This window comes from Methylomonas sp. 2BW1-5-20, from assembly GCF_052474515.1.
In genome coordinates this window covers 4,880,294-4,937,964 of record NZ_CP184127.1, presented here as the reverse complement: position 1 = coordinate 4,937,964, position 57,671 = coordinate 4,880,294, and the positions used below count along the sequence as shown (strand labels likewise).

General features: G+C 51.3%; 42 protein-coding genes and 1 pseudogene (2 of these 43 running past the window's edge). 16 read left to right on the top strand and 27 right to left on the bottom strand.

Going from position 1 to position 57,671, the window contains the following annotated elements; all coding sequences use genetic code 11:
* From pdxA to ACH50O_RS22690, 9 genes are all read left to right on the top strand, one after another.
* Positions 1 to 853: the 3' portion of a 4-hydroxythreonine-4-phosphate dehydrogenase PdxA gene (pdxA, locus tag ACH50O_RS22730; protein WP_446810013.1), read on the top strand. It extends 134 nt beyond the left edge of the window; the window shows 853 of its 987 coding nt (coding positions 135-987); the start codon falls outside the window, past its left edge; the stop codon is at positions 851 to 853.
* A 1-nt stretch (position 854) separates the two neighbouring features.
* Positions 855 to 1,646, top strand: a complete 792-nt coding sequence (rsmA, locus tag ACH50O_RS22725) for a 16S rRNA (adenine(1518)-N(6)/adenine(1519)-N(6))-dimethyltransferase RsmA (RefSeq protein WP_446810012.1) — start codon at positions 855 to 857, stop codon at positions 1,644 to 1,646.
* Positions 1,647 to 1,812: 166 nt separating this feature from the next.
* On the top strand, positions 1,813 to 2,451 hold the full coding sequence (gene adk, locus ACH50O_RS22720; RefSeq protein ID WP_446810011.1) for an adenylate kinase: 639 nt from the start codon (positions 1,813 to 1,815) through the stop codon (positions 2,449 to 2,451).
* Positions 2,452 to 2,484: 33 nt separating this feature from the next.
* The gene (gene leuC / locus ACH50O_RS22715) at positions 2,485 to 3,900 is read left to right on the top strand and encodes a 3-isopropylmalate dehydratase large subunit (RefSeq protein ID WP_446810010.1); all 1,416 of its coding nucleotides are present in this window, start codon (positions 2,485 to 2,487) and stop codon (positions 3,898 to 3,900) included.
* Complete coding sequence (leuD, locus tag ACH50O_RS22710) at positions 3,897 to 4,535, top strand: 3-isopropylmalate dehydratase small subunit (RefSeq protein ID WP_446810009.1); 639 nt, start codon at positions 3,897 to 3,899, stop codon at positions 4,533 to 4,535. The genes leuC and leuD overlap by 4 nt, the downstream gene beginning before the upstream one ends.
* A 21-nt stretch (positions 4,536 to 4,556) precedes the next feature.
* Positions 4,557 to 5,636, top strand: a complete 1,080-nt coding sequence (gene leuB, locus ACH50O_RS22705) for a 3-isopropylmalate dehydrogenase (RefSeq protein ID WP_446810008.1) — start codon at positions 4,557 to 4,559, stop codon at positions 5,634 to 5,636.
* 5 nt (positions 5,637 to 5,641) lie between these two features.
* Positions 5,642 to 6,664 carry an aspartate-semialdehyde dehydrogenase gene (locus ACH50O_RS22700; protein ID WP_446810007.1) on the top strand — a complete coding sequence of 341 codons (1,023 nt, stop codon included), beginning with the start codon at positions 5,642 to 5,644 and terminating at the stop codon, positions 6,662 to 6,664.
* A gap of 69 nt (positions 6,665 to 6,733) precedes the next feature.
* Entirely contained in the window at positions 6,734 to 9,742 is a 3,009-nt protein-coding gene (locus ACH50O_RS22695; protein ID WP_446810006.1) for a FimV/HubP family polar landmark protein, read from the top strand.
* 246 nt (positions 9,743 to 9,988) lie between these two features.
* A complete protein-coding gene (locus ACH50O_RS22690) occupies positions 9,989 to 11,488 on the top strand; it encodes a DUF4080 domain-containing protein (RefSeq protein WP_446810005.1) in 1,500 nt (499 codons plus the stop codon).
* Positions 11,489 to 11,554: 66 nt separating this feature from the next.
* Here ACH50O_RS22690 and ACH50O_RS22685 read toward each other — a convergent pair whose 3' ends face one another.
* From ACH50O_RS22685 to ACH50O_RS22570, 24 genes are all read right to left on the bottom strand, one after another.
* Entirely contained in the window at positions 11,555 to 12,355 is an 801-nt protein-coding gene (locus ACH50O_RS22685; RefSeq protein WP_446812182.1) for an NAD-dependent epimerase/dehydratase family protein, read from the bottom strand.
* A gap of 170 nt (positions 12,356 to 12,525) precedes the next feature.
* Positions 12,526 to 13,086, bottom strand: coding sequence for a VPLPA-CTERM sorting domain-containing protein (locus ACH50O_RS22680; protein ID WP_446810004.1), 561 nt, complete (start codon positions 13,084 to 13,086; stop codon positions 12,526 to 12,528).
* 1,080 nt (positions 13,087 to 14,166) lie between these two features.
* Positions 14,167 to 14,508: a flagellar protein FliT gene (locus ACH50O_RS22675; RefSeq protein WP_446810003.1), complete on the bottom strand. Its 342-nt coding sequence runs from the start codon at positions 14,506 to 14,508 to the stop codon at positions 14,167 to 14,169.
* Positions 14,495 to 14,884 carry a flagellar export chaperone FliS gene (fliS, locus tag ACH50O_RS22670; protein WP_446810002.1) on the bottom strand — a complete coding sequence of 130 codons (390 nt, stop codon included), beginning with the start codon at positions 14,882 to 14,884 and terminating at the stop codon, positions 14,495 to 14,497. Before fliS ends, ACH50O_RS22675 begins: the two co-directional genes overlap by 14 nt.
* A gap of 12 nt (positions 14,885 to 14,896) precedes the next feature.
* On the bottom strand, positions 14,897 to 16,297 hold the full coding sequence (fliD, locus tag ACH50O_RS22665) for a flagellar filament capping protein FliD (protein ID WP_446810001.1): 1,401 nt from the start codon (positions 16,295 to 16,297) through the stop codon (positions 14,897 to 14,899).
* A gap of 24 nt (positions 16,298 to 16,321) precedes the next feature.
* Positions 16,322 to 16,759, bottom strand: coding sequence for a flagellar protein FlaG (locus tag ACH50O_RS22660; protein WP_446810000.1), 438 nt, complete (start codon positions 16,757 to 16,759; stop codon positions 16,322 to 16,324).
* 65 nt (positions 16,760 to 16,824) lie between these two features.
* A complete protein-coding gene (locus ACH50O_RS22655; RefSeq protein ID WP_446809999.1) occupies positions 16,825 to 17,676 on the bottom strand; it encodes a flagellin N-terminal helical domain-containing protein in 852 nt (283 codons plus the stop codon).
* 134 nt (positions 17,677 to 17,810) lie between these two features.
* A complete protein-coding gene (locus ACH50O_RS22650) occupies positions 17,811 to 18,863 on the bottom strand; it encodes a nucleotidyltransferase family protein (RefSeq protein WP_446809998.1) in 1,053 nt (350 codons plus the stop codon).
* A 1-nt stretch (position 18,864) separates the two neighbouring features.
* Positions 18,865 to 19,503 (bottom strand): acetyltransferase, encoded by a 639-nt coding sequence (locus tag ACH50O_RS22645; protein ID WP_446809997.1) that lies wholly within the window; start codon positions 19,501 to 19,503, stop codon positions 18,865 to 18,867.
* Positions 19,500 to 20,570: an N-acetylneuraminate synthase gene (neuB, locus tag ACH50O_RS22640; protein ID WP_446809996.1), complete on the bottom strand. Its 1,071-nt coding sequence runs from the start codon at positions 20,568 to 20,570 to the stop codon at positions 19,500 to 19,502. Before neuB ends, ACH50O_RS22645 begins: the two co-directional genes overlap by 4 nt.
* A gap of 395 nt (positions 20,571 to 20,965) precedes the next feature.
* Positions 20,966 to 21,658 (bottom strand): acylneuraminate cytidylyltransferase family protein, encoded by a 693-nt coding sequence (locus ACH50O_RS22635; RefSeq protein ID WP_446809995.1) that lies wholly within the window; start codon positions 21,656 to 21,658, stop codon positions 20,966 to 20,968.
* 75 nt (positions 21,659 to 21,733) lie between these two features.
* Positions 21,734 to 22,402 (bottom strand): PIG-L deacetylase family protein, encoded by a 669-nt coding sequence (locus ACH50O_RS22630; protein ID WP_446809994.1) that lies wholly within the window; start codon positions 22,400 to 22,402, stop codon positions 21,734 to 21,736.
* Positions 22,402 to 23,562: a UDP-N-acetylglucosamine 2-epimerase gene (neuC, locus tag ACH50O_RS22625; protein WP_446809993.1), complete on the bottom strand. Its 1,161-nt coding sequence runs from the start codon at positions 23,560 to 23,562 to the stop codon at positions 22,402 to 22,404. The genes ACH50O_RS22630 and neuC overlap by 1 nt, the downstream gene beginning before the upstream one ends.
* Positions 23,563 to 23,574: 12 nt before the next feature.
* Complete coding sequence (locus ACH50O_RS22620) at positions 23,575 to 24,222, bottom strand: HAD family hydrolase (protein WP_446809992.1); 648 nt, start codon at positions 24,220 to 24,222, stop codon at positions 23,575 to 23,577.
* Entirely contained in the window at positions 24,194 to 25,099 is a 906-nt protein-coding gene (locus ACH50O_RS22615; protein WP_446809991.1) for an ATP-grasp domain-containing protein, read from the bottom strand. Before ACH50O_RS22615 ends, ACH50O_RS22620 begins: the two co-directional genes overlap by 29 nt.
* Before the next feature lie 8 nt (positions 25,100 to 25,107).
* Positions 25,108 to 25,806 carry a TylF/MycF/NovP-related O-methyltransferase gene (locus tag ACH50O_RS22610; protein WP_446809990.1) on the bottom strand — a complete coding sequence of 233 codons (699 nt, stop codon included), beginning with the start codon at positions 25,804 to 25,806 and terminating at the stop codon, positions 25,108 to 25,110.
* A gap of 565 nt (positions 25,807 to 26,371) precedes the next feature.
* The gene (locus tag ACH50O_RS22605; protein WP_446809989.1) at positions 26,372 to 27,511 is read right to left on the bottom strand and encodes a LegC family aminotransferase; all 1,140 of its coding nucleotides are present in this window, start codon (positions 27,509 to 27,511) and stop codon (positions 26,372 to 26,374) included.
* A complete protein-coding gene (locus tag ACH50O_RS22600; RefSeq protein WP_446809988.1) occupies positions 27,504 to 28,484 on the bottom strand; it encodes an NAD-dependent 4,6-dehydratase LegB in 981 nt (326 codons plus the stop codon). The genes ACH50O_RS22605 and ACH50O_RS22600 overlap by 8 nt, the downstream gene beginning before the upstream one ends.
* On the bottom strand, positions 28,481 to 28,636 hold the full coding sequence (locus ACH50O_RS22595) for a hypothetical protein (protein WP_446809987.1): 156 nt from the start codon (positions 28,634 to 28,636) through the stop codon (positions 28,481 to 28,483). The genes ACH50O_RS22600 and ACH50O_RS22595 overlap by 4 nt, the downstream gene beginning before the upstream one ends.
* A 184-nt stretch (positions 28,637 to 28,820) precedes the next feature.
* Positions 28,821 to 29,006, bottom strand: coding sequence for a cytidylyltransferase domain-containing protein (locus tag ACH50O_RS22590; protein WP_446809986.1), 186 nt, complete (start codon positions 29,004 to 29,006; stop codon positions 28,821 to 28,823).
* Between the two features lie 18 nt (positions 29,007 to 29,024).
* Positions 29,025 to 31,763 (bottom strand): Hsp70 family protein, encoded by a 2,739-nt coding sequence (locus tag ACH50O_RS22585; RefSeq protein ID WP_446809985.1) that lies wholly within the window; start codon positions 31,761 to 31,763, stop codon positions 29,025 to 29,027.
* 4 nt (positions 31,764 to 31,767) lie between these two features.
* Positions 31,768 to 33,084 (bottom strand): TolC family outer membrane protein, encoded by a 1,317-nt coding sequence (locus ACH50O_RS22580; protein ID WP_446809984.1) that lies wholly within the window; start codon positions 33,082 to 33,084, stop codon positions 31,768 to 31,770.
* Positions 33,085 to 33,101: 17 nt separating this feature from the next.
* Entirely contained in the window at positions 33,102 to 34,418 is a 1,317-nt protein-coding gene (locus ACH50O_RS22575) for an HlyD family type I secretion periplasmic adaptor subunit (protein ID WP_446809983.1), read from the bottom strand.
* Between the two features lie 21 nt (positions 34,419 to 34,439).
* Complete coding sequence (locus ACH50O_RS22570; RefSeq protein ID WP_446809982.1) at positions 34,440 to 36,161, bottom strand: type I secretion system permease/ATPase; 1,722 nt, start codon at positions 36,159 to 36,161, stop codon at positions 34,440 to 34,442.
* A 333-nt stretch (positions 36,162 to 36,494) separates the two neighbouring features.
* On the opposite strand from ACH50O_RS22570, the gene ACH50O_RS22565 reads away from it, so the two are divergent.
* The 4 genes from ACH50O_RS22565 to ACH50O_RS22550 all read left to right on the top strand — a co-directional run bounded on the left by ACH50O_RS22565 (position 36,495) and on the right by ACH50O_RS22550 (position 52,584).
* Positions 36,495 to 44,447 carry a beta strand repeat-containing protein gene (locus ACH50O_RS22565; RefSeq protein WP_446809981.1) on the top strand — a complete coding sequence of 2,651 codons (7,953 nt, stop codon included), beginning with the start codon at positions 36,495 to 36,497 and terminating at the stop codon, positions 44,445 to 44,447.
* Between the two features lie 209 nt (positions 44,448 to 44,656).
* Entirely contained in the window at positions 44,657 to 48,868 is a 4,212-nt protein-coding gene (locus ACH50O_RS22560) for an FkbM family methyltransferase (RefSeq protein ID WP_446809980.1), read from the top strand.
* An 11-nt stretch (positions 48,869 to 48,879) separates the two neighbouring features.
* Complete coding sequence (locus ACH50O_RS22555; protein ID WP_446809979.1) at positions 48,880 to 51,399, top strand: tetratricopeptide repeat protein; 2,520 nt, start codon at positions 48,880 to 48,882, stop codon at positions 51,397 to 51,399.
* Between the two features lie 258 nt (positions 51,400 to 51,657).
* Positions 51,658 to 52,584, top strand: a complete 927-nt coding sequence (locus ACH50O_RS22550) for a matrixin family metalloprotease (RefSeq protein WP_446809978.1) — start codon at positions 51,658 to 51,660, stop codon at positions 52,582 to 52,584.
* Between the two features lie 61 nt (positions 52,585 to 52,645).
* On the opposite strand, the gene ACH50O_RS22545 is transcribed toward ACH50O_RS22550, so the two are convergent.
* Together ACH50O_RS22545 and surE are read right to left on the bottom strand one after the other, a co-directional pair.
* Positions 52,646 to 53,308 (bottom strand): protein-L-isoaspartate(D-aspartate) O-methyltransferase, encoded by a 663-nt coding sequence (locus ACH50O_RS22545; RefSeq protein ID WP_446809977.1) that lies wholly within the window; start codon positions 53,306 to 53,308, stop codon positions 52,646 to 52,648.
* A complete protein-coding gene (gene surE / locus ACH50O_RS22540) occupies positions 53,305 to 54,060 on the bottom strand; it encodes a 5'/3'-nucleotidase SurE (RefSeq protein ID WP_446809976.1) in 756 nt (251 codons plus the stop codon). The genes ACH50O_RS22545 and surE overlap by 4 nt, the downstream gene beginning before the upstream one ends.
* Positions 54,061 to 54,124: 64 nt before the next feature.
* Here surE and ACH50O_RS22535 point away from each other — a divergent pair, with 64 nt between their 5' ends.
* Positions 54,125 to 54,691 (top strand): Smr/MutS family protein, encoded by a 567-nt coding sequence (locus tag ACH50O_RS22535; RefSeq protein ID WP_446809975.1) that lies wholly within the window; start codon positions 54,125 to 54,127, stop codon positions 54,689 to 54,691.
* A 60-nt stretch (positions 54,692 to 54,751) separates the two neighbouring features.
* On the opposite strand, the pseudogene ACH50O_RS22530 reads toward ACH50O_RS22535, so the two are convergent.
* A pseudogene (locus ACH50O_RS22530) lies at positions 54,752 to 55,775 on the bottom strand (IS630 family transposase).
* Between the two features lie 303 nt (positions 55,776 to 56,078).
* On the opposite strand from ACH50O_RS22530, the gene ACH50O_RS22525 reads away from it, so the two are divergent.
* Together ACH50O_RS22525 and ACH50O_RS22520 are read left to right on the top strand one after the other, a co-directional pair.
* Positions 56,079 to 57,125: a type I glyceraldehyde-3-phosphate dehydrogenase gene (locus tag ACH50O_RS22525; protein WP_446809974.1), complete on the top strand. Its 1,047-nt coding sequence runs from the start codon at positions 56,079 to 56,081 to the stop codon at positions 57,123 to 57,125.
* A 33-nt stretch (positions 57,126 to 57,158) separates the two neighbouring features.
* Positions 57,159 to 57,671, top strand: the 5' portion of a protein-coding gene (locus ACH50O_RS22520) for a DNA-deoxyinosine glycosylase (RefSeq protein ID WP_446809973.1). It continues 18 nt past the right edge of the window; 513 of the gene's 531 nt are visible here — the first part of the coding sequence; its start codon is at positions 57,159 to 57,161; its stop codon lies beyond the right edge, outside the window.

Below are 57,671 nucleotides of genomic sequence, written 5' to 3'. Positions count from 1 at the left end.
GGCGGAACAACTCGGCTTGTCGCTGACAATTCAACTTTTCGACATCGAGCAAAACGTCAACAAACAGCAAGCCGGCACGATAACAGTACTGCCAATCAGCTTAAGCGAATCAGCCGTTTGCGGACGGCTCAATCCCGCCAATAGCCGGTACGTTCTGGAAACCATCCGCCAAGCGACCTTGGGCTGCATGAGCGGCGCATTTGCGGGAATGATTACCGGGCCAGTCCACAAAGGTCTGATCAACGACGCCGGCATTCCCTTCAGCGGCCACACCGAATTTATCGCCGAACTAACCGGCGGCACACCAGTCATGATGCTGGCAACACCGGGATTACGCGTCGCTTTGGCAACCACTCACTTACCTTTGTCGGAAGTAAGCGCGGCGATCACTCCGGGTTCGCTGGCGACCATTATTCGTTTGCTGGACCGCGATCTAAGGCAACGCTTTGCGATAGAGAAACCGAAAATATTGGTCTGCGGCCTCAATCCACACGCCGGCGAGAGCGGTCATCTGGGCCGCGAGGAAATCGACACCATCGAGCCGACTCTGGAAGCCCTGCGCTGCGAAGGCATCAACCTTTATGGCCCGCTTCCTGCGGACACCTTATTTACGCCAAAATACCTAGAAACGGCCGACGCGGTTTTGGCTATGTATCACGATCAAGGCTTACCGGTATTGAAATACAAAGGCTTCGGCCAGGCCGTCAATATTACGCTCGGCCTGCCCATCGTCCGCACTTCGGTCGACCACGGCACCGCATTGGAACTGGCCGGCACCGGCAAAGCCAATCTCGGCAGTTTGCAGTTTGCCTTGCAGACTGCGCTGGACATGATTCCTCACTTAAAAAATTAAAATGACCCACACCGCCCGCAAACGTTTCGGCCAGAATTTTCTGCACGATCACAGCATCATTTACGACATTCTCGCCAATGCCAACCCTGTCGCCGGCGAGCATTGGGTGGAAATCGGCCCAGGCTTAGGCGCATTAACCCTGCCTTTGCTGGAATCGGGCGCCAAACTCGATGTGGTGGAACTGGACCGAGATTTGGTCAGCCGCTTGCAAAAGCAGTTTGCCGGCCACAGCAACTTAACCGTGCATAGCGCGGATGCGTTGAATTTTGATTTTGCCGCACTGGCGCAAGCCGGTGAAAAGCTGCGCATCATCGGCAATCTGCCTTACAACATTTCCACGCCGCTGATGTTCCATCTGCTGGAGACCACCGATTGTGTGGAAGACATGCTTTTCATGCTGCAAAAAGAAGTGGTGGAGCGGATTTGCGCGGAGCCAGGTAACAAGAAATACGGCAGGCTGAGCGTGATGATGCAATATTATTGCGAAACCGAATTGTTGTTCGACGTGCCGCCGGAAAGCTTCGATCCGATTCCGCAAGTCATGTCGGCTATCGTCCGCCTGACCCCGCACGCGCAGCCGCCGGTCAATATTCCGGACCTGAAAAGCTTTAGCCAATTGGTGACCCAGGCTTTTTCGCAGCGCCGTAAAACCATCCGCAATTCACTGAAAAATTTCATCGCTGAGCAGCAGATCATCGACCTGGGGATAGACGCCAATCTGCGCGCGGAATCGATCAGTCTGGCCGAGTTCGCGCTGCTCAGCGCGCACAGCCAAGCCAACACAGCCAGCTAGATTCACAACGCCCCACGCCGCCAACTCGACAAGATTTGACGGCATTCACAGGGCAAGTGCGATAAAATGTCGGATTTTTCCGCCAGGCTCACGAACTGATGCGCTTGAGCCGGCTCTCTTTATATAGCAAGGCAACCAGCCTGATTCATACACTGGAGTGATTGATATGCGCATTATCCTGTTAGGCAGCCCTGGTTCGGGCAAAGGCACCCAAGCCCAGTTCATCACGGAGAAGTTCGCGATTCCGCAAATTTCCACCGGCGACATGCTGCGCGCCGCCGTCCGCGAAGGCACCCCGCTGGGCATAGCAGCGAAAAAAGTCATGGATGCAGGCGGACTGGTGTCCGACGAGATCATTCTGGGGTTGATTAAAGAGCGTATCGCCCAGGACGACTGCAAAAACGGCTTTTTGCTGGACGGCTTCCCACGCACCATCGCTCAAGCCGAAGGCTTGGCGAACATGGGTGTGGAGCTGGATTATGTGATCGAAATTGCCGTAGACGACGAGGAAATCATCAAGCGCATGAGCGGCAGACGCGTGCATATGGCGTCCGGCCGCACCTACCACGTGGTGTTCAATCCACCAAAACAGGACGGCTTGGACGATATGACCAGCGAGCCATTGATCCAACGCGACGACGATAAGGAAGAAACCGTACGCAAGCGCCTGAGCGTGTATCACGAACAAACCAAACCGCTGGTCGGCTTTTATTCCGCACCCGGTCAAAACGCTAAATTCGCTTCGATTGCCGGCGTCGGCTCGGTCAGCGACATCACCTCCAAATTGCTCGCCATATTAGGCTGAGCAGTATTGTTAACTTCTTTATCGGAAACTGAGATGGCTGGTAAAACCTTATACGACAAACTCTGGGACGACCACGTCGTCCATACCGAAGACGATGGCTCTTGCCTGATTTACATCGACCGGCAGTTGCTGCACGAAGTGACTTCGCCGCAAGCTTTTGACGGGCTGCGCCTGTCCGGCCGCCAACCTTGGCGTATCGCCAGAAACCTGGCGGTTGCCGACCACAACGTGCCCACGACCGACCGCGACAAAGGCATCGCCGATCCGGTTTCAAGATTGCAAGTGGAAACCCTGGAAAACAACTGTAAAGAGTACGGCATTACCGAATTCGATATGGCCGACATTCGCCAAGGCATCGTGCATGTGATCGGCCCGGAACAAGGCGCCACGCTGCCCGGCATGACCATAGTCTGCGGCGACTCGCATACATCTACCCATGGTGCTTCGGCAGCGTTGGCGTTTGGGATCGGCACCTCGGAAGTCGAACACGCGCTAGCGACCCAATGTCTGGTGCAGAAAAAAGCCAAAAACATGCTGATCAAAGTCAACGGCAAAACCGGTCCTGGCGTCACCGCCAAGGACATCGTGCTGGCGATCATCGGCCAAATCGGCACCGCCGGCGGCAACGGTTACACCATCGAATTCGGCGGCGACGCCATTTGGTCGTTGTCGATGGAAGGCCGGATGACGGTCTGCAACATGGCGATTGAAGCGGGCGCTCGCGCCGGTTTGATCGCGGTGGACGATACTACTATCGATTACTATCAAGGCCGCCCCTACGCACCGAAAGGCGACGACTGGAACATGGCGGTGCGCTACTGGCAAAACCTGCGTTCCGACAGCTACAGCGGCGATTTATTCGATAAAGTCATCGACATCGATGCCGCCGGGATTAAACCGCAAGTCAGCTGGGGCACTTCGCCGGAAATGGTGGTGGCAGTCGATGCCAATGTACCCGATCCGGCCCAAGAAGCCGATCCGGTCAAGCGCCAAAGCATTGAGCGAGCCTTGCAATATATGGGCTTGCAAGCCGGCCAGAAAATTACTGATATCAAGCTGGACAAAGTTTTTATCGGTTCCTGCACCAATTCGCGCATCGAAGACTTGCGTGCAGCTGCGGCTGTCATCAAAGGCCGGAAAAAAGCCGCTTCAGTGAAACAGGTATTAATCGTGCCCGGCTCGGGCTTGATCAAACAACAAGCCGAAGCAGAAGGTCTGGATAAAATCTTCACCGCAGCCGATTTCGAATGGCGCGATCCCGGTTGCTCCATGTGTCTGGCGATGAACGCCGACCGTCTGGAAGCCGGCGAGCATTGCGCGTCGACTTCGAATCGTAACTTCGAAGGCCGGCAAGGCTACGGCGGCCGTACCCATTTGGTCAGCCCAGCCATGGCCGCAGCGGCGGCGATTGCCGGTCATTTTGTCAACATTGCTGAGGAAGTCGCATGAAAGCTTTTACTACCTTGACCGCTTTGGTTGCGCCCTTGGACAGAGCGAATATCGATACCGATGCGATCATCCCCAAACAGTTTTTGAAATCGATCCGCCGTGCCGGTTTCGGCCCGTATTTGTTCGACGAATGGCGCTATCTGGATAGAGGCGAACCGGAAATGGATTGCACCAACCGGCCGTTGAATAAAGACTTCGTGCTGAATCAAGCCAAATATCAAGGGGCGCAAATCCTGCTGACCCGGGAAAATTTCGGTTGCGGTTCCTCGCGCGAACATGCACCTTGGGCCTTGGAAGATTACGGTTTCCGGGCGATTATCGCGCCTAGCTTTGCCGACATTTTCTTTAACAACTGTTTCAAGAACGGCATTTTGCCTATTGTGTTGTCGGCGGAAACCGTCGATCAGTTATTCAAGGAAGTCGTCGATAGTTATCAGTTAACCATCGATTTGCAAGCGCAAACCATCACCACGCCCAGCGGTCAAAATATTGGCTTTACCGTCGACGAAAACCGTCGCTTCCGGCTGATGAATGGTCTGGACGATATTGCATTGTCGTTACAACACGCCGACAAAATTAAAAGCTATGAAGCTGAGCGCGCCAAACGCGCCCCGTGGTTGTTCAAAGACGCGTAAGCTCCATTGAAAGGTAAAAAAATGCCCAAAAAAATTGCAGTTCTGGCCGGAGATGGTATCGGTCCTGAAATTGTTGCCGAAGCGATCAAAGTCTTGAGTTTTCTGAATACCGACATGAACCTGGGTTTGGTATTCGAGAACGCTTTGATTGGCGGTGCCGCTTACGACGCTTTCGGTACGCCGCTGCCGCAAACCACGCTGAATCTCTGCAAAAACGCCGACGCTGTTTTACTGGGTGCGGTTGGCGGTCCTAAATGGGAACCGCTAGCGCATGCGATACGTCCGGAGCGCGGCTTATTGGGTATCCGTTCCGAGCTGAATCTATTCTCCAATCTACGTCCGGCGATTTTATATCCGCAACTGGTCGACGCTTCGACCTTGAAACCGGAAGTGGTGTCCGGCCTGGACATCATGATCGTCCGTGAACTGACCGGGGGCATTTATTTCGGCCAGCCGCGCGGCGTGCATGTGGCGGAAAACGGCGAAAAAGTCGGCATCAATACCAAAATTTACAGCGAATCGGAAATCCGTCGTATCGCGCATTCCGCGTTCAAGATTGCGCAAAAACGCCATAAAAAGCTGTGCTCGGTGGACAAGGCCAATGTGTTGGAAGTCACCGAATTGTGGCGTAATGTAATGACCGAAGTGGGCAAGGAATATCCGGACGTGCAACTCACGCACATGTATGTCGACAATGCCGCAATGCAGTTGGTACGCGCACCAAAGCAGTTCGATGTGATCGTTACCAGCAATATGTTCGGCGATATTTTGTCCGACATCGCGGCGATGCTGACCGGCTCCATCGGCATGTTGCCGTCGGCTTCCTTGGATGCCAACGCCAAGGGCATGTACGAGCCGATTCACGGTTCGGCGCCGGACATTGCCGGCCAAGGTATCGCCAATCCGTTGGCGACCATTTTGTCGGTGGCGATGATGCTGCGTTACACGTTTAACCAGCCGGAAGCCGCCGAGCGCATCGAACGCGCGGTGAACACCGCATTGGACAGTAAAGTCAGAACTGCGGACATTTATTCGGAAGGCATGATCAAAGTCAGCACTTCCGGCATGGGCGATGCCGTACTTTACGCCTTAAAAGGATAACAAACATGTCTAAAACTTATGATGTAGCAGTCGTCGGCGCCACTGGCGCAGTCGGCGAAACCATGATCTCCATCCTGGAAGAACGTAATTTCCCGGTCGGCAAGGTCTATGCCTTGGCCAGCGAACGCTCGGCCGGCAAACGCATTCCCTTTAAAGGCGGCTCGTTGGTGGTGGAAGATCTGGCCACCTTCGATTTTTCCAAAGTGCAGATCGGCTTGTTTTCTCCCGGCGCATCCGTATCGGCCGAGTATGCGCCCAAAGCGGCTGCGGCCGGTTGCGTGGTAATCGACAATACCTCGCAATTTCGCTACGACGACGACATCCCGCTGGTAGTACCGGAAGTTAACCCGGAAAAAGTCGCCGATTACAAAAATCGCGGCATCATCGCCAACCCCAATTGCTCTACCATCCAAATGCTGGTTGCTTTAAAACCGATCTACGATGCCGCGGGTATCAGCCGCATCAATGTGGCCACCTACCAAGCCGTTTCCGGCACCGGCAAGGAAGCAATCGAAGAACTGGCGACACAAACCGCGAATTTGTTGAATGCCAAACCGGTGACACCTAGCGTCTATCCGAAACAGATTGCCTTCAATGTATTGCCGCAAATCGACGTGTTTATGGATAACGGCTATACCAAGGAAGAAATGAAAATGGTTTGGGAAACTCGAAAAATCCTCGGCGATGCCGATATTCTGGTTAATCCGACCGCAGTAAGGGTGCCGGTGTTTTTCGGACACTCTGAAGCTGTGCATATTGAAACCAAGCAGAAAATCTCCGCCGAACGGGTGCGCGAGCTACTAGCGTCGGCCCCCGGCGTAACCTTATTGGATGAGCGCGAGAACGGCGGCTACCCGACGGCGGTAACCGAATCGTCCGGTAATGACGACGTGTTTGTCGGCAGAATCCGCGAGGACATTTCGCATCCGACCGGCATCGATCTCTGGGTAGTGAGCGACAACGTCAGGAAAGGAGCTGCTTTAAACAGCGTGCAAATCGCCGAGGTGCTGGTAAAAAGCTACATCTAGTCTACGCTTAGCTCTGTGTTTTATAGTGGGTCAGTAAGTGCCGAGGTATTACAAGTGAAGGAAAGCAATGTGAGCAATTTAACTAAAGCCTTAGCGGTTGTGTCGTTACTGGCACCAGTCAGTGCCCAACCCTTAGGTATCGGCGAAATTGAATTACATTCTGCCCTAAACCAAAAACTCAATGCTGAAATCAGACTAAGCGTCGCGCCGGGGGAAAATCCGGCCGATGTCACGGTGAAATTGGCCCCGCCGGAAAAATTCGACCAAGCCGGCGTGGTTTGGAACTATTTCCTGTCCAAGATCAAGCTGGAATCGATTGTTCAGGCAAACGGTTCCATCATTGTTAAAGTATCCTCGCGCGAAGCCTTAACCGAACCGTTTTTGGATTTCCTGCTGGAAGTAAGTTGGCCGCAAGGCAGCATGATGCGGGAATTCACCTTACTGATCGATCCGCCAACGGCTTATAACCAACCGGTCGTTCCGGTTGCCGAGACCAGCGGTTACAGTGCCGAACCTATAGAGCCCTTAGAGCGCCCAGTTAAAAGAACTCGAACCGCACCGAAACGCGCGGTCCGCGCCGAGCCTGCGGACAGTATTAGCCCGCAAACGCCTACCAGCGGCGAGTTCGGCCCCATCCAGAAATCCGACACTTTGTGGAGTATCGCAGCACAAGTGGGTCAGGAAAAAAACATTCCAACCCAAAAAATGCTTACCGCTTTGTACAAAGCCAATCCGGGCGCATTTAATAATGGCGACATCAATTCTTTAAAAGAAGGCGCTACGCTGAAGATTCCGGAGCCGGACGCGATCTTGAGTCCGGCGCAAAGACAAGCGAAAAACGATCAGAGGTCCGTCGGCAAGCCGGAAAAAACACAAACCGCCCAATCCGAAGCAGTTAAAAAGCCGCTTGAACTGGTTGCGCCTACCGAAGCGAAATCGGTGGGCAATGGCGCGATTGCAAACCGGGCGAAAACCGAGCAAAACACCGCCGCGACCGCCAACCCGGTTGTTAACAACGGCGAGGAACAGGCTGGCGACGGCAAAGACTTGGAGTTGCAAGCTCGCATCGAGAAATTAGAGCAACAGCTAGGAATGATGCAGCAACTGCTGGCGTTAAAAGATCAGCAACTTGCCAGCTTACAGAACAACAAGCAAACGCAAACCGGCACGCCGCCTACACCTGCGGAATCAAACCAGCCGGCGCAACAACCAACTCCACAGCCACCGCCTGTCGTAGCGGCTCCGCAACCGCCGGTGACCGAACCGGCTATTGCCCCGCCAGCACCTAAACCAGTGGTTCCGCCTACTCCCAAGGTGACGCCACCGCCGGCACCACCTGTTGCAACTGAAGAGGAAGGCCTTTTCGGATCGGACGCTTATTACTGGTTTGCCGGCAGTTTAGGTACAGGCATCCTAGGATTACTGGGCTGGTTATTTTGGCGCAAACGTAAAATCGACGAGCGCACCAATACGGAAAGTATGTTCGCCTCGGCCAGCCAAATTCGCTTACCCGATTCCGAAAGCAGTTTGTCCGTGCCGATTATGGACATTAGCAACACCGACGAATATGACGTAGGTACCGTAGGCGAAAGCTCGTTTATCAGCGATTTTACCCCTAGCGATTTCGATGCATTTGATACCGATCAAAACGAAGTCGATCCTATTTCCGAAGCCGATGTGTACTTGGCTTACGGCCGCTACCAGCAGGCGGAAGAACTTATCCGGCATGCGATAAGCGAACAACCCAACCGCGACGAATGTAAATTGAAACTGCTGGAAATATATTATGCCAGCGAAAACAAAGACAGTTTTGCCGGTTACGCGCAAGAACTAGCCGACGCCGGCAAACAAGCCGACAAGCCATTCTGGAAAAAAATCACGGATATGGCTAAAGAGATCGTACCCGACTCGCCATTGTTCGGCGGAAATTTTGCTGCTGGCTCGCAGAACGGTAAAGCCGACTCTACCGGCGTTGCGTCATCGGCAGCCATCGCAAGTTCAGAAATTGGTGATTTGGACGACAGTTTAGGCATTCTTAATGACGATTTATCCGACCTGGATATCGACCAGGATCTGGCTCTCGAAGACAACGGCCTGGACTTCGACTTGGGTAGTTTTGGTGGCAGCGCCAAACATCAAGACCACAATAAGTCATCCGACACCTTATTCGACAGTTTAGAATTCGAACAACAAACTTCACCTAAACCTGCCGATAAACCCGATGAGGCGGCGGCAACAGCAGACAAGGACAACTTGGACTCGTTTGATTTCGACCTCAACCTTGACGCTATCAAACCGGCCAGCGCGGATCAGGCTGAAACCGGCTCAGCGGACTTACAATTGGAAACCTTCGACTTTACCGGCTTTGAGAAGGCTGATGCGGCCGATGAATCTCAATCCGCCGCAACCAGCGGATCCATCGAATCAGAAGCCAGTAACGCATCGGACGATTTCGAGAGTTTCGATTTTAACTTTGATACAGACATAACCGATACTAAATCACAAGACAAGGCTGACACCACGGCAACCGATTCGGCTGAATCGGCGTTGGAAGCCTTTGACTTTGCCGATTTCGACGTTTTAGCTTCAACACCCGACTCGAGTAATAAAGCAGCAAGCGAAGAAGAACTGCCCGAAATCGAAGGTTTCGATTTCAACTTCGACAGCGTAAGCGGCGAGTCTGCGGCGAAGGACAATCTTCCTAAAGAATCCGAGCTTAATCTCGATTCCCAGTTAAAACTTGAGACATTCGATTTTTCGGATTTTGACAATATCGCCCCCAAATCGTCTGAATCTTTTGGCAATACGGCAAATTCGGCAAGCGAATCCAGTGGCGAGTTCGATTTTAATTTCGACTTCGATGCACCGATAATCACTACCACCGACACCAACGAATTTGAACTGGGTGTTTCCGACTTAACTGACATGGACGAGTTCGAAACCAAAATCGACTTGGCCAAAGCCTACATCGATATGGGCGACACCGACGCCGCCAGATTGATAGCGGAAGACGTGCTTAGCAAAGGTTCCAAACAGCAGCAGCAAGCAGCGCAAGCCTTGTTGGACGAGCTTAAATAATATGTATAAAGCTTTGGCCTGCCCGTCAGGCTAAAGCTTGTCGCTTTTAACCAAGCCTCATATCTCCTGTAATTGCCCTTATACCGTTTTTTATAGGCTAAGGGAAACCCAGCGAATAGCTCAATCGAATACCAACAAAATTATCCGCTTATCAACTGCGGTCTCGCTCTTCAGCCAGCAAAATAGGTATTATGCCGACGACATCCCGTTTGCCCCAACGCCCAAAACTTGTTATCCCTATTAGCCATGGCCAGTATCGTTATCACCACTCTCAACGCCCGTTATATCCACACGGCGTTTGGCTTACGTTATCTGTATGCCAATATGGGCAACCTGCAAGCCGAAACTGCATTATTGGAATTCGGCGTCCAACAGCGGCCTATAGAAATCGTTGAGAAATTACTGCAACAGCAAGCGCGGATAATAGGCTTTGGCGTTTACATATGGAATGTCGCCGAAATCAGCGCGGTGGTCGCAATCCTGAAACAAGTCGCACCGGAAACGATAATCGTACTGGGTGGTCCGGAAGTCAGCCACCCGCCGGATTTACCCGCAGTCGCTGAATTAGCAGACTACATCGTCACCGGCAACGGTGAAATCAGCTTTCCGCAGTTGTGTTCTCAGTTACTGACTGGCATTACACAAATACCAAAAATCATCGTCGGCAAACCTGCACTTCTAGCAACGCTGGTGGCACCCTACTCGCACTACAGCGACACCGATATTCGTCAACGGATTATTTACGTCGAAGCGTCACGCGGCTGCCCGTTCAAATGCGAGTTTTGCCTATCTTCCTTGGATACAACGGCAAAACCGTTCGAGTTGCAGCCATTTTTGCAAGAAATGGAAATCTTGTATCAACGCGGTGCCAGACATTTCAAATTCATCGACCGTACTTTTAACCTGAAAGTCGATAGTAGCGTAGCCATTCTGGAGTTTTTTCTAGCCCGTATCAGCGAAGATTTATATTTGCATTTTGAGGTGATTCCGGACAACTTGCCGGAGCGACTGAAACAGGTGATCGTAAAATTTCCGCCAGGGGTGTTACAGTTTGAAGTAGGCGTGCAAACCTTCGACCCGGCTATCCAACAATTAATCAGCCGTAAACAAGACAACCAGAAAACCCGGGACAATCTAAACTGGCTGCGACAACATTCAAATGCCCATATACACGCCGACCTGATCGCCGGTCTGCCAGGCGATACCCTTGCCGGGTTCGGCGCAAGCTTTGATGACTTGATTGTGCTAAATCCCCAGGAAATTCAAGTAGGTATCTTAAAACGTCTACGCGGCGCGCCAATTAACAGGCACAACGAGGGCTATCGGCTACGTTACGATCCAAACCCGCCTTATACCATTCTCAGTACAAGCAATTTCAGCTTTACAGACTTACAACGTATCGGCCGCTTCGCCCGCTTTTGGGATTTAATTGGCAACTCCGGCCGTTTTAGCGCGACGCTGCCGCTCATTGTTGGCGATCGGCCGTTCGACCGCTTTTTGCTATTCAGCGACGCGTTATACACACTAACCGACAGCACCTGGCAAATTGCCCTGAAACGCTTGTTCGAACTGACTTACACAGTAATGTCGAAAACGCTTATGCTACCGCATACGGACACGCTCGAAGCTTTATCCCAAGATTTCCTGCGCAGCGGCGAAAAAAGTCCACCCAATTTTTTGCAAAACACTACAGAAATCCGAGCTAAACGCGGCTTAGCTAACAAGCGGCAAAGACAATATTTATGACAGAGGGGGACTGGTAAGTTGCCGAACCTTTACGAAAATGCCGTATTTTGCCTAGTGGCACGAGCCTTAAAGACCTTCAACGGATAGAACAGTCCGATAGCCATCCCGATAACTGGGATATAAAAAACGATATCCCAAGGTCTTTAGCCGGGCGTTGCTGCATCTCTTATTTTGTGAGCCATTCGTCGATACCGATAAAGCAGAAGGCTGTGGATAAGCGTAGTATTCAGCCAGCCAACTCATTACATCCCAAAGCGGAGCGGGCTCATCGTCGGTTGCCAAATAGCATGACGCTAACGGCAAACCGGCCAGTTGTTTTTCCAGTAAAAACAATAAAACCGCCACGCAGTCATCACGATGAATCCGATTGGTATAACTGGGCGGGTATTGCTGAATACTTTCGCCCCGCGCCGCACGACGCAATAGCCAATCCCGTCCCGGCCCATAAATGCCGGAAAAACGTACCACGCAATTACGCACGCTAGCTTCCTGCAGTCGGTGTTCCGCGACCACTAAGCAGCGAGCGGTTGCAATTTCCGGCTCCGCCCGGCTCGTTTCATCCACCCATTCCCCATGAGTTTGTGCGTAAACGCTGGTTGACGACACCATTAACCAAGTAGGGGCTTTGCAAAATTTAGCAAAATGCGCCAATAAATTACTTAGGCCAACTTCATAAAGCGCTTGGTATTCGTCGGCTTGCCGACTATCGGGTGCGACAATAAAAATTGCCGTATCAAAATCGACCGGTAACGAAACCAAGGACTCTGCATTTCGCAAGTCGGCAAAGTAGATAGGAAAGGGAGCCGGCATATTCTGGGGATTTCGTTTTAGCCCTGTGACTTGATGCCCCTGCTGATGCAGACGCAACGCAACCTGAAACCCTATATCCCCACAGCCAACAATTAATATTTTTGCCAATGTTTTTTTACCGCTGACACTTTAATGCACGAATTATCGCCTGCCAGAGCTTTATCCGTCAGAAATGAGAAAAAAGCCGGGCGGGCTAAACTAGCTCAGCCCGGCCAAAGCCCAACATTTTAGGCAAGGACACTCGTTTTACGGCGCCCCGTATACAGCAGTCCCAGCAAAGCACTGGTGAGCATCCATACAGACGCCGGGAGAGGTACGGCAGTAATTGGACTTTCAACTGCCTGAATCCCGGCCGCGACCAACAATTTCAGGTTATTCAAGCTGGCTCCGGTAGCAAAACCGAAGTTGATATATGGCTCGACTTCATCCGAATTGAATAACTCCGATTTCCAGGAATTACCGGATAAGTAACCTATTTGAAATTTACTTGATCCGGATAATTGCCCCGTATTTTTGGAGAACAATGTCGACACATCATAATTCCCACCGTTAGCGGTAAATGTGACGGCATCGAAACCTGTAAAAGACACAACAAAATTGCCTTGGCTGATATCCGCAGTATCTTCAAAAATACCGAATGTACCAGTTAATACAGGTTGCCCCAATAAATTGGTCGCAAAAAAGGACGCTACGTTTCCTGTCGGCGCCCAGATACTAGCGAAGCCAGCATTTGAAATCAGCAACAGGGAAATAGCGACCCAATGTTTTAAAGATAAAATCATCTTCATTGATTTTCTCCATTTTACTCTAACGTTAACAAACGGCTATCCATTAGCCTCCTTACTCTGAAGCCCGAACATTGCTTAACAATGTCTTGGCTTTAGCAGAGTTCTTTCAGCCATGACCAAGAGTTTTTCCTCCCGCCTGCTGCTATTGCCGTCATTGAATTAATATGCGGCAATAAGTTATATGGTGAATCCCCCCGATGATCATCAAGTTCAACCCGGGAAATAAACACACTCCCCGCGTCCATTGCAGAAGTGCTTTAAATAGGAATGACGCTTGTACGCGATATATCCGATTGCTTCAAGCAATCGGATATCCACTCAACATTTTCTATCGCGCAAACTAATGCGCCACCAGATTTATACCGTTAAAAAAGTCTATTTAACCGAATCGAAGCTCTATTTGGTCAAACAAGTTTTCAACTAAATTACTTGGAAACGATTCTACAACTAACGACTTAATCCTTTATGAGCACTAGATTAAAATTTGATTAAAGATCCTTCCAAGGAAGCCTGTAGTGACGTCCGTAACATTTGGGCCATGATCTTGATTTGTTATGCATTCTTTGAGAGATGCGGAGAATTTAAGCAACATATTCAATCCCAAACTGCGGAATAGTCGCTGTTTTTTGACGAGAGTTATACATTTTAGATGAGACGTAAATTGAGTACTGAACGAGCGGAAGATAGCGGTAGTAGCAAGTTGGCGATTTAAGCGACTACTTCGCAAGCACTCTCTTAACCGGGTCTATATCTCCTGATTGAAAGAGCATTTACGATTTAGTATTTAGCCACAGGCCGCACCGGCAGTTTAATTCAGTATTCCTGTGGTGTGTCAAAACCTACCTGGACAAATCTGCCTTTTGACGATGACAATGGGAAACGAGTCGGACTCAACGGGATAAATTTTTGCCGGCACGGTAATACCAAGCTGACAAAAGCCGGCAAATGGAACGAAAAGGTAGCGAAACGGGAAAGGAAGCAGACGCCAACGCAGGGAATCTGGCACATTTTATTTAGATTACTTCTGGAACCGGCCAAATTCTTGCTGAAGCCTGCTAGCGTAGGCATCAGATACAAAAACTAGCTATTTTTGTAAGCTTGCGTCGCGCGCAAGCCCCTATCAAACGACAACTGCTGTTTCACAATGCCGGATTTATGCTCTTCAACCTGAGCTAGAAAAAATGCATCGTCAATTAGCAGAGCTTGCATCATACTTTTTAGGTTATCACGGAGGTCATCAGGAATAGGCTGGCTAAATATTTGTTCCAAATAAGCCTGCCGGGACCGCAATATTATAGGCAACCGATCCCAATCCTCGCTAGAGAGGCATTGCGCAATTTTTTCTTTAAAATCGAACAGAACATGCTCGTAAGTATCGATATCATTAGGCTGAAATGAATCGGCAGGATTAACCGATGGCATCCCAAGCCTCTTTTATATCTTTCATCAGAGAAGCCACTTCGTCCAAAATTTGCTCGTTATTTTCACCGCTCGCCTGCAACAGGCGCATATTGATATAACCATAAAGCTGGTTGAGATTGACAGCAATATCTCCGCCATGCTCGATATCCACTGCTTCGTTTAGACCGCCGACGATTCCCATAGCCTTGGAAATATAAATACTTTTGGCTTCCATATCGCCATGTGCTATCGCACCTTTAGCGGAATTGACCCTGACCAAAAAACCTTCCATCAACATTTGGATCAGCCGATGGGGAGACTCTTCACCCAAACCGCTGGCAGTATGCACATCCGCGTATTGCTTAGCCCCATTCCTACTTTTCGCCATTGCGTACATGATAAACCCCTATTACAGCTTGCTGATCCAGCTCGTAAGAAAATTGCCGGTGTTCTTGAATTGTCCGACTGCGCTATCCATGGCAAGAAATTGTTTTTGTAAAGCCTGTTGCACCCTTTGGAATCTGACGTTGACATCGTCCTTCTGATCGTCCAATCGGGAAATTGCTTTATTTAACGAGGTTTGCTGACTATCGATTGATCCGCCCGACTGCAACAACACCGATAGTTTGGAGGCCAGTTTGGTCGCCACCCCGTCCGTAGAGGCAAACACATCGCTAACCGACTGAAAATTCGCCGACAACGCCGTTTTTAACTTAGCACTATCCAAAGACATGACGCCATCTTTGTCGACGCTGACACCGATCATCGCCAAAGAGTTGAAACCGCTACCGGCCGTCGATACCGTACCTGTCGAATTCTGCCGAATCTGCGTAGCTACATAACGTAAGGTCGAATCGCCAATCAATGCGCCATTTCCACTACCGCTACCGTCCTTACTGCCACCGTATTTGCCGAGATTCTTGACCGTCGTATTCAGCTTGTTATATGCAGTAACGAAAGTATTGATGCTGTTGGTGATTGCATCGTTATCGACGCCTATATCGACGGCAACCGGCTTCCCGACTTCCGTTTTAGAAACCAAATTGAGCGTGACGCCGGGCAGCACATCTGAAATGGTATTGCTACTGCGCGTCGCGGTTTGCCCATCAATCGAAATCACGGCGTCTTGTCCCGCGGTTTTGGTGTCCAGGTTACTGGTCGCCAACTGAGATAAACTGACGTCCCCGCTAACATTACCGTCATCGGTGCCGCTCAGCGTAAATGCGCTGGCAGAGCCGGTGTTTTTTGCAGTTAAGACTAATTTGGATACCGTACCCGTATGCGTGGCGTTATCCACATTAACAATGCTTGCCGAAACAAAACTATTGCCATCGGCTTTGTTGATGGCATCACGCACTTTTTCCAACGTATTATTGCTACTATCCACGGCGACATTGAACGTCGCTCCGGAAGTCGCGGTAAACGACAACGTGCCCGAGCTAAGAGTTGAAGTGAGGCCGGCAAACTCGGTTTTAACAATCGACTTTTGCGCCTTCGCCAATTCCGTAACTTCCAACGAATAATTTCCAGTCGCCGCATAGGCATCGGCGCTGACCTTGAGAACCGACTCGTCCGACGAGGCGCTGGTATGCGCGCGAAACGCACTACCGTCTTTCAACGTATTGATTGCCGTTTGAAAATCCGATAGCGCGCTTTTTAACGTCCCCAAACCGCTGAGCCTGGCACTCGCAGTATCTCGATGCCGCTGAATTGAATTAAGCTGCGGCTGAGTTTCCGCCGTTGCTAACTGCGATACCAACTGCTGAATGTCGATACCGCTACCAAGCCCTGTTGAAGACACTATGCCCATGACACTCTCCCAAGCCTCGTACTACTATGCCCGATCCTGAATCACCGAACCCTGATCGCCTTGCAGTTCCTGCATCCGTCTAATAAAAGCCAACATTTCTTCGGATGGAATTTGCCGCACCAACTCCCCACTGTCGCTGTCGACAATTTTAACCACGACTTCCTTGGTCGCATCGTCGACTTTGAACTGCAAATTACGCTGAGTAGCTTGCAATATGGAATTACCTTCTTTTGCGGCTTGCCGGACCAACTCCAGCGGCAACTTTTGATCAGTTTTATCTTTTTTCTCTGGGCCATTCAACGCCGTTGCGTTTTGCTTATCCAGAGATAAAACAGCAACATTATTGCCGTCCTGATCGCTTACTGCCTTTACTTGAGCGGATACCTTACCAGTCTCTTGCTTATCGGTTTTTACGGTAGTCACAGGAACCAGTTTCAACACATTTGTAATTTCACTGTTCATGACATTAACCCTTGTTTAAGTAAACATAGCGGAAAGCCGCATTTTTTGCGGCCATCCTCTTAACCCTATCTAAGCAAGCTAAGAACTGTTTGTGATGACTGGTTAGCTTGCGCCAACATTGCAGTACCGGCTTGTTGCAAAATTTGCGTACGGCTCAAATTGGATGTTTCTGTCGCAAAATCCGCATCCATGATTCGTGACCGCGCAGCACTTTGATTTTCAATCGAAGACTGCAAGTTACCTATTGTAGTCGTAAAGCGATTTTGAATGGCACCCAAAGTTGAGCGGAACGTATCGATTTTTTTAATGGCGTTATCAATTGCATCGACTGCGTCCCGTGTATCCGCTGAAGCAGCCCCGGAACCGATGGAAACGGCGCCTGTGCTAAACAGAGATTTAATACCCGATGCCGCCGCCAAGTCGCTCACATTGATAGAGATTTGGTTGTTCGCGGAAGTTCCGGCACCCACTTGAAAGTTAACGTTAGTCAAAGAACCGTTTAAGACTTTTTTACCGTTAAATTCAGTGTTTTTAATGATACGACCGATCTCATCGCCCAACTGTTTAAACTCGGTTTGTAGTTTTTCGCGGTCACTGGCGCTAACCGCACCAAAGTTGGAAGCCTGTACGGCCAAGTCCCGCATCCTTTGCATAGTCTCAGTGATCGAACCCATCGCACTTTCAGCGGTTTGCGCCATTGAAATACCGTCGTTGGCGTTTCTGATCGCCACCGTCATGCCTCTGATTTGCGATGTCATTCCATCACTAATCGCCAAACCGGCTGCGTCGTCTTTTGCCGAGTTAACCCGCAAACCTGAGGACAATCTCTCCATTGAGGTTTTCAGCGAGTTGGTGGTTGTGCTTAATAACCGTTGACTGGTTAATGAAGCGACGTTTGTGTTAATTACCATTGACATGATGCTATCCTCCTAGTGTATCCGGCCGGTTAGGCCGAAACGACTATATGTTGGTTAAGTGACTCGATAAAAAATGTTTCATTTCAAACTCGAAGGATGTATCGGCCTCAATGAAAATAACTTTACCCCCTGTCTCAAAAATATTGGGCGAACTCGCCCTGAGCGCGTAAAAAATCCGCCTCGCGGCCAATGTCCAGCCAATAGTCATTGACTGCAAACATAGACACCGTCTCGCCTAGAGCGATTTGCTGGTTAAATAACGCCGGCATATCCAGCTTTTTTTGCGTGGCAATGCTCTTCACCAAACTGTGATCCAACACATAAATTCCCGCGTTAGCCAGACAGCTTTGTAGCGGCTTTTCTTCAATATTCACAATTCGCTGATGCTCCAAGGACACCACGCCGTATGGAATTTGATACTCGTACTGCCGCACGCACATGGTTGCTATCGCCTGTTGCTCATTGTGGTAAGCCAATAACCGGGAAAAATCGATCTGGGTCAGAATATCTCCGTTCATGACTATCATCGGCACATCGGACAAATCGTCAGGCAGCAAACCGATCGCTCCCGCCGTGCCCATGGGCTCCACTTCGTCGATATAGCTAATCGAGATACCCCAGCGGCCGCCATCGCCGAAATAATTCTTGATCTGCTCCGCCTTGTAGTGCACCGCAATAAAAAACTGCCTAAAACCCGATTTCACAAAATTCTCTATGATGGTTTGCAAAATCGGCTTGCCGCCAATTTCTAACAGCGGTTTCGGACAATCGTCGGTATAGGGTCGCAGACGCTTGCCAAAACCGCCCGCCATCAAAAATACCGGGTTGGGAAACGCCGGCTGTTTATATAAGGCTTGGAGCGACTCCAAACGCACCACCCGCCCCTGATCGTCGACGACCGGCAATTGATAGAGATGATGGCCTTCCATCATCGCAATCAACTGGGCCTTACTATCCTGCAACGTCGCGACCTTGGGCCGCTTATTCATAACCTCCGCAACCGGATGCTCTAGCTGCAAGCCTCTGATCAGCGCCCGGCGTATGTCGCCATCGGTGACCACTCCGACCAGCTTATCGCTATCATCGACCACTAACGCTATTTGCAAGGCGCCGTGATCGATCACTTCGATCGTCGTACGCAGACTTGCTTCCGGCCGAATTACCACTTGTTGCCAATGCTGTTTCATGTCACAAATCCTGAGTTTGAGGACGGGGCGGATACACAATTTGCCGTTCACCTACATCCCTGGTAATCACGCTACCGGCACCGACAATGCTGCCGTTACCGATCCGCACCCCTTGAATCAACACTGCTCCCGTACCGATATGTACATCGTCACCCACCTCAACGCCGCCGCTCATAATCGCACCGGGAGCAATATGCACGTGCCGGCCTATCCGGCAGTCGTGTTCTATAATCGCCCCACTATTAATTATGCAGTTCTCAGCAATTAACGCGCCAACTTGAATCACAGCGCCGGCCATAACCTGCACGCCAGCCGCTAAACTCAACGGGTCAACAACGAATGCGGCAGGATCCCGCACCGCTTGGAAACCATAACCCTCTTCTACAAATTTATCGAAAAGTCTACGGCGCAGACCGCCGTCTCGAGGTAGAGAGCCAATCCCATTTACCAAGGCCACGTCCCGGGGCGAAAAGGTTCGCACGGCTTGATCCTCACCCAAAACCTTACAACCTAACCAATTTTCGCCGACAGTACGCGAGGGATCGGTAACGCCGACAATCTCAAAATTGCAACGTCGCAAGATACTCAGCAATACTTTCGCATGCCCCCCGCTGCCCAACAATATGACGGGCTTGTTCATTCGATTAAATCGTCCGTTTGATAGTCCCGCAGACTACCTTGCCCCAATAAGCGCCAATATTCCATCGGCGAAATACCGATACCCGGCCGTTTACACGCCAAATTTTCGTCACTAAATCTGTTGCCGACGGCTATCGGCAACGCAGCGACCAAACTTTTGCGAGCCACATCGCGGGCATTCAACTCGACCGGCTGCGGGGCTTTTGCGCAAGAGCCCATCGCCTTTTCGATTACTCGAATCGAATCGACCAGTTGTTTTAGCTCACCTGGCTCCATTGAGACCTGATGATCCGGACCTTTCAAACTACGATCCAAGGTAAAGTGTTTTTCTATCAGAACAGCGCCGCGCGCCGCAGCCGCTATCGGTACGGCCAGACCTTCGGTGTGATCGGAATAGCCTACCGCCAAGCCGAAGGCCTGGGCCAGAGTATCCATTGCCCTTAAATTGACGTGATGAGCCGGCGTGGGATATTCGCTGGTGCAATGCAGCAAGGTAACTTTGTTTTTAAGCATGTTCCGGCCATCGGTCGAACTATAAGCCTGTTGAAACGCCGCGAGGGAAGGTTGCTCCCAACCCAAGTAGCCGAAGGCCAACACGCCGAGAGCTGTTTCCACTTCTCCCAAAGTAGCCATACCGGTTGAGAGAATAATATTCTTGCCAGTCTGCGCATGGGCCAGCAGAAATGGACCGTTAGTAATTTCTCCCGATGGGATTTTCAGTTTGTCGATACCCACCTCGTCCACCAAAAATAGCAAACTGTCGAAATCGAAGGCTGTCGATAAAAATTCAATACCCCGCTGCCGACAATAGTCCCGTAAGTGAAAGTGAAACTCATACTTCAATTCCAGTTTTTTCAACATCTGTAACTGGGTTTCGTCAGCACCGGTAGCCTGCTTTTGATACTCGGCTTTTGCTGCTATGCCGGTAACCAGTTTTTCAGCTTTGAAGGTCTGAAATTTCACCGCATCGGCGCCTGCCGCCACAGCCACATCCACCAACTGCAACGCCGTATCCAGACTGCCGTTATGATTGACGCCGGCTTCGGCGATAATGAAAATACGGGTCATACCCTAATACTCCTAAAATGACTACGCTAACAATACGCGACCAGTAGTGCTTAAGCTTAGCGCATTGTTCCCAGGCTCACACAACCCGACGCCAGACCTGACGGCGCGGCAGGGTTGGAAAAATCAAACCAGTGAATTTTAACGGCCAATCGTTTATGTCGAAATAGAAGTAAGTGGATTTGGGCGGGCGGGTTCGGACCATCAAATAACAGTCAGCGATTAAAGCAAATGCGGCATTTAATTCATCAAAATAGCAATCGGCTTGCGCTGCTCCCCGGTTTTTTAATGAGTAAAGCCAGATATTTTTCAGGCCTTGTTTAGCGAGTGCCGCTAACCGCGGTTTGGCGTGCGGACATCCGTTAAAATTAACGCCCTCGGATGACGAGCATCTTCATTTACCGATTGATTAAAAATTCCGCATATTCAAAGTCAAACGAATCGTCTATATCAACCGCAAACATTTTATCCATGATGTAAGCACTGGTTCCTTGCCGCATATAAAAGCTTTTATGTTGCAAAATATCGGCGGTTTTGGCGCAATAAACCGCACCGTTCAGCCGATAACGCTTGGGAAAATCCTGACTACGCGTTCTTAACGCTTGCTCGTTTTGAACAATATAACCATCCATCCGCCGATCTTCCGGTAACATCATGCTCCATTCCACTGGGTAATCCAACTCCGATACCGACACCACCGATCGTACATCAGGTTGTTCCAACAGTTTCATCGCTTCGGTGATATGAATTGACTTGCGTAGCGGTGAAGTCGGTTGCAAAAGCACGACCGCATCGTAATCTTTGCCGGCCGTTTTCAAGGCATCCAAAGTATATTCGAGCACATCGAAGGTCGGCGTAGTATCGCCGGCGAGTTGTTCGGGTCTTAGAAACGGTACTTGGGCACCGTAGTGTTTGGCGACAGCGGCAATCTCCGGAGAATCGGTAGATACCACGACATCCATATCCAAGCCGGTCGCCAAGGCCGCTTCTATCGTCCAGGCGATCAACGGCTGACCACCCAGCAACCTGATATTTTTATCCGCCACACGCTTGCTGCCTTTGCGCGCAGGTATGAACGCTATAATTTTCATGCTGTCTTATCTGCCTTCCACGCCAATAACTTTCAAGATGTTGGTTACTGCTTCTGTTTTTACGTTCATTCCGCGTTAGATTATTTCCTTTAGCAGAACAAATGCTTCCGCAGCCTGACAACCGGCTGTCGTACCACGCAGCATTGCCAGCGCGCGCAAGGCTTCGATACTCCTCGGAAACGGAAACTCGCCGAGCTCGCCGGTAAAAATCTGCATAATCTCGAGTTTCCGCTCTAAATAATCCCCGATATCAACAAATACATTCGGTCGAAAACCCAGTGTGTCAGGTCTGATACCGAATTCGGTTTCCGATAAAGTTTCGTAAGCCAAAATACGCTTGATCGAGGAGTTTCGAAACCACTTGCAACAAGACATCACCGCGTCGGCGGCAACCGCATGATCGGAATGCACGTCACCGCAGAACGGCAAATAAACGACTTCCGGCTGCAGGGTTAGGAAGATGCCCGAGATCTTCGCTATCAAGTCACCCTTGGCAATTGAGTCCAAACGGGTGCAAGGAAAATCAAGTACATTGACTGAAACAAACCCGTAACGGCGCGATACTTCAGTAATTTCCTGATCTCTGGCCAAAATTCTTGCTTCGCTAAAACCTTGCGCCTCTGTCATTTTGGTTAACAACAACCAATGGATTTTATCACCTGCCCGAGCATGCCTGAGCAAAGTTCCACCGCAACCAAGTGTTTCATCATCCGGGTGCGGAGCTACTACTATTATGTTAGCCATTAGTAAGTTATGTCCTTGATCAACAAGCTTTCGTCGATTGCTATGCTCGCCAGAATTTCAGCGATACGCTGTGAGGATTGGCCGTCGCCGTAAGGGTTGCTACATTGGCTAACCAGTTTTCGATAATCCGCGTCAAACGCGGCCCGCTTCACGGCAGCAATGATCTGGTCAACATTGTGAGGCACGAACTCGACATTTTCCGCGCACAATCGACCCTTTTGCCGGTTGCCAATATTAATCACCGGCAACTTCAACAAAGGGGATTCCAAAATACCGGCGCTGGAATTGCCGAGCATGCAACTGGCACGGCGCATGACATTAACAAACTCCAGCCGCGGCATATTTTTCACCGCATGTATAAACGGTAAGTCCTCGTACTCTCTGATCGCCTTGATAATCTGCTGACCACCGGCATCGGAGTTGGGATAACTCAAAACCGTTTTAATACCCAAGGCCTTAACGGCCTCCATTGTTTGCCGCATTTGCCAATAGGCTTGTTCAATTTCCGTTGAAATCACGTGCTGAATCAACAAAATCAACGGCTCACCTTCCTCGAAGACAAATCCTAACCTAGAAGAGAGTTGTTCCGCAGAAAGAGCCGGCACCTGCAACAATCGATCAAGGCCGGGATTGCCGGTGTCATAGACTCTGAACGGCTGTTCGCCGAGGCGAATAATCCGCTGGTAACTTTCCTGATTCGTTACAAAGTGAAGATGCGCCAGCTTGGTAACGGCGTGTCGCACTTGATCGTCGACGTTGCCTATGACTCGATCGCCACCGGCAATATGCGCAACCGGCACATTCATATAGGCACCAACCAAGGCGGTCGACATGGCCTCTTCGCGGTCACCTAAAACCAACAAGAAATCCGGTTTGACTCTACATACCGTTTGCACCAAGCCCTGCAACTGAAATGCCAGCCCCTTGACTCGCGATGAGGCCCGGTCGCCATTCACCAAACTCTCGATTTCGTCGGCAACCTTAAATCCGTCCTTACGAATTTCGCCCACCGTATAACCGTAGGCATCGGCTAGATGCGCGCCGGTCACCGCAACTTCCAGTTCCAGCAGGGGATGCTGATCAATAGCACTAAACACCGAAGACATAATGTCATATTCGGAACGAATGCCAGTGACGCCAAGCACTATCCTCTTATCCATGCCCATCCAACCTCAAACAGCCCACATACATTTAACACCGACAAATCCGAACCCCGCCGTCTCGGCAAACAAGCGGTCGACGATCCGATCACCGAAAAAAACGGCCTCCGCGGGATCAAAGCCGTCGTTGAAAATCGCGATATGATCCAAGGCAACGGCAGCCGGCTTTTCGGTTCGGCAGTCCAAACAACCCGAAATCACAATGTTTTCCGGCCTAAACCAAAAGCCCAAACCAAGCGCTTCGAATTTAGCGCGCTGGAGCGAGCAAGAACCATCGCTCACCAAAAACAACGGATAGTGCTCCGCCATAAACTCCAGCAATGCCAAGACGCGGGCGCTCAACTGCAAAGCCGGCCGAAAAGTCCTGAACACCTTAAGGCATTCGCCGACAACGCGATCCGCTATTTCCTGCTCTACCTTCGCAACCGATAACACGTCCGAAAAAATCCGGTTGTAAGAACTGCCTTTCTCAAGCCAACATCTGAGCAACAAGCTATAGATATTCGACTGATCCGAGCCGGTGGCGGCTGCAATTTTTTCCGCGATCGGCCTGTACACCTGGGAAATAAAATCGAATTCGTCGTAAAGGGTGCCGTCGAGATCAAAGCCGACCGCCTTCACATTCGGCCAATCAATGGTCGGATACAAAGACTTCAGCATAATAACGCATCATCCTAAGCCCATATTTGATCGGCTTGGGTTGGAAAACCCAATCGTCCGTCAACGCATCGCATAAAACCGAGATCCAATTTTCCGTGGCTGCAAACCCTAAGGCCATACCACCCGCGATGCGCGGATTGACTTCAATAACTTTCACCGTACCGTCGAGACAGCAAAAACACTGGACATTAATTGGGCCGATAAACTGGGCCGCCTCGCACAATGCGCCGACGACCTCAATGATTTTTTCGTGACGGACGACGACGCCCTGCGTCGATTTGCCGTCCTTCACGCCGATGCGGCGGCGAGGCACAATGTACAAAGGCCGCGAAGCTTTATCGCACAAAACATCGACCGTATATTCCTCGCCTTCCAGCAACGCCTGAGACAACATACCCGTCATGTCGACCCGCTCCTGAACCACGCGGACACCCTGCCCGCCTCTACCGTGACGGGGTTTGACCAAAGGATAATCCTGACCCAGACTGGTCGCCGGCGTGGGAATGCCGTTATCGACAAAAAATAGGTAAGCCAACCACTTGTCGACAAAAGTTTCGATAACCGGCGGATCGGAGACGATGACTTCGACACCTCGATCGGCAAACCGATGCTTGTTGTTTGCCCAGCCCAGCAGCGTTTCGTCAAGCGACGGAATGACGACATCGATTCGATGTTCGGCAAGAATAGTTGAGACTTTCGGCCACAAATCCGTATCGTGCTTTGAAGGCATCCGCACAAAATCGTCAGCCAAATAGCGTCCGACGCACTGTTCTTCGATATCGGAAGCAACGGCGATATGACCCGCATCCTTGATGGCATTGATCAGATAGCCGCTAACCAGGCTACCCGATGCCTCGGTAAGAATTCTCCTGCGCATTTGCCTTCCTACATGACGATATAAGCAATACTCGGGTCGAACGAGAAACGCCTTATCTCTTTTTGCCTGATATCCAGCGATTCCAGCATTGCCATGGTTTCACCCGGCCACCAAGGATTATTGATTTCGTCGAACGCCAGTACGGAACCTTTTGGCATACGCGGCAGAAAGTGCTGTAAAGCGACCTTGGTCGGCTCGTATAGATCGAAATCCAGAAACAGCAGACTAACCAGAAGGTAGGGGTTTTGCTCCATAAACGCCGGAATGGTTTGCATGGCGTTTCCCTTAACCAAGAACACTTTCTCGAATTGATTGAGTACCCGATTTTCATCGTATTCTCCAATCAACTCCTGCAATTCGGCATAGACATCGTAACCAGTGGCAAGCCCGCCGACTTTGGTTTGTTCATTGGCCGCTTGACCAATATCCTTGTCGTTTACCGACGGAAATCCCTCGAAAGTATCGAAGCCGAAGATCCGTCTGTCCAAGGCAAACGGCTCGAGCGTGGCCGAAAGCTTGGCCCACGCCAACAAACCACCACCATGATGAACCCCGCATTCAATGATGCTGCCCTTGATACCAAGCTGCATTTGAAACAGCTCGTACCTGACCAGAAATCTTGAAATTGCCTGGCGTCTGACATATTTTTCGAAATTATCCAGCTTCGAGTTGATGGGCGCGGGATATTTTTCTATCAAAGGTTGCATCAAGCTCTCCTAAGCATTAAGTGGTAACGCGAAATATAGCCGCCTGCAACGACTTGTTCGCGGCGAATCAGAACCGATTCGACGATCTCAAACAGCCCATGGAACAACCGCTGAATTTTGGCGGGATCAAAGCAAGACAGTATCGTGCCTTGCTCATGTCGGGTATCGACGACTTCCTCTCCACAGTATTCCCAGGCATGTTTTGAATCCTAGCCAGAAACCGGATCGCCGTAAAACAATCCATCCGCCGTCATGACGCGGGCAAGTTCACCACAAGCCGCTCTGGTAACGAATTTGAATAGGCATCAAGCCTATTTCATGGCAATAAATCGCATTGCAGCCAATAAGCAGCCTAAATCCAGAATATTGAATTTTCCAGGCTCGGCTGCAACGCCACGAAACGCATTCAATCCAGTTTGCTTGCGTATATCTCGAGAAACAAAGCGAATCACCTTCTCATACGGATAAAACACGAAATTATCCCGATTTTGATAAGAGCGATTTCACTCGGCTTTCCGACGGTAATCCATCCCGTCGCCCAGGCCGTGTCAGCAACAAATTCGGCTCAGAATACCACGCTGCTGGGAATATTCACCAGCCTATCGGCCAGCCGCCGCGATTGACTCAAACCGTCGGTTTGGCAATGCCTATACATAGGCAAATCCGGCATCAACGCCCACAGCGGGCGGGTCATCACCCCCTGCGCGTTACTGTATTCCAGAAAGGCATCGCGTTGCTCCAGATCGTTAAGCAGCAGCGCATTCAGCCAATAGTTGGCTTGGCTACCGGCCGGCTCCTTAAACATTTCAGCACCATTATGCTCGGCCCAGCCCAGATAGCGGCCCGCCAGTTGGCGCTTGCGTTCGACGAAATTCGGCAATTGCTCCAGTTGCGCCAAACCCAAAGCGGCGTTCAGATTGGGCAGCCGATAGTTGTAACCGACTTGGTCATGCTCGAATTTCCAGGCATGCGGTAATTTAGCGGTGGTCGTCAAATGTTTAGCCTGTTGTGCCAGTTCTTCATCGTCGGTCAAGATCATGCCGCCCCCGCCGGTGGTGATGATTTTATTGCCATTGAAACTGAGCACACCGAATACGCCGAAACCACCGCAGTGGCGGCCTTCGACGTAGCTACCCAATGCCTCTGCGGCATCCTCCACCACAGGGATACCATAATCGGCGCAAACCCGCGTCAGACCCTGCATATCACACGGATGACCGAACACGTGCATCGGCACACAGGCGGCAATCCGATTGCCGCTAACTTTGTTGTAAACCCCATCGTCTCGATGTTCCGCGCATTGTTCGAGAAACTCGGCGACAGCTCGCGGCGATAAACCCAGCGTAGCGGCATCGATATCGACAAACACGGGTGCGGATCCGCAGTAGTTTATGGCGTTGCAGGTGGCAACGAAGGTCACCGCCTGAGTAATCACTTCCTCGCCGGGCTTAACCCCGGCCAACAATAGAGCGATGTGCAGTGCCGCGGTACCGTTGACGGTCGCTACCGCATGCTTGACGCCGCAGTATTCGGCAATCTTTTTCTCAAACTCATTAACGTACGGTCCGACGCTGGAAACGAAGGTGCTGTCGATCACGTCCAGCAAATATTGTTTTTCGTTGCCGACAAAACGCGGTTCGTGTAGCGGAATAAATCCGTCGGTTTGATAAATTTCCCGTACCAAATGTACAAAACTGTCAAACATTGTAAATGTCCGCTTTATATTTGCGCCGGTTTTCAGGCTGGCAAAACCAGTCCACGGTGCGGCGCAAGCCGGCTTCCAGACTGACTGCCGGTTCGAAACCGGTCAAGGCCTTAATTTTGGCGTTATCGCACCACAACCGGTTCACTTCTGACTTTTCCGGGCGTAAACGCTGCTCGTCCACTAAAAACTCGACATCGCTATGCATAATCGACTTAATCAGATTCAAGGTATCGCCGACCGAGATTTCAAAATTGGAGCCGATGTTTACCGTCTCCCCGATGGCTTGAACGGATTCGGCCAGAGCAATAAAGCCGCGGCAAGTATCTTCAACGTAGTTAAAATCGCGGGTCGGCGACACGTCGCCCAGTTGGATTTGCTTTTTACCGGCGGCGATTTGGGTAATGATGGTGGGGATCACCGCGCGCGCCGATTGCCGGGGTCCATAGGTGTTAAACGGCCGGGCGACAGTCAGCGGCAAGTCGAAGGCGTTGAAAAAACTCATCGCCATCGCGTCGGCGGCGATTTTTGAGGCGCTGTAAGGCGACTGCGGCTGCAACGGATGCTTCTCATCAATCGGCACGTACTGGGCTGTACCGTAAACTTCGCTGGTCGAGGTATGGATCACGCGCGCGACTCCGGCGTCGCGAGCAGCCTGACAAACGTTCAGCGTGCCGCGTATATTGGTATCAACATAACTGTCGGGCGCCAGATAGGAATAGGGAATCGCGATCAAGGCCGCCAGATGAAACACGGTATCGACTCCCTTGCATATCGTTCGGCAAAGTTGCGGATCGCGCACATCGCCACATACCACTTCGATGTCGTTTTTATAGGAAACGCTGTCCAGCCATCCCCAGTCGTTAAAGGAATTGTATTGCGCCAAAGCTCTGACTTTTAACCCGCGCGCCACCAGCATTTCGGTCAAATGCGATCCGATAAAGCCGTCTGCGCCAGTCACTAAAACAGTATTCATACCAACCCTTGTTTATTAAAAGACTCGGCGATTGACCAATCTTCTTCCAAATCGATATCCCGGCTCTGCGCCGTGTTCATCAACAACGGTGCGGTTCTTGGCGGATAAAACGACCGATGCGTTAACAAATACTCGGCGTTAGTTAAATGCATGCCCCGTTCGGCGTCAGCAAGGCTTGCGTTTGCTGCCGGCTGCTTTGGGGCGGCGCGGCGGAATCCAGAGCCCGTAAAAAACCGTCATCGCAACGAAAAAGCGTAGTCAAATCTCGAAAGATTTCCTTACACCCGATAACCGCGTCGGCTTTGCCTGGCTGCATCATATCGACCGCCTGCCGAATTATAGCCGGCGTGCGAAATCGGTCGAAAATAAGGCGAGGGAATTTGCCAAGCCCGCCGCTGAAATTGCGTCGGCAGTCCAGCCCAATAGCGGTTTACGCGCTAATACCCGGCTATTTTTGTCGAACATACCTTTTGAGCCGCTACGAGCCGGCACCACCAGCAAAAGATCGATACGGTTTTCCATATTTACCTGTACTTACCGCTAAATTAGCTTCAATCCGGGCGGCAAAGCTTCACCGAAGACTTGCTTTTCCTGCTGCTCGTCAAGCTGCTTGTATTCAGCGACCATCTCCCGCCAAGAAGCGGCGGCTTTGGCTTGTTTGAGTTTTTCCAGCACCTGCAACCGCAAATCCTCGTCTATATCGCGGACGCGGTCGTCGCAACGCCGGGCCAGCAAGGTAGCCGCAAAACCGGCTTGAGGCTGCTTTTTCCAGTCTGTTTTCAGCAATTGCTGCAGCCAAATGCTCGTTATGGCCGGCGGAATCACCTCATGGTTGTTGCCATGAAACAAAATCCGCGCGCCAATCCGTCCAAGCGCCCACCAGCTCTGTTCCGGCTCGCCGGATTTTTCCAAACGCTTCAACAACCATTCGCCAAGCTGAACTTTGTCAGCCACCGGCAAACGCTCCAACGCCGCAGCCAGCCGCACCATATCTTCGTATCCGCGCGTAACCAACTGCTTGGCAACCCCGGCTTGACGAGCCGCCGCCGGATTGAGAAATTTGGCGATATCATGAAATACACGTTGTTGGGCCTCGGCGGACAAACCGCCTGCTACCCGCCGCCATAAGGTCCACCACTCCGCCCAGTTCTGCTTTTCGTTCACAAATTGCAGGCTTTCCGGATAAATCTTCCAAAGCTGTTCCACGCGCCAGTCGTCCAGCGGATAACCAAAACCCGGCCGCAGGCAATAGCCCGCCAAGCTCAACCACAATCGTTCGTGTTGCTCGCTACGCCGCCGATATTTGCCGCCTTCCAATAAAACCCCGAACAATTCGCGGAGCAGCGGTGTTTGCCAGTCGCCGCGCGGCGCGGCCAACACTTTTTCGAGATCGGCGCGTAAAGTTTTTACTGCCTGTGGATCGACATGCTTGGATTTGGCGCCGAATACCGCCTGGATTTTCTCCAGCGCTTGCGGCAATTGGCCCGGTAATTCGGCATTGACGGCGGCTTGCGCTTTTTTACGGATCTGAAATTCCACATCCCAGCGCTGGCTATTATCCTCGACCGACACGCACTGCAAACGTAGCGTGCCAACCTCGGTATAGGTAGCCAATAATTGCACGATAATTTCCGCTTTTTGCTGGCCTTCAAAAACCACCGCCAACGGCGGCAAGCTATGGAAACGTTCGTCATTTAAATCAACGACCTCGCCAGGCCGAAAATTGCCGTCGCCGCTACCGGACAATAAATGAAAGCGCACCGGTTGACCGACGCGTAAACCGAATTGCCGGTCCGTCAACAGAACTTCATGCCCTTCCTCGCTACCTTTCGGCAAGATACAAACGCCTCGCCGGACTTGGTCGAGACCGCTATCAACCAGCAAAAAATAACTGCGGGCTACGCCGCCGCCAATGCTGACTTTCTTCTCTCGGCGAGCGATGCCGTAGCTCACCGCACCATAAGCAACCGCCAGCTCAGGATTGCGATTGTCGAGAACTAAGGGAGCTTGCCCTGCTCGCCAACTGGCAAGCAAGTCGGTCACCCGTGCAACCATGGCCGGACTGCGAAACACCCCGCCGTTCAGCAATAACGCATCCGGAACGATACTTTCCCCACCCAGCGCAGCCTGCGCGGCCTGGGCATGCAATTGCAGAAAAGCGGCGATATGCTTGCTGATAGCGGGCTCCGCCGCGTACGGCAGCCCGAACTCCACCACGCCGCTGCGCTTCTTTTCCGGCAACTCCCGCAGGCCGGACAAAGGCAAGAAACCGTCTAACGCAATCTGTTTAACCTCTTCCCTACTCAGCGTCGTGCTTTTACTACCCCCGATTAGCTTAGAGCCGCCGCCCAATAAAGTCACGGCTATTTGCTCCGGCGCATCGTCCGCCAACAAACGCTCTTTTGCGACCCGGCATTGCTCAAGTAATTGCGAGAGATCGGCGGTGGAAAATTTCTTATCGCCCACACGTAAGCGGCTTTCCACAAGATGCGCCAGCGCCAGGTCGATATTGTCGCCGCCCAGCATCAGATGGTCGCCGACACCGATACGGGTCAGTTGCGGTTCGCCATTGCCGTAATCGATCTTGATTAGGGTCAAATCGGTAGTGCCGCCGCCCACATCGCAGACCAGCAGCAATCTGCTTCCGGCCAGGCTGGGTTTAATGCTACCGGCATGCCGCCGCAGCCAGTCGTAACAGACCGCTTGCGGCTCTTCCAGCAATCGGACATCGTTGAAACCCGCCACTTTCGCGGCTTCCAAGGTCAAGGAGCGCGCCGATTCGTCGAAAGACGCCGGCACGGTAATCACCACGTTCTGCTTCGCCAACGGCGCATCCGGAAACCGTTGTTCCCATACCGTACGCACATGCGCCAAGTAACTGGCACTGGCCGCCAGTGGCGACACCTTTAATACCGACTCATCACTACCCCAAGGTAAAATCGACGCAGCATGATCGACCGCGGTATGCGATAACCAGCTCTTAGCGCTGGTCACTAAGCGGCCCTGCGACTTAGCCCCCAAAACGCGCGCGCCCTCGCCGAGCACCGCGCCGTCTTCCGGCGTCAAAAATCCCGCATCGGCGCTTAATTCGCCAGGCGCCGGATGATACCGTACCGAGGGCAGCAACGGGCGCTCAGCCACTTCGCCGGGCGCAATCAGTTGGGGAATAAGGAACAAGCGGATTTGCTTTTCCGGATCGTTGCCATCGGCATAGGCCACCACTGTATGGGTGGTGCCTAAATCGATACCGACTAAAAATTGGCGGGGAATCGTATTCAAAATATTAATTCGTACTGGTTTGTGCCGGCTTTTGCAGCCAATCGTTAATTTCTTGCAGGTTCTCTGTGGAGATCACGCCTACCGCGTGCAGAAAGCGCATCCGATTTTTCACATAGCTGTACCGGCCTTGCGACAGGTCCCGCTTTGCCCGGAATTCGGCCTGCTGCGCATCCAAAACGTCGTTCACGGTCTCCAAACCAAATTTAAAGCCTTTTTCTTTGGCTTCGCGCGATTTTTTCGCCGAGGCCAAAGCCTTAGCCGATGCCGCAATCCGCCGCACACTGGAGTTGGAGCTTAAAAAAGCGTCACTGATTTCCTTGATCAATGCGCGCGTTTTGCTGTCATTTTCATTTTTAGCCAGTTCCAGCCGATGTTGCGCCTCATTGGCCTTTTCCGAGATCACGCCGCCGCTAAAGATCGGCACGGTAACGTTGATAGCCGCCACTTGGACCTCGGTTTGCGGGGTCCGCGAGCTTTGGTATCCGGTATCGGTGTTGTAGTAATTAAACTGCAAATCGACCACCGGCAAATGCCGCGACCTTTGCATCGCCACATCGTCGCTCGCCGCCTCGATTGTGTTGACTTGCGCCCGGAGCAAGGGATTTTCGCTTCTAGCCATCCCGATCCAGTCTTCCAAATTACCTTCCAAAGGCTGATAGTCAATATCTTCGCGGAGTCGATAGAGACTTTCCGGCGTCGCGTTGGTCAGTTCCTTCAAATTTTCCTTAGCCTTGACCAAAACCGTTTCCGCTTCGATTTCACTGGCTTTCACTTGATCGACCCTGGCCTCCACTTCATAAAGATCAGTGATCTTTACCAACTGTTTCTCAAACTGGCGCTTGATTTGTTCCAGTTGCTTTTCCAGGGCCTCCGCTTCACCGCGCAGTAAATTCAATTGATCTTCGGCTTGCAACACATCGAAATACCGTTCCACAACATCGTCGATCAATGCGTTTTCGGCTTCGACCTGTTCTTCGAGATACGCATTCTCCGTCTCGCGAGCCCGCCGCCAATTCCAGAATTTGGTAAAGTCGATTAAAGACTGATTGACCGAGATGTAATAGCGCTTGCCTGGATAAGTGGTATTGACGCTACGGGTCGAATTGCCGACAGTCTGATCGTTATGCGACCAGTTGCCGGTAGCGCTGACTTGCGGCAAAAACTCGCCGAACGATTGTTCTTTTTGCGCGGTCACTATATCCACTTTTAAGCTGGCCGCTTTTAACCTGGGGTCGCCGTTGACGGCTTGTTGGTAGACCGTCAGCAGATCTTCCGCGCAAGCCAGATTTAAAGACACCAGCAGCATAAGCGAAACCGCCAATCTATTCGCCAAGTTCATCAGTCTTCAATGAATGCACGCGATACGGCGTTAGTAATAGGTTGTAGTAAATATTCCAATACGGTTCTTTCGCCGGTATTGATTAGCACCTCGGCCGGCATGCCGGGGAGTAATTCAATCTCACCCAGTTTCTGATAACTTTCCGGCGTCAGTTCGATTTGTGCTTGGTAATACGACATGCCGGTGCGTTCGTCGCTGAGCCGGTCAGCGGACAAAACCGCGACTTTGCCTTCCACTTTCGGCGCCAAAGCCTGTTTAAAGGCACTGAATCTGACCTCGGCTTTCAAGCCTTCATGGACGCGGTCGATATCCATAGTCGACACCTGAGCAGTGACAACCAATTCTTCCTTTTGCGGCACTACATCCAGAATCGGCCGTCCGGGGCTGATCACCGTACCGGGGTTGTGAACAGTCAAGCCCAAAACGCGGCCGCCGGACGGCGCGCGAATCTCGGTTCGGGCCATTTTTTCCCGCGCGGCGATTAAGCGTTGGCTCACGTCGTAAAACTGGGCTTGCGACTCGCCCAGCTTGCCGGCGATACCTTCCTGAAACTGTTTTTCCGACTGCAGAATTTGTAATTGCGCTTCGGCAATTTGTATTTGATCGCTTGCAATTTCGGCGGTTAGCGCAGCCATTTCCCCCGTCGCCAAGGTTAAATTGCGATCGATATCGCGCACGCGCTGCTTCCCGGTAAAACCTTCCGCCAGCAATTCGCGTAAATCTTTAAGTTCGTCCTTATAAGATTCGCTCAAAGCTTGCTTGGCCGCACGTTGGCCTTGTAAGCCGCCGACTCGGGTGCTTAACTGGTTGCTGCGTTGTTTGAGCATCGAGACTTCACCCTCGTGCGAAAGTTTTCTTGCCTGAAAAATCCGAGTCTCGGCCAATTTGGCTTCCACCGTGCGCGGGTCGCTGTCGTCTTCTAAACTCTCAGGAAACTCGATCCGTTCTTTACGATCCCTTTCCGCGGTTAACCTCGCGACTTGCGCCGACAGGGTAATTTGCTGACTACGCAGAATATCCTGCTCGGCCTTAATGGCCGTGTCGTCAAGGCGGATCATGACGTCACCCTCGTTTACAACCGAGCCGTCCTTGACCAATAATTCGCGCACTATGCCGCCATCCAAGTGCTGCACGGTTTTTCGGTGCGATTTTACCGCGACGAAACCCGGAGCTAACGCCGAGCTGTCCAAAGGCGCGAAGTAACTCCATACCCCAAAAATACCAATCGTGGCTATGATGACCATATTCCCGATGTGACGGATCGGCCTGTCGTCAGTCACGAGGGCAACGGCTTCGAATTCGCTTAGTTGATTCATTTTAGGACCGGGCTGGTTTGGCTAAGCAAGAGGCTGTTCGGCTTTATGTTGCTGCGCGGCTTGTTGCGCGACTTTCTGCAAATGCGCAACCACCTGATCTTTGGGACCGTACACAGACAATTGTCCATCGCTGAGCAATAGCAATTTATCGACATTGTTTAAAACGTTATTCCGATGCGTAATCACGACTACCGTCACTTTATTTAGTTTGAGTCGCTGAATGGTTCTACCCAAGGCGATTTCACCTTGTTCATCCAGATTGGAATTGGGTTCGTCAAGCACCACCACCACAGGATCGCCGTAAAGCGCTCGAGCCAGACCGATTCGTTGACGCTGCCCGCCGGACAAATTACCGCCGTTCGCCCCGATTGCAGTGTTATACCCGTCCGGCAAACGCAAAATCAGTTCGTGCACATCGGCCATTTTCGCCGCGGCAACCACTTTTTCCGGGTTTACCTGCCCGAATCTGGCGATATTCTGGCTGATCGTGCCTTCGAACAGCTCGATATCTTGCGGCAAATAGCCGATATGCGGCCCTAGTTCGTCACGATTCCAATTAAAAATTTCGGCGCCATCCAGTCGAATCGTGCCACTGGACGTTGGCCAAATTCCCAACAAAGCTCTGGCGAATGTCGATTTGCCTGCCCCGCTGGGGCCGATCACACCGAGGACATCGCCCTTGGCAATCGACATGGTGATACCTCTGATAATCGGGGTCTTCGATCCGGGCGGCGTCACTTGCGCCACATCCAACTGAAATGCGCCGATCGGGTCGGGCAGCGTCATTTTTTTTGAATCCGCCGGCATTTGCAACAGTAGCTCGTTCAGCCGTTGAAATTGTCCACGAGCGTTGATAAAACCCTTCCACGAGCCGATGACGATATCGATAGGCGCCAAAGCCCGCCCCAATAAAATCGAGCCGGCTATCATCAATCCGGAAGTGATTTCATTTTTGATCACCAGGTAGGCGCCCAAAGCCAAAATCAACGATTGCGAAGACAATCGAATCAGCTTGGACACCGCATTGATCAGGCCTGCCCGGGAGCTGGCAGTTGCCTGCAATCTCAAAACTTTGTGCACACTGTTCAGCCAGCGGCTCTGGATATTGGGCAACATTCCCATTGCATCCAGCACTTCGGCATTTCTGAGATTTTTACTGACCAGATTGCGTGCGGTCATGGCGGTTACGTTGGCTTCGCTCAACATCCGGCTGGTGGCCTTTTCCTGGGCAACGGCAACAATGACCAACAAGACTGCCGTGGCGACCCCAGCCCAGCCGTACCAACTGTGGAACATGAACATCACAGCTAGATAGATCGGCAACCAAGGCGCATCGAAAAAGGCAAACAAACCGTTGCCGGTCATGAATTGCCGCAAAGCGGTTAAATCGTCGAGCGGCTGCATACTGGCCCGTTGCCCACTGGAATACAAAGCCATTTTGTAAGCCACTTTTAACAGTCTTTCACTTAATAACACCTCAAGCCGGGTACTGACTCTAACCAAAATTTGCGAACGCACCCATTCCAGTATGCCCATGGTGACAAACAACACCATCAAAATGAGTGTCAATAAAGTTAAGGTTGTCAGGTTACCGGTCGGCACCACCCGATCGTATAGCTGCAACATATAGACAGTGGGCACTAGCTGTAACAGATTGATAACCAGACTGAAACCGGCGGCAGAGATGAAGGCGCCCTTGCAAAGCCTAAGCGCTTCTACGAGATCTGATTGGGGGGATGTCATGTCCTTCGTTGTATTCCAAAGTTCCCGAAAAATGGATCGATTTTTACACACTCGCCCGTTTAGCGCCAAGTTAATCGAGAAACTCCGTTAAGTAGCTACGGCTATGCAATTTTATTTTGTGTCTATACTTAGGGCGATTTAGTCAAACTGTGAACAACATCATAGAGACAGGTTTCTGCATCGCCACGGATACTGTTATAAATGCTCGCAAATAAAACCATTAAAGTTTTTACGTCTGTTACCGAAAATACTAAAAATGCCGGGGCTACCGCCATGCATATTGAAGTAACGACTACGCCCACCGAATCAGACAATTATTAAAGGACCGCAATTATGGCTATCGCTACAGATACAGACATCACCTCATTGACGCCAGCCCAAATTGCGGCCCTGACGACTACCGAAATCGCCGCGTTAACCACCGGAGCCACGGGGCAAATCGCCGCATTATCCACATCCCAAATTCCATCTCTGAGTGCAGCCCAAATTGCCGCGTTCACTACCGATCAGATGCCCTCTTTTACGACAGAGGCCGTAAACAAATTATCGGCATCTCAGGTAAGCAAGCTCTCCCTGGCACAAGTTAATGCAATGGAAGCCGCCGATTTCAGCGCGATCTCGTCCGCCGGCATTTCAGGCTTAACCACCAGCATTGTAAGCAGCCTAACGAGTACCCAAATCCAGTTACTGACTACAGGCACCAACGGACAGGTTGCCGGCTTGAGCGTCGGTAGCGCGGGGCAAATCGCGGCCTTGACTACCGCCGAAGTCAAAGCGCTGACTTTTAGCCAAGTAGCTTCATTAACGTCTAACCAAGCAAAATATCTTAGTGGCGCGCAAGTAGCCGCTCTGGACGATGCCGATTTCGGGGCATTGACCGATGCCGCCATCAGCCAATTAGGTACGTCGACCATTTCGTCGATCAGCACCACCCAAATTCAAAATCTGACTTCCAGCCAATCCGACGGTCTGACCGCGGCCCAAGTTGGCAGATTAAGCTCCGCGCAAGCGTTACAGATACAAACCGCCGCGTTGGCAAATATCACAACCACCGCCATCAAGCAGCTCTCCGCAACCGCCATCGGCGCATTAAGCGACGCGCAAATAGGCGTACTGACAACCGGTAGCGCGGGACAAATAGCAAGCTTAACGACCATTCAGATTGCGGCACTTAAAGCCACCCAAATCGACGCGCTGACTTCCGGGCAAGCTGCCGCACTGACCTCGCTGCAGGCCGGCGCACTCAGTTCCAGCCAGATCGCCACGCTGTCCACCAGTGCGTTTGCCGCGCTGGACACCGATTCAATCAAAGGCCTGTCCGTTGCCGCGATTTCCGCATTGACCACAGCCACGGACGGGCAAGTGGTTGCGCTGTCGCCGACGCAAGCCGCGGCACTCACAGCAAGCCAAGTCACCGCATTGAGTTCCAGCCAGTTTGCCGCAATGGAGTCCGCCGACTTCGTAGCGATTTCCAGCGCTGCCATTAAAGGCATGACAACTGCGGCCCTAAACTCGTTAACGACGGCGGCCACTTCGCTCCTTCTAAAACTTACTACAGGCACCGCCGGTCAAATGGCGGCTTTGACAACAAATCAAATCGCGGCGCTGACCAGCGACCAAATCGTCGCCCTTGCCGCCAACCAAGTGGGATCGCTAACCAGTACCCAAGCGTCCATATTGAGCTCTACGCAAGTCGCCAATATGGAAACCACCGACTTTGCCGCATTGACAACCGGCGCGACGGGCGCATTAGCCAAATTGACTACAGCGGCAATTGCCGCATTAACCACCGGCGCCAACGGACATATTAAAGCGCTGACCACCGCCCAAGCGGCCTCCTTGACCGCAGCCCAAGTCGGCAAACTCAGCGCCGAGCAAATTAGCGATATGGAGGCTGCGGATTTTGCGGCATTGACCCCCACCGCAATAGCCGGCATTTCCACCGCCGTACTGACATCGCTGACCAACAGCCAAATCATCGCTCTAACCACTAGCCAAGCGGCGGCACTAACAGCCACTCAGGTCGCAAAACTCACCACTGGTCAGATTCAGGCCATCGAAACCACGGATTTTGCCGAATTATCCAATGCATCCGTCGCCGGACTTACCACTGCTCAAATCGCCGCGTTGACCACTGGCACTAACGGCCAAATTGCCGCCTTAACCACCGACCAAGCTACTTCATTGACCTCCGCCGAGGTAGCGGCATTCAGCTCGACCCAGATAACCAGCATCGAGCCCGCGGACTTAGCAAAAATCAAGGCCGCCAGCCTAAAGGGCATAACCACCGATGCCATTGCGGTACTAACCACTAACCAGATTCAAGCCTTAACCACCGGTGCCACTGGCCAAATCGCCGCCCTAACCACAGCCCAAATTCAAGCCCTAACCGGGGGGCAAATCACGGCATTGACCACGGCCCAAGCCGCATCGCTGACTTCCACTCAGGTCGGCATATTGAGTACCACCCAATTCGGCGCGATGGAAGCAGTCGATTTCGCGGCCGTAACATCGTCCGGCATCAGAGGGCTATCGACAGCCATCGTCGCCAACTTGACCACCACGCAAATCGCCAGCCTGACAACAGGCACCGATGGGCAAGTTGCGGCATTGACCACATCGCAAATCGCCGTTTTGACCACCGGAACCAATGGCCAGATAGCAGCGTTGACTACAGACCAAGCCGCATCGCTAACATCTCTCCAAGTCTCAAAGTTATCTTCAGCGCAATTTGCGTCAATGGAGTCCGCTGATTTTGCCAAACTATCTCCAGCCGGCATTAAAGGCCTGTCTACAGACACCATATCCAATTTAACGACCGCGCAAATCGCCAGCATGTCCAGTGGCAGTACCGGCTTATTGGCAGGACTATCCGCGGCGCAGATTGCGGCATTGACCTCCACCCAATTGGACGCCCTATCTTCCAGCCAGGAAGGTTCGCTGACGTCCGCTCAAGTTGCCGCCCTCAGTACCAGCCAATTCGATACTTTAATTAGCGAAACCACGGATTCCGCTAATTTCGTGGCGTTCTCTTCGTCCGGCATCAAAGGCTTATCGACTGCCATCGTTTCCAATCTGACGACCGATCAACTGCAATTATTGACTACCGGCACCGCGGGTCAAATCGCCGGCTTGTCCAGTACTCAGGTCGCGTCGTTGACCACCGCTCAAATCGTGGCTTTGACCACCGCTCAGGCCGCTTCTTTCAGCTCAAGCCAGTTGACCAGCTTGACTACTTTGCAAGCCGCCAATCTCGAATCGGCCGATTTTGTTAAATTGTCCAGTGATGCGGTAAAAGGCCTAAGCTCGAATGTCATAGCCTCTCTGTCAACGACTCAAATTGCCAATCTGACCACAGACCAGATAGCAGCCCTGACCACCGCCCAAATCGCGGCACTTACCACTGACCAATTACCCAAATTGACCAGCGATCAAGCAGCGGCATTGACGTCTACTCAAGTAGCCAAGCTAAGTTCGGTGCAGGTTGCGAGTATGGAATCGGCCGATTTCACGGCAATATCCACTACCGCTATCAAAGGCTTGGCCACAGCGGTATTGGCTGCATTGGCAACCGACCAGATCGCGATTTTAACAACCGGCGCCACCGGTCAAGTCGCGGCCTTAACTTCGGCACAAATTGCCGCGCTGACAACAACCCAGATACCTAAACTGACAGCCGCGGAAGTCAATTCACTAACAGCGGAACAAATTACCAAATTCAGCGTCACGCAATTGGCGAAAATCGAGACATCCGATATATCCTCGTTAAAAACCGCCGCCATTGCCGCATTGACCAGCACCCAACTTCAAGGTCTGACTACCCAGCAAATTCAGGCATTAACCACGTCGCAGGCAGCGGCGTTAACCGCGGATCAGGCATCCAAGTTAACCGCAACACAAGTCGCGAACATGCCGGCTTCATCTATCGCGGCATTGACAACCGGCTCGACCGGCGCGCTATCCAAGCTGACCACCGATGCGATAGCTGTCTTGAACGCGAATCAGATTCAGGCCTTGACTACCAGTCAAGCCGCTTCTCTAACCTATACGCAATTTAACAAGCTGACATCAACGCAAGTCGAAAACATGCAAGCCGTCGATTTTGCCTCGTTGTCGTCCAGCGTGATCGGCAATATGTCGACGACGGCTTTAAGAGCACTGTCCGTCGATAAAATAACCGAACTGAGCACCACTCAAATCGGTTATTTGAACCCGGATCAAGTTGCAACTTTAACAACTACCCAAGCTCAAGCGCTGACAATAGGGACAGCCGGCCAAATTGCCAGCTTAAGTCCCGAGCAGGCGCAAGTACTCACCACCGCGCAAATTGCCGCTTTGAGCGTTGCGCAGATCAGCGCTTTGGAAACCGCCGATTTGGTCGCGATGACTACTACCCAAATTGCCGCCTTCACCACCGGCGCAACCGGGCAAATTGCCGCGTTGACAACCAATCAAGTGAAAAGTCTGACCACTAGCCAAGTCGGAGCGTTAACATCCGGCCAGATATCTTCTCTGACCGACAGCCAAATTGCCGCCCTCGACTCCGGCGATTTGGCCTATTTAGCCAGCACTGCAATCAGCGGCCTGGCCACCGATCAAATCGCCGCGTTGACAAGCAACCAGATTGCAGGTTTGACCACAGCGCAAATTCAAGCATTGACATCCAATCAGTTACAGGCACTATCAATCGGCACCGCCGGCCAAATTGCGGCGCTAACGACTGAGCAAATCCAAAAATTGACGACCTCGCAAATCGCCAAACTATTACCTGACCAAATTGCGGCAATTGAAACGGCGGATTTGCAAAAGCTAGCAACCGCTCAGATTGCCGCGCTTACGACCGGAACAGACGGCCAAATAGCCGCGCTAACCAGCACCCAAGTGCAAAAATTAACAACCACCCAGGCGGGAGCGCTCACTTCCGCGCAAATGGCCTCTCTCCGTGCCGACCAGGTCGCGGCGATGGAGACTGAAGATTTGGCTCTGGTGGCCACAGGCGCCATCAAAGGCTTGTCGACATCAGCCATTCAAGCCTTAACAACTGCTACCAACGGTCAGATTGCCGCATTGACTACTCGGCAGATTACTGAACTGACCAGCAATCAACTGACCTCACTCACTGCCGGTGCCAGCGGACAAATTGCCGCACTAACTTCTACTCAAGTTTCCACTCTGGACCCAAGCCAAATCGCATTACTGACGACGGATCAAATCCAAGCACTGGAAACTACGGATTTAGCAGCATTGAAAGTTGCACAAATCCAAGCACTCACGACAGGTGCAACGGGTCAAGTTGCCGCATTAAGTTCCGCCCAAATCGCCGCGTTGACCTCGGATCAAGCGGCTAAACTGAGCGGTGCGCAAGTAGCTGCGTTGACGCCAGGTCAAGTTACCGGCCTGGAAACCAACGATTTACGGGCTATAACGACTACCGCAATCCAGAGTTTAAGTACCGATAGTATTCAAGCCTTGAGCACTGCAGCGACCGGCCAAATCGCAGCCCTGACCACTTACCAAATCCAAAACTTGACAAGCGACCAGCTGACGGCGCTAACCGTAGAGGCCAACGGTCAAATCGCCGCCTTGACGACCGATCAAGTAGCAAGCTTGACGCCGACTCAAATCAGCAAATTGACCACCAAGCAAATTCAGGCCCTGGAAACCGCCGACATTGCCGCATTGAAAATCCCGCAAATCCAAGCATTAACCACCGGAGCAACCGGACAAATAGCGGCTCTGACATCGGCACAAGTGACAGCGCTAAGCTCGGATCAAGCCGCCAACCTGAGTGCAGCCCAGGTTGCGGCCTTGGCTCCAGGGCAAATTGCCGGACTGGAAACGGCGGATTTGCGCGCGATTTCGCCGACGGCAATTCAAAGCCTGTCTACCGATAGCTTACAAGTTTTAACCACGGCCACCGACGGCCAAATCGCGGCGCTGACCACCAGCCAGATCGCCGCGCTGACGACTACCCAAATACAAGCCTTAACCTTGGGTGCCGCCGGCCAAGTCGCTGCGTTAACAACCGAGCAAGTCGTAGCCTTAACCAATGGGCAGCTGCAAAAACTCACCACCAATCAGATATCGGCGTTGGAAACAACTGATCTGGCGGCTCTGAAAACCAGCCAAGTGGCCGCACTGTTGTCAACGCAAATTGCGGCTTTCACCACATCGCAAGTTGAAAAGCTAACCAGCAGCCAAGTACAAGCGTTAAGTTCTTCGCAAATCGGCGCCTTGAGCTCGGATCAAATTGTCAAGATGGAGACAGGCGATTTAAAAGCAATCACCACTGATGCGATCAAAGGCTTATCAATCGCCGCATTGCAAGCACTTACGACCGCAACAAACGGGCAAATTGCTGCTCTGACTACCGATCAGCTAAGAGCTTTAACCTCAAATCAGTTACAAGCTCTGACACTGGGCACAGATGGGCAAATTGCGACTTTGTCCTCTACGCAATTCTCCAGTCTATCGGCGGCACAAATCGCCCAGTTAACAACCAGGCAAATCGAAGCAGTTGAAACGGGTGATCTGCAAAAACTTTCTATCACTCAAATTAATGCCTTGACCACCGATCAAATCGGCGCTTTAACCACCGATCAGATCGTTGCCTTGGATACGGTGCAGTTTTCAGCACTCAGCTCCACTCAAGTATCGGCGTTGACTAATGCCCAAGTGGCAAAAATCCAGGTCGGAGACCTACCATTTGTCAATGTCGCGGGGCTGTTGGCCACAGGCGGTTTGACGGCCTTGAGCAGCTTGCAAATACAGGCTCTCAGCACCGCGCAACTGGCAGCATTGTCCAATGGGCAGATTACCGCTCTATCGGCAGGCGCCGGCGGTCAAATCGCGTCTCTGACCACATCGCAAATCGGTCAGCTGAGCAATAGTCAGATTGGTGCGCTCACTTCAGATCAGATTGCGTCCATCGAAGTTGCGGATCTGCAAAAAATGACTACGACTCAAATCGCGGCTATTTCGACCAACGTGATCGACGACTTGACTACCGCTCAGATCGCCGCATTGACAACGGCTCAAGTGGAAGCGTTCACTACCAACCAGCTGCCCAAACTCACGCCGACGCAGCTGGTAGCCTTGACAACCTCGGACATACAAGCGTTAACCGAAGCGCATTTTGGGGTTCTTACCACAAGTCAATTGAGCCAACTCACATCCACTCAAATTGGCGCTATCACGGTTGGTCAACTGGAGTTCCTGACGCCGGCTCAGGTCACTGCGATTGCCCACTTGGGCTATTCGACGGTAGACACCGTAGGCATCGTAACTTCACCAACAGTCACGGGCACTGCGGGCAATGATGTGATTGTGGCCGGCGACGGCAACCTAACCATCACCGGCGGCAACGGTATCGATAATCTTACAGGCGGTACCGGCAACGATACCTTCCTGTTTAATACCGACGATGTGGATATCGGTGAAGTGATAAACGGCGGAACCGGCTTTGCTACGCTGAATGTAGTCACTTCTACGGATTTCAGCGGCGGCACATTTACTAACATCGATAAACTGCTGATTACTCACGGTGAAACAGCCACCTTTACCGGTAGCCAATTGAGCGGTTCGACATTACTGGTCAACGCCGACACCAGCGCGGCAGCGACCTTGCAAGTCGATGTAAAAGGAACCGGAGCGGTAACGTTAAGCGGCTTGGTATTTACTGCTTTTGGCGGAACCAATGCTTTCGACACCGGCACTGATTTGGTGTTGATCAATGGCGATGGCTCTAACAACACCATTACCGGCACCTCTTTGGCTGACAGTATCACCGGCGACCGAGGCAACGACACCTTGACCGGCGGGACCGGAAAAGACACCTTCAATTTCGCGGCGGGCGACACCGGTACCGTAGGCGGTAGTACTTTCGACTTCGATACCATTACCGACTTTGGCAAAGGCAATGCCGGCGCAGCCACGGAGGATTCTCTAAATATTGTCGGCACGCCGTCTATAGCCAGTGCCACAGCGTTAAACGTAACACTTGCATCCGATACCGCGGCTCCCGGTCAAGTGATCACCGCTACGACAGCCGCCGGCCTTATTACCCTGGGCGGAGCGGATTCGACCGATATCGGCACCTTGGGAGAATGGGTCGGTGTCGCAAAACTGGTGGCTTCCACTAACGGAGATGCGGCAGCCTTTGAATTTGGCTCCGATACTTACGTCTTCCAACACAATACGGGAGGCGACATCTTGATCAAGCTGACCGGAATATCGGGTACTGACGGCTTCAACACCGGCACCGCAAACGGCATAATAATCAGCTAGTAGTTAAAAACAGCAAAGCCCAAACCGTCCTCAAGGCAACTTGAGGACGGTTTTTTTTTGCATAATGTTGACAATCACTCTACAAAGCAAAGCAATGCCGTCTTAAATCTAGCATTGCCAGTCTATAATTCAGCGGATTAGCCCTAAAGCTCAAGCTAAATATTTTAAGCATCGTCCAATTACTCTTAACCGCAGAACAAGGTAAATCCATGGAGAAAAAACCATTTTGGCCAATCGGCATCAAAAATGACGTGATCGTTTGTGCCGCCAGCGACATCAATCTGATGACACCTTATGTGTTGCTGGAACAAGAAGATTGGTTTGAAGATGAAATGGATTTCATTCGGCGCTATATCGAGCCCGGCATGAACTGTCTGGACATCGGCGCCAATCACGGCGTGTATGCGTTAAGTATCGCCAAACGCCTCGATCAAGGCCGGGTCTGGGCATTCGAGCCGACCATGGCCCCCGGCGGCATGCTGCAAAACAGCATCCAACTGAACGGTTTCGGCCACAAAGTCAATCTGTTGCGCTTTGGGTTATCGGATATAGCCCGCCAAGCGGAAATTAACGTGTCGGCAAATAGCGAGCTCAATTCCCTGAGCGGTGGCGGCCAAAATAAGGAAATCATCGAGCTAAGAACCCTCGACGACAGCCTTAAGGAGTTTGCCCCCGATGTAATTATCGACTTTGTAAAAATGGACGCCGAAGGCGAGGAAATTAATGTCTTAAAAGGTGGCAAGAGCTTCTTTAGCGAACAATCGCCGCTGCTGATGTTTGAGCTGATGCACGGTAACCAAATCAACCATGGTTTGATCGATGCGGTGCGTCAGTATGGTTTTTCTATTTACCGTTTGCTGTCCGAACTGAATGTGTTGGTGGAGTTCGACGCCGCGCTGCACAGCGAGACTTTGAATCTTTTTGCTTGCAAACCGGACCGAGCCGATACTTTACGTAAAAGCGGCCTTTTATTCGATGGCAACCTACTACCTGCCGAAACTCCCGATGTCGCAGGCAATTTCAATGCTTTGATGCATTTTGCCCAGTGCGAATATTACCGTTCATGCATACCATTAACCGACAGCTGTCTAGCGGCTGACTACAAACATGCGCTGAATTTGTGCGCCGAATTTGAATGGGGCGAACGCAGTGCGGCCGATAAGCTGGAGTTATTGCAACAAGCCAGAGCCATCGCCGAACCCTATTTTACCGCTTCGTTAGCGACCGAACCGGATAAAGCACCCTGGCAGGTGATACTGCTGTATATACAGTTCAAATTGGGAATGCGCGCCGCCGCGTTATCGACCACGGCGACTATTCTGTTGAATATCCAGGTCCTGAATGAATTCAATGCGCCTTTTTTACCGCCACTCAGTCAGGATCTAAAGCGTCCGCTGTTGAGTTCGGTTGGCGAATGGCTGAAATGCGTCTTGATCGAATTTTACGAATCGAAGCGCAGTTTTTCGTCTTATTTTCTGGCCGATCCTCTATCCATCTTGGAATTGATCCGGAACAGTCCGAATTTGTCGGCGGGCATGGCCAGACGTTATGCGCTTGCCAGCATAAGGCAACAGAAGCCGATTCCCGAACAAATTAAACAGAAGATATTACTTAACAACCCCGGCAATCAGGCCATCTGGCGCGACCTGTTAGGTGTGCCGGAAACGTTTAACTTACTTGATGCCCTATTAAGAAGCGAAGCCGATCCGCTAAGAGTCAATATTGTCGATATCGGGGCGAGTTCGCACGGCCAATTGACCGAACCCTACGCGCCGTTGATGCAGGCCGACTTGGCCACTGTGATAGGCTTTGAGCCCGACGCCGAAGCGCACGCCAAGTTGTGCGAAATTTACGCCGACAACAAATCCTATCGCTATCTGCCGTATTTTGTCGGCAAAGGCGGCCCGGCCACATATTACGAAACCAACTGGTTCATGACCGGTTCCTTATATAAACCCAATAAGCCGCTATTGGATGCTTTTTTCCAACTTAGCGACGTGGTGCAGTTGGTTGCAGAACACCCCGTCACTACCGTCAGCCTCGACGAGTTGAGCGATCTAGGCAGCGTGGACATGATTAAAATCGACGTCCAGGGTGGCGAGTTGGACGTATTCAAAGGCGGGATAAAAGCGCTGGCCGATGCATTGGTGATCTGGACCGAAGTCGAATTCGTCGAACTCTATGAAGGGCAACCCCTATTTGCCGAGGTTGAGCAGTTTCTGCGCGCCCAAGGCTTCATGTTTCATTGTTTTACCGGCATCGTGCCGCGCAGTTTCAAACCGCTCATCTTAAAAGACAATCCTTATGCCGGGATCAAGCAGGCGATTTGGTCGGATGCCGTATTTGTCAGAGACTTCCAAAAACTCGGCCTTCTGACTACCCGGCAATTAAGAAAATTGGCGGCTATTCTGGATACGGTGGTGCAATCCCCGGACTTCTGTCTGCTGGTGTTAAAAGAACTGGATCAACGCGAAGGATCGCAATTGGCCGATAACTATTGCAAAAGCCTACCCAGTCATTTTGCGCTGACGGCACCAACCGTTTCGCTAACGCCGGCGGACGCGGCCGCTATTCAGCAAAAGACCCTACGAGCTCTGGAATATCAAAATGCCAACGATATACCGGCAGCCAGACAGGCATTTCGGGAAATTTTGCAGTTGCAACCGCAAAATTTTGCCGCGCTCTACTCCTTAGCGGTGATTGCATCGCAGCAGGATGAGCAGGCAGAAGCGCTGGATTGGATTAAAAAAGCCATTGCCACCGGCCAAAACTATGCACCGGCTTATTTTGTGGAAGCCGTAATTTTGCAATCCTTGGGGCGCTTCGAGGAATCCTTAGCCGGTTACCAACAAGCCATTGCCATCGATCCCGCATACGAAAGCGCGATGATCAACCGCAGCAACCTCTATTACGAGATAAAGCAGCACGTCAAGGCCGTGGAAAGCTTCAATGAAGCCTTACAAATCAATCCTACGTCCGACAAGGCCTTGGCCGGTTTGGGCATTATTCTCACCGAGATGAATCGCTACGACGATGCCATCCCTTTCTTCGAACGGCTCCTGGAAGCTAACCCGGATTTCGATTACGGCCGCGGTTTGTTATTCCACGCCGAGCAACATTGCTGCGATTGGCGGCGTTTTGCCGAAAGTCGGAGCATCATCGAAACCGGTGTGCGCGAGCAGCGTCGGGTCTGCAAAACCCTGCCGTTTATGTCATTGTCGAATTCTCCCGAGGATTTGTTGCAATGCGTAAAAATTTTTGCCGAGCATCTGTTTCCGGCCAAGGCCAAAACCTTATGGAATGGCGAAGTATATAAGCACGACAAAATTCGGCTGGCCTACATATCGCCGGATTTTAGAGAACATCCGGTCGGCCATCTCATGGCAGGAATTATCGAACACCATGACCGGACAAAATTTGAAACCATAGCGATCTCGCTCGGCCTGGACGATAAAGGCGCACTCAGACAGCGCTTCGAAACCGCTTTCAGCCGGTTTATCGACGTCCGCTCAAAAAAATCCTGGGAAATAGCGGAACTGATCCGTAGCCTTGAAGTAGACATTCTGATTGACTTGGCCGGGTATACGGCAGACTCGCGCACCGACGTATTCAGCTATCGTCCGGCGCCGATACACGTCAATTTCTTGGGCTATCCGGGCTCGCTGGGCGTGGATTACATGGACTACATTTTAGCGGACCGGATAGTGATTCCGGAAGAACATCAAAAATACTACACCGAGACCGTCGCTTATCTGCCTGACGCCTATTTGCCAACCGATTCCAACCTGAAAATCGCCGAGCGCATACCCAGCAGAGCCGAAATGGGCTTACCGGAAACTGGCGTTGTATTTTGCTCTTTTAATCATGATTACAAAATCAATCCGCCGATGTTCGATGTCTGGATGCGTTTGCTGGACCAAGTTCCCGGCAGCGTATTATGGCTGATGAAATTAAACGAACCCGCGCAGCGCAATTTGCGTAGAGAAGCCGAGCAGCGCGGCATCGATCCTGAGCGTTTGATATTTGCCACCCGCGTCCCCGCCGTGGAAGATCATCTGGCCCGTTATCGATTGGCGGATATGTTCCTGGATACCACGCCTTATAACGCGCATACCACCGCCAGCGATGCCTTGCGGGTAGGCTTGCCGGTGATAACGTATCAAGGCAACACCTTCTCCGGCCGGGTGGCCGCCAGTTTGCTGCATGCGATAGGCTTACCGGAATTAATTACGCACTCGCTGGAAGAGTACGAAACCATGGCTTTGAATCTGGCACGCGACCCGGCAAGATTGGCTGAACTAAAAGCCCGGTTATTGCAAAATCAAAATGCCTATCCGCTGTTTAACACCGATTTATTCTGCCGCAATCTGGAACAAACCTTGTGCGACATGATGGAAACTCATCAACGTTCGGCAAATTAGTTCAAGCGGCGATGCCTGACGAAAACCTGCCGCGAACTTTGGAACTAGCAATTGCCCATCACCAAGCTGGGCAATTGCTGGAAGCGCAAGTGCTGTACCTGCAGATATTGCAAGATCAGCCTGAGCATCCCGATGCCCATCATAATATGGGCGTATTGGCGATGCAGTTGCAGCAAGCCGATATTGCACTTATGCACTTTTATCGCGCATTAAGTGCTAAATCCCTAGAAGGAAAGTTTTGGCATAGCTGTATCCAGGCGCTAATCCAAACAGAACGATATGCCGAAGCGCGAGAACTTTTGCAGCAAGGCAAAACCCAAGTCGGCTTGCAAGGCACCGCTGTCGACGAACTCGAAAAAACACTTGTAGCCCCGGCCACAGCTGAAATCAATGCCTTATTTATTAACTTTCAACAGGGGCAAACAGTGGAGGGCGAACAAAATGCCCGCCGCCTGCTTGCCCGCTTTCCTGAATGCGGATTAGCTTGGAAGGTACTTGGTTTATTTCTGCAACAGCGCGGCGCTTTTCCGGACGCCCTACAGGCCCACCAGAGAGCCATCGAACTATTGCCGCAAGACGCCGAGGCCCATCTAAATTTTGCATCTACCTTACATGGACAGGGCCAGCTCAATGAAGCGATCACCCAATATGAAAGAACTTTACAACTCGACCCGAACAACGCCCTCGCGAGCAGCAACCTAGGCACCCTGCTCTTCAATCTGGGTCGGTACCGCAAAGCGGAATTCTATTTAGCCAAATCGTCCGCCTTAGCACCGGACGCTATAGGCGAACTGATTAATCTAGGCCTTTGCCAACAAGCTCAACAACATCCCGAGCAAGCCGAGCAAAGTTTTCGCAGAGCCATCGCACTGCAACCAACCCTTGCACAAAGCCATTACTGCTTGGCTATCGCTCTGAAAATACAAAACCGCTTGGTGGAAGCCGCGGCCTGCTGCCAACAGGCATTGGCTTTAGATCCGAACTATCCGGAAGCCTATTGCGCTTTAGGCTCAATCTATTTCGCGGTTGGCGATTTTGCAAAAGCCGGAGAAAACTTTCAGCAAGCCCTAGCAATCCGACCCAATTATCCGGAAGCGCTCAACAATTTGGGAACCACACACCAAGTTCAGCGCCACTTACTTGAGGCGGAATCATGCTATCGACAAGCACTCTCTCTGCACTCCGACTATGTCGATGCACACACCAATTTGGGAATCAACCTGCAAGCTCAAGGCCGAATCGCGGAAGCGGAAGAGTGCTGGCGAACCAGCCTTACACTCAAACCTGACCAAATTGCCACGCAAAGCGGATTATTGTTCCACCTCAACTATAGCGCCCAGCATCGGGCAGACTACCTTGAAGAAGCCGAGAAATTCGGACGAATGGTTGCCGCAACAGCCACACCCTATACGCGTTGGCTAAGCGCGGAACAACCGACATGCTTGCGGGTTGGACTGGTATCCGGCGATCTGCGGGATCACCCGGTCGGACACTTCCTTTATGCTTTACTACGCGAGAGTAAATCAACCCGGATAGAGTTTATCGCTTACGCCACGCAACCGGGCATGGATGATTACTCAGCACGCTTAAGACCCTATCTGAGCGACTGGAAAAACATTAGCAACTTGACGGATGAAGCGGCAGCGCAACTTATTCACGGCGACCGCGTGCAGATACTGATAGATCTGGCGGGGCACAGCGCCCTTAGTCGCTTATCGTTATTCGCCTGGAAGCCCGCACCGGTCCAGATCAGCTGGCTGGGTTATTTAGCATCGACAGGCATTGAGGCGATTGACTACGTTCTCAGCGATCCGTATTCGATTCTTCCGCAAGATGAAGAAAATTTCAGCGAATCCATTTGGAGATTACCCGATAGCTGCATTTGTTTTACACCTCCCGATCAATCCCCCGCAGTTGAGGCCCTACCGGCACTAAAGCAGGGATTTGTGACTTTTGGCAGTTTCAATAATCTGACCAAGATGACTGACGGTGTCGTAGCGACCTGGGCTAGCATATTGCATAGCGTACCTGCATCGAGGCTTTTGTTGAAAGCAAGCCAACTCAACGAACCGTTTATACAGAGCAGAACCTTGCAACGTTTTGCCGAACATGGAATTAGCGGCGACCGTTTGATACTGGCGGAAGCAGAACCGAGCCGAAGCCGGCATTTATCGATGTACCATAAAGTAGATATTGCACTGGATACTTTTCCTTATCCCGGCGTAACCACCAGCATTGAAGCCTTATGGATGGGAATACCGGTTTTGACCTTGCGCGGAGATGGCATACTTGCCAGGGCCGGCGAATCTATCTGTATCAACGCCGGGCTTGCCGACTGGATCGCATCAAACGAAAACGATTACGTGAACAAAGCGAAAGACTTTGCCCAGGAAACGACAAAACTATCTCAGTTACGAAAGCGATTACGTAAGCAGGTTTTAGAATCTCCGTTATTTGATAGCGTTCGGTTCGCGGAACAGTATGAAGCGGCATTGTGGAGTATGTGGAGCCAAAAAAATATGACGCGGTAAATTCAGAGCCTTCTACGACGACCACAGGCAGAACTTTACATTTATCCAGCAAAAAGCAATATTTGAACACTTAACAAATAAAAGACTTGCGCCGCGGTTATGGACGGTGTTAGCTTTTGCCTACGGTAATTCTCAGCGTGTTTTACACATAAAAACACCTTCAATTACGCATAAAAAGGGAGCGTGGTTACGCCGATAGTTTAAGTCGATAACCGACAAACACAACGAACATCAAACCAAATGGAGCAAGTAAAACTCATGTTTATTAAACCTTCCCTGTTAGCTGGCGCTATGTTGCTGGCCGCCAGCCAATCAGCCAACGCAGTCGTTATCAACTTCGACTATACCTACGACGGCGGCTTCTTCACCGGTGTCAATTCAGGCCGGCAAACACTTCTGAATGCTGCCGGCAGTTTCCTAGGAAGCATATTAACCGACAGCTTGGCCCCAATTTCCTCCGGCGGCAGCAACAATTTCAGCGCGATATTTGATCGTCCCGATACTGGCGCTCAAACCATATTAAACAATTTCAGCGTGGCCCCCGACACGTTGACAGTATTTGTTGGCGGTCGCGATCTCGGCGGCAACACTTTGGGCTTTGGCGGTTACGGCGGATATAGTGTTAGCGGTACTCAAGCCTTTTTGAATACCGCCGAAAAAAGAGGGCAGTCCGGTGATACTGTCGGAAGCTCGGCGACCGATTTTGCCCCCTGGGGCGGCCAGATAAGCTTTAGCAATTCGGCAAACTGGTATTTTGATACCAATCCGTCCACGACGGAACCGTTCAGCGGCAACGACTTTTATTCGGTGGCATTGCACGAACTTGGACACTTATTGGGCTTGGGCAGCGCCGATTCCTGGAAGGACAAAACGTCCGGATCCAACTTTACCGGCGCCAACGCTGTCGCGGCCTATGGCGGCAATGTTCCACTGGAAAGCGACAAGGTACATTGGCTGGACGGCACGCAAAGCAATGTAAACGGTGTGCCGCAAGAGGCATTATTGGACCCGACGATACGCGTAGGTACACGCAAAGTCTATACACAGTTGGATTTAGCCGCGTTGAAAGACGTCGGCTGGCAAGTATCGGTTACCGCAGTGCCGCTGCCATCGACTGTATGGCTATTCGGGCCTGCGCTGCTCGGTTTGATTGCAAGCAGCCGTAAACGGTACTCAGGAATTTAACTCCTCTCTGCCGTCGTGTCGGGCAGCCTAATCGCTCGACACGAAAAACTCCTTATAGCTGCTATTGACTGACGCCGGATAAAAACGGGACAAAAGTCACGCGCTCAATGACCTCGTCTTCAAACCCGTGCTCGGTGCGAGTAATACGATGCAACTCTTGCATACCCTCCAATCCCACGGGAATGACCATTACACCTCCTAAAGCCATCTGCGAAAGCAAGGCTTCCGGAATTTCCGCGGGCGCGGCAGCAACCAAAATACCATCGAACGGCGCATGTTCGGGCCACCCCCACCCTCCGTCGCTGTGCTTGAAACCCACGGTTTTGATATTCAACTCCCACAGTGTGTCTCTGGCTTTTTTCATCAATGGCGCAATGCGCTCAACCGAATAAAGCTGATCCACAAGCTTGGCCAATATTGCGGTTTGATAGCCGCAACCGGTGCCAATTTCCAATACCTTACCAAGCGGTCCTTGTTCCAACAGCAACTCCGTCATTTTTGCAACGATGTAGGGCTGAGATATGGTTTGGTTGTGTCCGATGGGCAGTGCCGTATCCTCGTATGCCCGGCTTTCCAAGGCTTCGTCGACAAAAATATGTCGCGGTGTCTCGGCCATAATAGCCAATACCTTGCTATTGCTAATGCCTTGCTCTCGCAACCGGGAAATCATCCGCTCCCTGGTCCGTCGCGAAGTCATGCCTATGCCCTGTAATCGTCGACTCATTTCTGCACCTCCAATGCTAACCAATCTTGCAATCCCTCCAACCTCTCGTAACGTGTCAAATCCAGCTGTAACGGCGTTACCGACACGTAGCCGTTTCTTATAGCGTCGAAATCGGTACCTGGCCCTGCATCTTGCTCGCTACCGGGCGGCCCCACCCAATAAATGACATGACCGCGCGGATCCTTGGAGCGAATAACCGCTTCTGCTTTATGCCTTTGACCCAGCCTTGTGGACCGATACCCCTTCAGACTGGCTAAGGGCACATCCGGCACGTTCACATTTAACAAGGTGTCTTCCGGCAACGGATGAGCCAATATTTTTCGCATTAACATCACGGCCACATGAGCAGCCGTTTCAAAATGCTTAGGATCGCTTGACGCTAATGAAATCGCAACCGCAGGCAAGCCGAGAAAGCGCCCTTCGGTGGCCGCCGCAACCGTACCTGAGTAAAGCACGTCGTCGCCGAGATTTGCCCCGTGATTTATCCCGGCAAACACCATGTCGGGCTCATCTGCCAACAAACCGGTTATTGCCAGATGCACACAATCCGTTGGCGTACCATCCACGCGAACGAAACCGTTATCGCATACCGTTGCTCGCAAGGGCATATCCAAAGTTAAAGAATTGCTTGCGGCACTTCTATTTTTATCCGGCGCCACAATCGACACGTCGGCATATAAGCGCAAGGCGTCTGCCAGAGTATTGATGCCTTGAGCTAAATAACCGTCGTCGTTGCTGATAAGTATGTGCATACCGCTGTAAAACGCTTTAAAATTCGTCCATAGTAGCAAAAAAACCGCAAAACCAGCAGCTTACGTGACAAAAAAAACCACTTCCACAGACGACGCCCTCTTGTTTCGAAACGCTATCGGTAAAGTCAAATCGGTAGATAAAAATACGGTTATTCTTAAGCCGGACAAAAAGCCTCGCCCAATACCCGCGTTTAAACCGTTGGAACAAATCGACCCGTTACAATTGGACGTCGAGGGTAGTCTGGAAACTTTATTCCAAGAAGACAAGGTCGCCTTCCTGGTACCCGGCATGCAAAAAAATGTACTTAAGAAGCTTCGCAAAGGGTACTACGGCTTAGATGCCAATCTAGATCTGCATGGTTTAACTAGCCGCGATGCACAACAGCAACTACTGCATTTTTTGCACCATTGCATTGAGGTTGGTTATCGTTGTGTACTGATTATTCATGGCAAGGGTTACAACTCACCCGACAATCAACCGATATTGAAAAACGATATCAATCTTTGGTTACGCCAACATAAAGACGTACTGGCATTTTGCTCCGCCCCCCCCCAGGCAGGCGGCGCCGGAGCGTTGTTTGTCCTATTACGACTATCCGAAAAATTCGTTATCTCGGAAGAAGAAACGTAAGTCTATCGTTACAAAATAACGCATCCGCACACCTTTTTACTGCTCATAAAGCAAGTATTGTCACTGGCCAGCATATTGACATTCTGGGTGCCTGAAGAAAGATTTCACGATATCCGGGAGTTTCTGTAAGCGATGCATGGCAGATTGAACGAGTTTCTTTAATTCGATTTTATTTTCCGGCATCTGCTTGGCAATACGTGGCTTGATATAGCCCCAAACCTGTTCATCCGGATTGAGTTGTGGTGCGTAGGGTGGCAGAAAAACCAACTGCAAACGGCCTTGCTGTTGCTCCACAAAAGTTTTCACAATCTTAGCCTTGTGAATCGGATGGCCGTCGACGACCAAGATGATCGGCTGTTCTGCACCGCGCAGCAGACGTTTCAGAAATTCGACAAACACGTCGGCTGTGACGTTGCCTTCCTGCACCATGAAGCGAAAGTCGCCCGGCGGCGATCAGATTCAAACCATACCTTCGTCCGGTCGTCTTTACGGTCGGCGTCCGCCCGACCGGTGCCCAGGTGGTGCCAGCATGGAAGTCAGCACGTACGCCGGCTTCGTCGGCAAAATAAATCACCGCACCGGTGCGTTTGGCTTCGGCTTTCAACGCAGGAAACACCTCCGACTGCCACTTTTCCACCAACACCGGGTCCTGTTGCCAAGCCCGATACAAGGGCTTTTGCGGTGTAAAACCCAGCAGCCGCATGATCCGCCCCACACTCGGCGCCGTCAGGCGCTTGCCAAACTGGCGGTAAATGACTTCGCCAATCAACGATAAGGTCCACAAGCCAAACTCCAGCCTCATTTGCCAGGGTGTTTTATCCCGCACGGTCTCGGCGATCCAGCGCATTTCGTCAGGCGTCACCAGCGGTGGGCGCCCCGTAATTTTCTTGGCCAGCAACGCATTTTGACCACCGGTTGCAAAGTCGGACAACCAACGAAACACCGTGCGAATGTTAACGCCCATCGCTGCCGCCACACTGGCCGCTGTCTGCCCATTTTTCACAGCCTTGACCGCCTGCTGCCGCATCACTTGCAGCGTATGGTGATCAATTTCTCGGCCGTCTGAATCTCGTTTGCATTTCATGAGGATATTATCCCATGAATATGACTTAACTTATTTTAAGAGCAGTAAAACCAGAACGGTTTACCTAATGCGTACACAAAAGGCTCATAATGCCCTACCGAATTTCATCATTATTTTGTTTAACCTTGACTTGCATAGTTTGTTGCTCTAGCTTTTAAAAGACTGGACAACATCACCACTTAACAAGAAGAACAAAACCCTCCCAATGAGAATAATACGACTTAAATGCCTACCAGCACTCAAGATCGCCAAGCGCATATGCCAAATTCAATTTTTGACATTATTTAGAGGAGCTATTCTGCGATGAGCCTTAACGTTGGGATTGTCGGACTTGGTAGAATTGGCCGAGGCGTATTAAGAGGCAATTTTGCGCAAAGCAAAGGTGGTAGGTTCAATATAAGCGTAGTATGTGACGTAATGGCTATAGACCACGTAGCATACCTATTGGCCAACGATAGCACCTATGGCCGCCCGCCATTTCAGGTGGATTGCGAAGGCGACGACTTGATTCTCGATGGCAAAAGAGTCCGCTATCAACGAGTGGATCGTCGGCGCAGCTCACCAGATGACGACAGTTTTGGCGTGTTGCGCCAATTTAATCTTGATGTCTTATTCGATGCCACGGGAACAGCAACTATCAATGACTTTCGGTCTTTGATAGTACAAAATGTCGCTAAAAAAGTACTTTGCACGTGGAATGTCAGTGGCTGTGATATTAGCCTTGTGTTTGGTGTGAATAGTCAGTCTTACGACCCAATACGTCACGACGTCATCTCTGCAAGCACATGTACAGGCAACGCGCTAGCGCCAATCTGCCATGTGCTGGACAAGCATATAGGGATTGATTACGCCCGGGCGATTACCATCCATCCGCAACTATCGGATCAACGCGTGCTGGACGGCTACCATGCCTCCTCCCAACTTGGCCGGGGTTGCGCGTCGTCGATTATTCCAACCAGCACAAACGTGGGTAAATCCACAACATTGGTTTTACCGAGACTGCAGGGCAAATTGGAAGCGATGTCTTACAGGGTACCAACAGCAATAGTCTCAGTCATTGATCTGACCGCTACCTTGTCGCGAAAAACATCGCTGGAAGAGTGCGTTGAGTTATTTGAAGATTATGCCAACAAACAGTTAGCCGGCATAATATATTGCGACTATGGCGCCTGGGGCCACCAAAAAGCCAGCATCGATTATATGGAAACCGAATATTCATCGATCTTGTTGATGCATCATCTTACAGTCAGCCAAGGTAATCAGCTAGGCTTAGCTTTGATGCATGACAACGAACATGCTTATTGTTGCCGCGTATTGGATGTATTAGGCGTTATCCAAATACGGAAATGACTAACCGAGTCCTTATCTGACAACGCCGCCACAATGGACCTCATTACAAGCTTCCCTCCAGAGGCAACGCCGGACGCAAAAGTGTTAATTCTCGGCAGCATACCAGGCAAAGCATCGCTATTAGCTGATCAATATTATGCGCATCCGCGCAATCACTTTTGGCCTATTGTGTGTGAGTTATTGGCGATTGATCCTGCTCATCCCTATCAATCGAGAATTTTATCGCTAACAAGTGCACGAATCGCTCTATGGGATGTAGTTAAATATTGTCATCGGCATAACAGTAGTTTAGATTCGAAAATCGACCCGACCAGCGTTATCGTTAATGACTTTCTCGGATTTTTTACGACTCATCCGCATATAACACATATATTTTTCAACGGTTTTACAGCTGAGAAGACATTCCAAAAACATATCCATCGGAATAGCCTGCCCAGAGCACTAAGATATCAACGCTTACCTTCCACTAGTCCGGCAAACGCTACAACATCCTTTCAAAAAAAACTGCAAGAATGGCGAGCATTGACTAACGTGCTAGAGAATTCT

Bases quoted from the DNA above. Each gene is read 5' to 3' on its own strand.
- ACH50O_RS22680 (WP_446810004.1), bottom strand. From the start codon at position 13,086: ATGAAGATGATTTTATCTTTAAAACATTGGGTCGCTATTTCCCTGTTG.
- leuD (WP_446810009.1), top strand. From the start codon at position 3,897: ATGAAAGCTTTTACTACCTTGACCGCTTTGGTTGCGCCCTTGGACAGA.
- ACH50O_RS22575 (WP_446809983.1), bottom strand. From the start codon at position 34,418: ATGAATCAACTAAGCGAATTCGAAGCCGTTGCCCTCGTGACTGACGAC.
- ACH50O_RS22600 (WP_446809988.1), bottom strand. From the start codon at position 28,484: ATGAATACTGTTTTAGTGACTGGCGCAGACGGCTTTATCGGATCGCAT.
- neuC (WP_446809993.1), bottom strand. From the start codon at position 23,562: ATGGATAAGAGGATAGTGCTTGGCGTCACTGGCATTCGTTCCGAATAT.
- ACH50O_RS22675 (WP_446810003.1), bottom strand. From the start codon at position 14,508: ATGCCATCGGTTAATCCTGCCGATTCATTTCAGCCTAATGATATCGAT.
- ACH50O_RS22555 (WP_446809979.1), top strand. From the start codon at position 48,880: ATGCCTGACGAAAACCTGCCGCGAACTTTGGAACTAGCAATTGCCCAT.
- ACH50O_RS22545 (WP_446809977.1), bottom strand. From the start codon at position 53,308: ATGAGTCGACGATTACAGGGCATAGGCATGACTTCGCGACGGACCAGG.
- rsmA (WP_446810012.1), top strand. From the start codon at position 855: ATGACCCACACCGCCCGCAAACGTTTCGGCCAGAATTTTCTGCACGAT.
- ACH50O_RS22565 (WP_446809981.1), top strand. From the start codon at position 36,495: ATGGCTATCGCTACAGATACAGACATCACCTCATTGACGCCAGCCCAA.
- neuB (WP_446809996.1), bottom strand. From the start codon at position 20,570: ATGACCCGTATTTTCATTATCGCCGAAGCCGGCGTCAATCATAACGGC.
- ACH50O_RS22610 (WP_446809990.1), bottom strand. From the start codon at position 25,806: ATGCAACCTTTGATAGAAAAATATCCCGCGCCCATCAACTCGAAGCTG.
- ACH50O_RS22660 (WP_446810000.1), bottom strand. From the start codon at position 16,759: ATGAACAGTGAAATTACAAATGTGTTGAAACTGGTTCCTGTGACTACC.
- ACH50O_RS22650 (WP_446809998.1), bottom strand. From the start codon at position 18,863: ATGAAACAGCATTGGCAACAAGTGGTAATTCGGCCGGAAGCAAGTCTG.
- ACH50O_RS22700 (WP_446810007.1), top strand. From the start codon at position 5,642: ATGTCTAAAACTTATGATGTAGCAGTCGTCGGCGCCACTGGCGCAGTC.
- ACH50O_RS22635 (WP_446809995.1), bottom strand. From the start codon at position 21,658: ATGAAAATTATAGCGTTCATACCTGCGCGCAAAGGCAGCAAGCGTGTG.
- adk (WP_446810011.1), top strand. From the start codon at position 1,813: ATGCGCATTATCCTGTTAGGCAGCCCTGGTTCGGGCAAAGGCACCCAA.
- ACH50O_RS22570 (WP_446809982.1), bottom strand. From the start codon at position 36,161: ATGACATCCCCCCAATCAGATCTCGTAGAAGCGCTTAGGCTTTGCAAG.
- ACH50O_RS22590 (WP_446809986.1), bottom strand. From the start codon at position 29,006: ATGGAAAACCGTATCGATCTTTTGCTGGTGGTGCCGGCTCGTAGCGGC.
- surE (WP_446809976.1), bottom strand. From the start codon at position 54,060: ATGCACATACTTATCAGCAACGACGACGGTTATTTAGCTCAAGGCATC.
- fliS (WP_446810002.1), bottom strand. From the start codon at position 14,884: ATGTACGCAATGGCGAAAAGTAGGAATGGGGCTAAGCAATACGCGGAT.
- ACH50O_RS22690 (WP_446810005.1), top strand. From the start codon at position 9,989: ATGGCCAGTATCGTTATCACCACTCTCAACGCCCGTTATATCCACACG.
- ACH50O_RS22595 (WP_446809987.1), bottom strand. From the start codon at position 28,636: ATGCATTTAACTAACGCCGAGTATTTGTTAACGCATCGGTCGTTTTAT.
- fliD (WP_446810001.1), bottom strand. From the start codon at position 16,297: ATGGGCATAGTGTCTTCAACAGGGCTTGGTAGCGGTATCGACATTCAG.
- ACH50O_RS22525 (WP_446809974.1), top strand. From the start codon at position 56,079: ATGAGCCTTAACGTTGGGATTGTCGGACTTGGTAGAATTGGCCGAGGC.
- leuC (WP_446810010.1), top strand. From the start codon at position 2,485: ATGGCTGGTAAAACCTTATACGACAAACTCTGGGACGACCACGTCGTC.
- ACH50O_RS22620 (WP_446809992.1), bottom strand. From the start codon at position 24,222: ATGCTGAAGTCTTTGTATCCGACCATTGATTGGCCGAATGTGAAGGCG.
- ACH50O_RS22560 (WP_446809980.1), top strand. From the start codon at position 44,657: ATGGAGAAAAAACCATTTTGGCCAATCGGCATCAAAAATGACGTGATC.
- leuB (WP_446810008.1), top strand. From the start codon at position 4,557: ATGCCCAAAAAAATTGCAGTTCTGGCCGGAGATGGTATCGGTCCTGAA.
- ACH50O_RS22550 (WP_446809978.1), top strand. From the start codon at position 51,658: ATGTTTATTAAACCTTCCCTGTTAGCTGGCGCTATGTTGCTGGCCGCC.
- ACH50O_RS22630 (WP_446809994.1), bottom strand. From the start codon at position 22,402: ATGGCTAACATAATAGTAGTAGCTCCGCACCCGGATGATGAAACACTT.
- ACH50O_RS22655 (WP_446809999.1), bottom strand. From the start codon at position 17,676: ATGTCAATGGTAATTAACACAAACGTCGCTTCATTAACCAGTCAACGG.
- ACH50O_RS22605 (WP_446809989.1), bottom strand. From the start codon at position 27,511: ATGTTTGACAGTTTTGTACATTTGGTACGGGAAATTTATCAAACCGAC.
- ACH50O_RS22645 (WP_446809997.1), bottom strand. From the start codon at position 19,503: ATGAACAAGCCCGTCATATTGTTGGGCAGCGGGGGGCATGCGAAAGTA.
- ACH50O_RS22615 (WP_446809991.1), bottom strand. From the start codon at position 25,099: ATGCGCAGGAGAATTCTTACCGAGGCATCGGGTAGCCTGGTTAGCGGC.